At 64.2% G+C, this 42,106-nt stretch carries 53 protein-coding genes and 2 pseudogenes (1 of these 55 running past the window's edge); 8 read left to right on the plus strand and 47 right to left on the minus strand.

The features are described from left to right. Together BHE01S_RS28110 and BHE01S_RS28115 are read right to left on the minus strand one after the other, a co-directional pair. A protein-coding gene (locus tag BHE01S_RS28110; protein ID WP_042269694.1) for a glutamate synthase-related protein crosses the window boundary here: on the minus strand, nt 1–30 show its start. Its footprint begins 4,671 nt before the window's first position; 30 of the gene's 4,701 nt are visible here — the first part of the coding sequence; its start codon is at nt 28–30; its stop codon lies beyond the left edge, outside the window. A 646-nt stretch (nt 31–676) separates the two neighbouring features. Further along, a pseudogene (locus BHE01S_RS28115) lies at nt 677–1,366 on the minus strand (transposase); the annotation flags it as partial. A 189-nt stretch (nt 1,367–1,555) separates the two neighbouring features. Here BHE01S_RS28115 and BHE01S_RS28120 point away from each other — a divergent pair. Continuing rightward, a complete protein-coding gene (locus BHE01S_RS28120) occupies nt 1,556–2,275 on the plus strand; it encodes an OmpW/AlkL family protein (RefSeq protein ID WP_042269696.1) in 720 nt (239 codons plus the stop codon). Nucleotides 2,276–2,651: 376 nt separating this feature from the next. Then, on the plus strand, nt 2,652–3,026 hold the full coding sequence (locus BHE01S_RS28125) for a DUF883 family protein (RefSeq protein ID WP_042269697.1): 375 nt from the start codon (nt 2,652–2,654) through the stop codon (nt 3,024–3,026). A gap of 28 nt (nt 3,027–3,054) precedes the next feature. Here BHE01S_RS28125 and ugpQ read toward each other — a convergent pair whose 3' ends face one another. The 8 genes from ugpQ to pilM form a co-directional block, all read right to left on the minus strand. After that, nucleotides 3,055–3,810 (minus strand): glycerophosphodiester phosphodiesterase, encoded by a 756-nt coding sequence (gene ugpQ, locus BHE01S_RS28130; protein ID WP_042269771.1) that lies wholly within the window; start codon nt 3,808–3,810, stop codon nt 3,055–3,057. 54 nt (nt 3,811–3,864) lie between these two features. Continuing rightward, entirely contained in the window at nt 3,865–5,091 is a 1,227-nt protein-coding gene (locus tag BHE01S_RS28135) for a deoxyguanosinetriphosphate triphosphohydrolase (RefSeq protein WP_042269700.1), read from the minus strand. 33 nt (nt 5,092–5,124) lie between these two features. After that, nucleotides 5,125–6,207, minus strand: a complete 1,083-nt coding sequence (aroB, locus tag BHE01S_RS28140) for a 3-dehydroquinate synthase (protein WP_042269701.1) — start codon at nt 6,205–6,207, stop codon at nt 5,125–5,127. Between the two features lie 75 nt (nt 6,208–6,282). Next, nucleotides 6,283–6,837, minus strand: coding sequence for a shikimate kinase AroK (aroK, locus tag BHE01S_RS39300; protein ID WP_042269773.1), 555 nt, complete (start codon nt 6,835–6,837; stop codon nt 6,283–6,285). 131 nt (nt 6,838–6,968) lie between these two features. Beyond that, nucleotides 6,969–8,597: a type IV pilus secretin PilQ gene (locus BHE01S_RS28150; protein WP_042269703.1), complete on the minus strand. Its 1,629-nt coding sequence runs from the start codon at nt 8,595–8,597 to the stop codon at nt 6,969–6,971. Continuing rightward, nucleotides 8,594–9,478, minus strand: coding sequence for a hypothetical protein (locus BHE01S_RS28155; protein ID WP_052406162.1), 885 nt, complete (start codon nt 9,476–9,478; stop codon nt 8,594–8,596). The genes BHE01S_RS28150 and BHE01S_RS28155 overlap by 4 nt, the downstream gene beginning before the upstream one ends. Continuing rightward, the gene (locus tag BHE01S_RS28160; protein ID WP_052406164.1) at nt 9,475–10,164 is read right to left on the minus strand and encodes a hypothetical protein; all 690 of its coding nucleotides are present in this window, start codon (nt 10,162–10,164) and stop codon (nt 9,475–9,477) included. The genes BHE01S_RS28155 and BHE01S_RS28160 overlap by 4 nt, the downstream gene beginning before the upstream one ends. Beyond that, complete coding sequence (gene pilM / locus BHE01S_RS28165; protein WP_042269705.1) at nt 10,161–11,141, minus strand: type IV pilus biogenesis protein PilM; 981 nt, start codon at nt 11,139–11,141, stop codon at nt 10,161–10,163. Before pilM ends, BHE01S_RS28160 begins: the two co-directional genes overlap by 4 nt. Nucleotides 11,142–11,429: 288 nt before the next feature. Between pilM and BHE01S_RS28170 the strand changes: the two genes are divergently transcribed. After that, nucleotides 11,430–13,874: a penicillin-binding protein 1A gene (locus BHE01S_RS28170; RefSeq protein ID WP_042269707.1), complete on the plus strand. Its 2,445-nt coding sequence runs from the start codon at nt 11,430–11,432 to the stop codon at nt 13,872–13,874. Between the two features lie 85 nt (nt 13,875–13,959). Here BHE01S_RS28170 and cyaY read toward each other — a convergent pair whose 3' ends face one another. Further along, on the minus strand, nt 13,960–14,277 hold the full coding sequence (cyaY, locus tag BHE01S_RS28175; protein WP_042269708.1) for an iron donor protein CyaY: 318 nt from the start codon (nt 14,275–14,277) through the stop codon (nt 13,960–13,962). Between the two features lie 35 nt (nt 14,278–14,312). On the opposite strand from cyaY, the pseudogene BHE01S_RS39705 reads away from it, so the two are divergent. From BHE01S_RS39705 to lysA, 3 genes and pseudogenes are all read left to right on the plus strand, one after another. Next, nucleotides 14,313–14,435, plus strand: a pseudogene (locus BHE01S_RS39705) (hypothetical protein); the annotation flags it as partial. Further along, nucleotides 14,436–14,672 (plus strand): hypothetical protein, encoded by a 237-nt coding sequence (locus tag BHE01S_RS28180; RefSeq protein ID WP_321898974.1) that lies wholly within the window; start codon nt 14,436–14,438, stop codon nt 14,670–14,672. Nucleotides 14,673–14,681: 9 nt separating this feature from the next. Next, nucleotides 14,682–15,953 (plus strand): diaminopimelate decarboxylase, encoded by a 1,272-nt coding sequence (lysA, locus tag BHE01S_RS28185; RefSeq protein ID WP_042269712.1) that lies wholly within the window; start codon nt 14,682–14,684, stop codon nt 15,951–15,953. 76 nt (nt 15,954–16,029) lie between these two features. Here the strand turns inward: lysA and msrQ are convergent, their stop codons facing one another. The 5 genes from msrQ to BHE01S_RS28210 form a co-directional block, all read right to left on the minus strand. Beyond that, nucleotides 16,030–16,755, minus strand: a complete 726-nt coding sequence (gene msrQ / locus BHE01S_RS28190; RefSeq protein WP_084069320.1) for a protein-methionine-sulfoxide reductase heme-binding subunit MsrQ — start codon at nt 16,753–16,755, stop codon at nt 16,030–16,032. Nucleotides 16,756–16,767: 12 nt separating this feature from the next. Then, nucleotides 16,768–17,769: a protein-methionine-sulfoxide reductase catalytic subunit MsrP gene (msrP, locus tag BHE01S_RS28195; protein WP_042269783.1), complete on the minus strand. Its 1,002-nt coding sequence runs from the start codon at nt 17,767–17,769 to the stop codon at nt 16,768–16,770. 208 nt (nt 17,770–17,977) lie between these two features. Next, nucleotides 17,978–19,222 (minus strand): c-type cytochrome biogenesis protein CcsB, encoded by a 1,245-nt coding sequence (ccsB, locus tag BHE01S_RS28200; protein ID WP_042269714.1) that lies wholly within the window; start codon nt 19,220–19,222, stop codon nt 17,978–17,980. Nucleotides 19,223–19,268: 46 nt separating this feature from the next. Continuing rightward, entirely contained in the window at nt 19,269–21,497 is a 2,229-nt protein-coding gene (locus BHE01S_RS28205) for a cytochrome c biogenesis protein ResB (RefSeq protein ID WP_042269716.1), read from the minus strand. A 163-nt stretch (nt 21,498–21,660) separates the two neighbouring features. Next, the gene (locus BHE01S_RS28210; protein ID WP_042269718.1) at nt 21,661–22,335 is read right to left on the minus strand and encodes a c-type cytochrome; all 675 of its coding nucleotides are present in this window, start codon (nt 22,333–22,335) and stop codon (nt 21,661–21,663) included. Nucleotides 22,336–22,572: 237 nt separating this feature from the next. On the opposite strand from BHE01S_RS28210, the gene yihA reads away from it, so the two are divergent. Beyond that, nucleotides 22,573–23,229 (plus strand): ribosome biogenesis GTP-binding protein YihA/YsxC, encoded by a 657-nt coding sequence (gene yihA / locus BHE01S_RS28215; protein WP_042269720.1) that lies wholly within the window; start codon nt 22,573–22,575, stop codon nt 23,227–23,229. A 397-nt stretch (nt 23,230–23,626) separates the two neighbouring features. Further along, complete coding sequence (gene hemB, locus BHE01S_RS28220; protein ID WP_028206531.1) at nt 23,627–24,625, plus strand: porphobilinogen synthase; 999 nt, start codon at nt 23,627–23,629, stop codon at nt 24,623–24,625. A 99-nt stretch (nt 24,626–24,724) separates the two neighbouring features. Here hemB and dsbD read toward each other — a convergent pair whose 3' ends face one another. The 31 genes from dsbD to rpsJ form a co-directional block, all read right to left on the minus strand. Then, entirely contained in the window at nt 24,725–26,689 is a 1,965-nt protein-coding gene (gene dsbD / locus BHE01S_RS28225) for a protein-disulfide reductase DsbD (protein ID WP_042269722.1), read from the minus strand. Continuing rightward, entirely contained in the window at nt 26,682–26,993 is a 312-nt protein-coding gene (cutA, locus tag BHE01S_RS28230; protein ID WP_084069323.1) for a divalent-cation tolerance protein CutA, read from the minus strand. The genes dsbD and cutA overlap by 8 nt, the downstream gene beginning before the upstream one ends. A gap of 248 nt (nt 26,994–27,241) precedes the next feature. Next, the gene (gene rplQ, locus BHE01S_RS28235; RefSeq protein ID WP_027797304.1) at nt 27,242–27,634 is read right to left on the minus strand and encodes a 50S ribosomal protein L17; all 393 of its coding nucleotides are present in this window, start codon (nt 27,632–27,634) and stop codon (nt 27,242–27,244) included. Nucleotides 27,635–27,785: 151 nt separating this feature from the next. Continuing rightward, a complete protein-coding gene (locus BHE01S_RS28240) occupies nt 27,786–28,763 on the minus strand; it encodes a DNA-directed RNA polymerase subunit alpha (protein WP_042269725.1) in 978 nt (325 codons plus the stop codon). 124 nt (nt 28,764–28,887) lie between these two features. Further along, the gene (rpsD, locus tag BHE01S_RS28245; RefSeq protein WP_042269728.1) at nt 28,888–29,511 is read right to left on the minus strand and encodes a 30S ribosomal protein S4; all 624 of its coding nucleotides are present in this window, start codon (nt 29,509–29,511) and stop codon (nt 28,888–28,890) included. A gap of 153 nt (nt 29,512–29,664) precedes the next feature. Beyond that, nucleotides 29,665–30,069 (minus strand): 30S ribosomal protein S11, encoded by a 405-nt coding sequence (gene rpsK / locus BHE01S_RS28250; RefSeq protein WP_006052224.1) that lies wholly within the window; start codon nt 30,067–30,069, stop codon nt 29,665–29,667. Nucleotides 30,070–30,097: 28 nt separating this feature from the next. Beyond that, nucleotides 30,098–30,463: a 30S ribosomal protein S13 gene (gene rpsM / locus BHE01S_RS28255; RefSeq protein WP_028213337.1), complete on the minus strand. Its 366-nt coding sequence runs from the start codon at nt 30,461–30,463 to the stop codon at nt 30,098–30,100. Between the two features lie 35 nt (nt 30,464–30,498). Next, the gene (rpmJ, locus tag BHE01S_RS28260; protein ID WP_027819338.1) at nt 30,499–30,615 is read right to left on the minus strand and encodes a 50S ribosomal protein L36; all 117 of its coding nucleotides are present in this window, start codon (nt 30,613–30,615) and stop codon (nt 30,499–30,501) included. A gap of 21 nt (nt 30,616–30,636) precedes the next feature. After that, entirely contained in the window at nt 30,637–30,855 is a 219-nt protein-coding gene (gene infA, locus BHE01S_RS28265) for a translation initiation factor IF-1 (protein ID WP_004521905.1), read from the minus strand. 8 nt (nt 30,856–30,863) lie between these two features. After that, nucleotides 30,864–32,210 (minus strand): preprotein translocase subunit SecY, encoded by a 1,347-nt coding sequence (gene secY, locus BHE01S_RS28270; RefSeq protein WP_028206524.1) that lies wholly within the window; start codon nt 32,208–32,210, stop codon nt 30,864–30,866. Nucleotides 32,211–32,269: 59 nt separating this feature from the next. Next, complete coding sequence (gene rplO / locus BHE01S_RS28275; RefSeq protein WP_027797298.1) at nt 32,270–32,704, minus strand: 50S ribosomal protein L15; 435 nt, start codon at nt 32,702–32,704, stop codon at nt 32,270–32,272. Nucleotides 32,705–32,733: 29 nt separating this feature from the next. After that, entirely contained in the window at nt 32,734–32,916 is a 183-nt protein-coding gene (gene rpmD / locus BHE01S_RS28280) for a 50S ribosomal protein L30 (RefSeq protein WP_007730608.1), read from the minus strand. Nucleotides 32,917–32,927: 11 nt separating this feature from the next. Next, a complete protein-coding gene (gene rpsE / locus BHE01S_RS28285) occupies nt 32,928–33,446 on the minus strand; it encodes a 30S ribosomal protein S5 (protein WP_042269744.1) in 519 nt (172 codons plus the stop codon). A 14-nt stretch (nt 33,447–33,460) separates the two neighbouring features. Continuing rightward, nucleotides 33,461–33,826: a 50S ribosomal protein L18 gene (gene rplR, locus BHE01S_RS28290; RefSeq protein ID WP_042269746.1), complete on the minus strand. Its 366-nt coding sequence runs from the start codon at nt 33,824–33,826 to the stop codon at nt 33,461–33,463. 12 nt (nt 33,827–33,838) lie between these two features. Beyond that, a complete protein-coding gene (rplF, locus tag BHE01S_RS28295) occupies nt 33,839–34,369 on the minus strand; it encodes a 50S ribosomal protein L6 (protein ID WP_028222619.1) in 531 nt (176 codons plus the stop codon). A gap of 18 nt (nt 34,370–34,387) precedes the next feature. After that, nucleotides 34,388–34,783, minus strand: coding sequence for a 30S ribosomal protein S8 (rpsH, locus tag BHE01S_RS28300; RefSeq protein WP_042269750.1), 396 nt, complete (start codon nt 34,781–34,783; stop codon nt 34,388–34,390). A 14-nt stretch (nt 34,784–34,797) separates the two neighbouring features. Further along, nucleotides 34,798–35,103: a 30S ribosomal protein S14 gene (gene rpsN, locus BHE01S_RS28305; protein ID WP_028228152.1), complete on the minus strand. Its 306-nt coding sequence runs from the start codon at nt 35,101–35,103 to the stop codon at nt 34,798–34,800. 7 nt (nt 35,104–35,110) lie between these two features. Continuing rightward, nucleotides 35,111–35,650: a 50S ribosomal protein L5 gene (gene rplE / locus BHE01S_RS28310; protein WP_028228153.1), complete on the minus strand. Its 540-nt coding sequence runs from the start codon at nt 35,648–35,650 to the stop codon at nt 35,111–35,113. A gap of 16 nt (nt 35,651–35,666) precedes the next feature. Continuing rightward, nucleotides 35,667–35,975: a 50S ribosomal protein L24 gene (gene rplX, locus BHE01S_RS28315; protein ID WP_042269752.1), complete on the minus strand. Its 309-nt coding sequence runs from the start codon at nt 35,973–35,975 to the stop codon at nt 35,667–35,669. 9 nt (nt 35,976–35,984) lie between these two features. Then, on the minus strand, nt 35,985–36,353 hold the full coding sequence (rplN, locus tag BHE01S_RS28320; RefSeq protein WP_028206517.1) for a 50S ribosomal protein L14: 369 nt from the start codon (nt 36,351–36,353) through the stop codon (nt 35,985–35,987). Nucleotides 36,354–36,699: 346 nt separating this feature from the next. After that, nucleotides 36,700–36,972, minus strand: coding sequence for a 30S ribosomal protein S17 (gene rpsQ, locus BHE01S_RS28325; RefSeq protein ID WP_028206516.1), 273 nt, complete (start codon nt 36,970–36,972; stop codon nt 36,700–36,702). Continuing rightward, nucleotides 36,969–37,163, minus strand: a complete 195-nt coding sequence (gene rpmC / locus BHE01S_RS28330) for a 50S ribosomal protein L29 (protein WP_028206515.1) — start codon at nt 37,161–37,163, stop codon at nt 36,969–36,971. The genes rpsQ and rpmC overlap by 4 nt, the downstream gene beginning before the upstream one ends. A 10-nt stretch (nt 37,164–37,173) precedes the next feature. Beyond that, nucleotides 37,174–37,590, minus strand: coding sequence for a 50S ribosomal protein L16 (gene rplP / locus BHE01S_RS28335; RefSeq protein ID WP_042269753.1), 417 nt, complete (start codon nt 37,588–37,590; stop codon nt 37,174–37,176). A gap of 2 nt (nt 37,591–37,592) precedes the next feature. Continuing rightward, nucleotides 37,593–38,387: a 30S ribosomal protein S3 gene (rpsC, locus tag BHE01S_RS28340; protein WP_028213348.1), complete on the minus strand. Its 795-nt coding sequence runs from the start codon at nt 38,385–38,387 to the stop codon at nt 37,593–37,595. A gap of 11 nt (nt 38,388–38,398) precedes the next feature. Next, a complete protein-coding gene (gene rplV / locus BHE01S_RS28345; RefSeq protein WP_004199272.1) occupies nt 38,399–38,728 on the minus strand; it encodes a 50S ribosomal protein L22 in 330 nt (109 codons plus the stop codon). Nucleotides 38,729–38,740: 12 nt separating this feature from the next. Beyond that, nucleotides 38,741–39,016 carry a 30S ribosomal protein S19 gene (gene rpsS / locus BHE01S_RS28350; protein ID WP_006998484.1) on the minus strand — a complete coding sequence of 92 codons (276 nt, stop codon included), beginning with the start codon at nt 39,014–39,016 and terminating at the stop codon, nt 38,741–38,743. 10 nt (nt 39,017–39,026) lie between these two features. Then, nucleotides 39,027–39,854, minus strand: coding sequence for a 50S ribosomal protein L2 (rplB, locus tag BHE01S_RS28355; RefSeq protein WP_042269754.1), 828 nt, complete (start codon nt 39,852–39,854; stop codon nt 39,027–39,029). Between the two features lie 2 nt (nt 39,855–39,856). After that, a complete protein-coding gene (gene rplW / locus BHE01S_RS28360; RefSeq protein WP_028206513.1) occupies nt 39,857–40,171 on the minus strand; it encodes a 50S ribosomal protein L23 in 315 nt (104 codons plus the stop codon). Continuing rightward, on the minus strand, nt 40,168–40,788 hold the full coding sequence (gene rplD / locus BHE01S_RS28365) for a 50S ribosomal protein L4 (protein ID WP_028213350.1): 621 nt from the start codon (nt 40,786–40,788) through the stop codon (nt 40,168–40,170). The genes rplW and rplD overlap by 4 nt, the downstream gene beginning before the upstream one ends. Then, complete coding sequence (gene rplC, locus BHE01S_RS28370; RefSeq protein ID WP_052406167.1) at nt 40,788–41,447, minus strand: 50S ribosomal protein L3; 660 nt, start codon at nt 41,445–41,447, stop codon at nt 40,788–40,790. The genes rplD and rplC overlap by 1 nt, the downstream gene beginning before the upstream one ends. Nucleotides 41,448–41,658: 211 nt before the next feature. Beyond that, entirely contained in the window at nt 41,659–41,970 is a 312-nt protein-coding gene (rpsJ, locus tag BHE01S_RS28375) for a 30S ribosomal protein S10 (protein WP_017777154.1), read from the minus strand. Nucleotides 41,971–42,106 lie beyond the last annotated feature (136 nt).

A 42,106-nucleotide genomic window follows, 5' to 3' on the forward strand; every position in this document is an offset into this window, starting at 1 on the left:
CACCGCGGCGCGCTGCTGGTGATCGTTCATGGGGACACCGTCAGAGTGGGGCTGTTGCCAGCCGTTGTGTTCTTTGATTCCCGCCGCTTGCGTGACCGCTGTACGGCGTTGCGCGGGGTATTACGTGCTTCCCGCGTTATGCGCCCAGGAGAGCCGAAAGGCGAATATACGCGACGAATCAAGGGGATGCAAATAAAATGTGATTATTTGACCCTAATTATCACGTTGGTGCATCCGCACATTTTTTTATTGGGGACACATTAATTTGGGGCAAAAGAAAACGGCATCCGAAGATGCCGTTCATCTCGTAAACAATTGATCCGAAAAGCAATCAGTGGGTGCCCGTGCCCGGCTTGCGCTCGTCGTGTTCCGAACCCGAACCGGAGGAATCACCGCTACCGGAACCCTGCGAACCGCCGGAATGGCCGCCCGCCCCCCCGGGATTACTACCCGATGGGGTAGCTGAACCACTTCCGGCGTGACCGCCTCCATGCGTCGAGCCGGAGCCTGCCGGATTGGCCCCAGCGTGCGAAGAAGAATGGGGGCCGGATTGTGTGGCGCCATGACCCGCCGGCTGACCGCCGCCCCCCCCTGATCCGGCCGCAGGCGTCGAAGCCGCGCTCGCCGTGGCTGCCGCGCCAATGGCGCCCGGTGTTGCCGCGGGCGTGCCCGGCGCTTCGCGCACCTTGCGCGGGCGTCCGCGCGGCAGCGGCGAGACGCGCCGGTTCGCCGAGCGCGACGCCCAATCGCGGTAAGTGTCGCTGCCGAGCACCCAGCCCTTGAGCGTGGCCTGCATGAGCTGCGTCGTTTCGCGTTCGTCGAGCGCCTGCTCGCAGAGTTCGCGATACGCGCGCTGACGCTCGAACGGCGTATTGCCGAGCGCCCAGTAAAGCGGATGGTCGGTGATGAGGCTGTCGACGGTGAGACCGATGTGATGCCGGTAGCTCGACCATCGATAGTCTTCGGGCGCCGTCACGAGGTGGCTGCGCACCGGCGCGAGCTCGACGACGCGGCTCGCCAGCAGGAAGAAGCGCTCGCCCTCGATGACCGTCGCGCGGTAGCGCCCTTCCCAGAGCGTGCCGCGGCGCGCATAGCGCCGGTTGAAATGCGCCACGTAGCGCCGGCCGACCGCCTGCATTGCCTTGGGCAGGCTGGATTCGTCGGAAGGCGTGACGAGCAGTTGCACCGCGCCGGGCATCAAAACCCACGCATGCACAGCCAGATGATGATCGCGCGCCGCGGCCTTCAGGCAGTCGATGAACAGTTCGTAGTCCTGGTCATCGACGAACGCGGGCTGCTGATCGAGTCCGCGCAGGATCACATGCTGTGGCTGATCGGGAACATAAAGACGTGCAAGCCGTGCCATGCTCGATTTTCCTGGTTCCGTTGGTGAATACCCGCAGACCCGCCAGGCCCCACCAGCGCTAGTTCTCGCTGGCATGCGGCTTCGGCGGAAAGCTCGCGGCGCCTAGTAAAAAAGCTCTAACGGTCGCGTCTGGTTTGTTGCAAACGTTCTGTTCATAATGAGCGGGCCTTTCATGGAGGAGCAATTAATATGAAATTAAAACAGGCGCTGGCAGGGGTCGCCGCGCTCGCCAGTTTCACGGCAGCACACGCACAATCCGCAAACACTTTCTACGTCACCACCGGCTGGTTCCGCTTCATGCCGCAGGACTCCAGCGATCCGCTCAAGATCGACAGCGTCGGCGGTGCGCCCGTCAACATGGCCGTTCCGAACACGGGCGCCAGTGTCGGTACGGCCGACACCCTCGGTCTCTCCCTCGGCTACTACATCACCGACCACATCGCTACCGAAGCCGAACTGGGTATTCCGCCGAAGTTCGATATTTCCGGCGGCGGCAGCTTCGACAGCTTCGGCAAGGTCGGCTCGGCAAGACTGTGGAGTCCCGCGCTGCTGTTCAAGTACTACTTCAACCGCCCGGACGCAAAATTCCGTCCTTACCTCGGCGTCGGCGTGACCTACGCCTGGTTCACCGACGCGAAGATCACCAATGGCGCCTTCGAACAGGAGAAGCTTGGGGGTCCGACCAGTGTTTCGACGGATCGTTCCTGGGCCCCCGTGTTTAACCTGGGCTTCAACTACAACTTCACGAAGCACTGGTTCGCCGGTTTCTCGCTCTCGTACATTCCGATCAACGTGACCGCGACGTACAACACGACGCTGAACAACCAGTTCGGCACCCAGCGAGTGGCTGAATCGAAGATTCACCTGAACCCGCTCGTGACCTATCTGAAAGTGGGCTACAACTTCTGACGCCCACCGGCGCCCTGCATTGCCTCGCGCCGCGCCTTCGTCTCGCCCTTGCGGCGTCGGGTGAAGGGCGGCGTTTCTTGCCTGGGCGTGCCTTTCCCGCTTCAACGTCTCCATCGTCATTTCCCCGCTTTTCGCATGGGCTTACCCTGATTCTATGCCTCTGTGAAAAAGCGTGCTGTCCCCGTAATCACCTGTTTTGTCACCAGTGAGCGAAGCCCCGCCTGGCGGGCGTTTGCGCCGGGCTCATTGCGCTCGTTCAAGTCCCGGGCACTGGAATTGCGCAATACTTGCACTCCGGTCCTCGCCCTCCCGCGCCCTTTTTCGTGCACGCTGCGGCGAGCCCTTTACCTGTGACTTTTCAACGACGGAGCCATACATGAGCGCCTTTCCGAACACGCGAGAAGCCCTCGGAGATTCCTGGACGCGCACGAGCCGACACGCGCGGCGCATCGCGCGCCGCGGCCGCAGCGCCGCCGCCGATATCACCGACGAGTTGCGTGATCTGCTCGCCGAGCTGGAAAACACGCTGGGCGAAGGAACCCAGGCCGATGCCGTCGCGCTGCGCGCCGACATCCGCAAGCGTCTGGACGCCGCCCGCGAGCGGCTCGAAGTGGCGCGCGCAGCCGCGCGCGAACATACTGACGCGGCCATCGCCGGGGCGGATGACTACGTGCACCGGAATCCCTGGCAGGCCCTCGCGATCGCCGGCGGCGTGGCGCTGGTAGTGGGCGCGCTGCTCGCGCGCCGCTGAACGGGGATCCCGGCGCGCGCCCTGGGCATCAGGCGTCGAGCGCGTGCGGCCCGATCAGGTCGATACGGTCGGTGCAAACCGTATCGACGCCCCAGTTCACTAACTGACGAGCGCGCTCGAGGTCGTTCACCGTATAGGCGAGGATGAAAAGTCCCGCCGACTTGATGCGCTCGACGAGCGCCTCGTCCAGATGGCGATGGCTGGCATGGAGGGATACACACTCGAGCGCCGCGGTTTGCTCGCGCCAGTCGGCGGGCACGCGCTCGAATAGCAGACCGCGCGGCAGTTTCGGCGCACTGTCGCGCGCCGCCTCGAGCGCCGCGCAGGAAAATGACGAGAGCAAAGGCGGCGTGCCTGCCTGCGCCTCGTTCTCCCACAGGCGCGCCGCTTCGGCGCCGACAATGCGCCCTGTCTCCACGTCGCGGCCCGTGCAGGGCTTGATCTCGACGTTCGCCGCAAGCCCGAGCTCACGACAACACGCCGCGACTTGAGCGAGCGTCGGCATCGGCTCGCCCGCAAAACGCGCATTCCGCCAGCTGCCCGCGTCCAGCGTGGCGAGTTCCGCGTAGCGCATGCGCGCCGCGGCGCCGTTCCCGTTCGACGTGCGGTTCACCGTGTCGTCGTGGAGCAGGAACGCGACGTTGTCGACGGACAGCTTGGCATCGAACTCGACCATCGTATGGCCGAAGATCGCGCCGGTGCGCAGACCCGCCAGCGTGTTCTCGGGCGCGAGCGTGCCGCCCCCCCGGTGCGCGGCAACGCGCGGATACGGCCAGGACTTGATCAAATGGACTCCCGAAACCGGCAGGTGGGCAGTGAGATGGGGCGAGTCACGTTCTCAAACGTCGTCGGCGACGACGAAGAGACGGCGGTACTCCTTCAGCGCATAGCGGTCGGTCATGCCCGCGATGTAATGCGCGATCAGCCGCGGCTGCACGGCGGCGTCCTGCGTCTGGTACGGAGGCGGCAGCAGGCGCGAGTCTTCGCTGAACGCCTCGAACAGCCCCTTCACCACGCGCCGCGCCTTGTTGGCCATGCGCATCACGCGATAGTGGCGGTACAGGTTGCGGTACAGGAAGCGCTTGAGCGCCGCCGCCTGCGCGGCCACGCGCTCGCTGTGTGCGACGAGCGCAGGCGCCGCGCGCACGTCGTCGAGCGACTGCGGCGCGTACTCGGTGAGATTACGCCGCGTCTGCCCAATGAGATCGACGATCAGCGTGTTGATGATGCGCCGCACCGTCTCGTGAATCAGCCGGCGGCCCTCGATCTGCGGATATTCGGCACGCGCGGTGTCGAAGTGCGTTTGCCAGAGTTCGACCTCGGCGAGCTGCTCGATGGTAAGCAGGCCCGAGCGCAAGCCGTCGTCGACATCGTGGTTGTTGTAGGCGATTTCGTCGGCGATGTTGGCGATCTGCGCTTCGATCGACGGCTGCCGGCCGAGCAAAAACCGCTCGCCCAGATCGCCCAGATGCCGCGCATGCTCGCGCGAGCAGTGCTTGAGAATGCCTTCGCGCGTCTCGAAGCACAGGTTCAAGCCGTCGAACGCGCCGTAGTGCTCTTCGAGCTCGTCCACGACCGCGAGGCTCTGGAGATTGTGCTCGAAGCCACCGTGCTCGCGCATGCACTCGTTGAGCGCGTCCTGGCCCGCATGGCCGAACGGCGTATGGCCGAGGTCGTGGGCGAGCGAGATCGCCTCGACCAGATCCTCGTTCACGCGCAGGTTGCGGGCGACCGAGCGGGCGATCTGCGCGACTTCCAGACTGTGCGTCAGCCGCGTGCGAAAGAGATCGCCCTCGTGATTCACGAACACCTGGGTCTTGTACTCGAGGCGGCGAAACGCCGTGGAATGGACGATGCGGTCACGGTCGCGCTGGAACTCGCTGCGCGCAGCGGGCGGCGGCTCGGGATAGCGCCGCCCACGCGAGCGCGAGGCGTGCGCCGCGTAAGGCGCGAGGCCCGCCTCGAATGACGCGACTAGCGCCGCGCCGGCATCGCCGCCATGCGCGTCGCGAAGTTCTGGAACACTACGGGGATCACTGCGGTTATCGCTGCGGGTGTCGCTCACCGTTCCTCCGCAAGGGGTTGTCGCCGCGCCGCCTCAGTTCTGCGTCGCGGCGGCAAGCGTGGCCTGCACGGCTTCGTCGGGCGCGCGGCCGATGTGCGTCTCGCCGAAGCGTTTGAGCAGGATGAACTTGATCGCCCCGCCCTCGGCCTTCTTGTCGACCTGCATCAACTCGACATAGCGCTCGGCGCCGAGCGCGGGCGCACGCACCGGCAGCCTGGCCGCCTCGACCACGCGCACGAGGCGCGCGCGCGAAGCTTCGTCGAGCATGCCCATGCGCACCGAGAGGTCCGCCGCCATCACCATGCCGCAGCCCACCGCCTCGCCGTGCAGCCACTCGCCGTAGCCGAGCCCGGCTTCGATCGCATGGCCGAACGTATGGCCGAAGTTGAGGATGGCGCGCAGGCCGCCCTCGCGCTCGTCGGCAGCCACGACCGACGCCTTGATCTCGCACGAGCGCTTGACCGCGTGCACGAGTGCTTCGGGCTCGCAACGGTTGAGCGATTCGACGTTGGCTTCGATCCAGTCGAAGAATCCGGCGTCGGCAATCGCGCCGGTCTTGATGACCTCGGCAATACCCGCCGCCAGTTCGCGCTCCGGCAGCGTGGCGAGCGCGCCGATGTCGGCGATCACGGCCTGCGGCTGGTAGAACGCGCCGATCATGTTCTTGCCGAGCGGGTGATTGATGCCCGTCTTGCCGCCCACCGACGAATCGACCTGCGAAAGCAGCGTGGTCGGCACCTGGATGAACGGCACGCCGCGCATGTAGCAGGCGGCCGCGAAACCCGTCATGTCGCCCGTCACACCGCCGCCCAGCGCGATGAGCGTGGTCTTGCGGTCGGCGCGCGAGGTGAGGAGGGCGTCGAAGATCTCGTTGAGCGTTTCCCAGTTCTTGTGCGCCTCGCCATCGGGCAGCACCACCGTGTTGACGTCCTTGCCGAGCGGCGCGAGCGCGGCGCGCAGCGTCTCACCGTAAAGCGGATCGACGACGGTGTTCGTCACGATCGTCACCGACTTGCCGGCGATATGGGGCGCGAAGAGCGCCGTCTGACCGATCAGGCCGGAGCCGATATGGATGGGATAGGCGCGCTCGCCCAGTTCGACGTTGACGGTAATCATGCTCTGAATCTTTTGGGTTTCCGATGCACTGCCTGGTTCACGACTCTCTGCGCGAATCACCGCGCGACCTGCGCGCTACTCGCGCGCCGTGGCCCGCACGACGCCGGCCATGTCGAGCTGCATCAGCACCATGTTGACGAGTCCGTTGACGGAAGGCCGGCCGGTTTCGATCACGAAGTCCGCGACTTCGCGATACAGCGGGTCGCGCAATTCGTACAGCGCTTCGAGCCGCGCCTTGGGGTCTTCGGTTTGCAGGAGCGGACGATTTTTGTCGCGCCGCGTGCGCAGCCACAGGTCGTGCGGATGCGCGCGCAAATACACGACAAAGCCACGCGCCTTGAGCGCCGCGCGATTTTCGGGCCGCAGCACCGCGCCGCCGCCGGTCGCGAGGACGATGCCTTCACGCCCCGTGAGCTCTTCGATCATCTGTGCCTCGCGGTCGCGAAAGCCCGCTTCGCCTTCGAGTTCGAAGATCACCGGGATGCGCGCGCCCGTGCGCGCCTCGATCTCGTGATCGGAGTCGAAGAACGGACGCTCCAGCCGGCGCGCGACCGCCCGGCCCACGGTCGTCTTGCCGGCGCCCATGAGCCCTACGAAAAATACATTGGCGTTTGCGTCCCGCACTTGCAGCACTTCCTACGAAAGGTTGGTGCCGCAGCTTACTGGCAAAGCGGCGGCGTTGTCGAGCCTGCGGCCCTGTCGTTCCGGCCCCGCAAACCTGCGGCTGCGCGCTGGCAGCCGGTTTGCCCGACCAATGAGGGTCAATTCGGCTCCACGACACGCGGCGTGATGAAAACCACCAGTTCGCTGCGCTGATCCCGGCGCGCGCGATGCGAAAAAAGCGCGCCCAGAACCGGTATTTTGCCCAGGAGTGGCACGCGCGTCACATCATCGCGGTCATCCGTCGCGTCGATGCCGCCAATCGAGACCGTCCCGCCGTCCTCGATTTCCACGCGCGTCTGCACGTGTTTGGTGTTGATCGCCGGCCCGGCGGCGGTTTGCTCGCCGACACTGTCCTTCGCCACATCGAGATCGAGTATCACACGGCCATCGGGTGTGATCTGCGGTTCGACTTCGAGTTTCAGGCTGGCGCGCCGGAACTGCACCCCCGAAACGCCCTGCCCGACCTTGGCCTGATAAGGCAGCTCGGTGCCCTGCTCGACGACCGCCTTCGTGCGGTCGGCGGTGACGACGCGCGGACTCGATACCACCCGCCCGCGCCCTTCGGCCTCGAGCGCGCTCAACTGGATGTCGAGCAGGCGCGTGGCGCGCGCGGCCAGTAGCGTGAGCCCAAGGCCTGCCGGCTCGAAGCCGGAAATCGGGCCCGCCGCGAGGTCGTACACCGTGCCGTCGGCTCGGGTGGTCAAGCCGCGGGCCGTCGTGCCGTCAACACTCACAGGCGTCACGCCAAGACGCACGCCCAGTTCGCGCGACAGCCCCTCGTCTCCCTCGACGATGCGCGCCTCGATCAGCACCTGACGTGCGGGCGCGTCGAGCCGCCACACGAGTTCGCCGATCTGGTCGAGCCGCGCCGGCAGGTCGGTGACGAACAGGAGGTTCGTACGCGCGTCCGCCACCGCCGTGCCGCGTTTTGACAGCGCGCGCTGTGTGCCCGAGCCGGTCAGGAAGCGGCGCAAATCCTCGGCGCGCGCGTATTGCAACTCGAACGAGCGGCTCGCGAGCGGCTCCAGCTCCGCGGCCCGGGCGTGCGCCTCGTAACGCTGCCGTTCGCGCGCCGCCACCTCCGCGGCTGGCGCGACCCAGATCACTTCGCCGATGCGCGACATCGCGAGACCGTTTGCCTCCAGCAGCAGATCGAACGCGGTACGCCACGGCACGCGGTCGAGGCGCAACGTCACCTCGCCGCGTGCACGTTCGCTCGCGACGATATTGAGCTTCGTGAACTGGGCGAACGCGTGCAGAACGGCCGTCAGCTCAGCGCGCTGGAAGTTGAGCGTAATCGGCCGGTCCGGCGGCAGCCCGTCGCTGGCTGCCGCGGCGTCGCCAAGACGCATCGGCGCGCGCATGGGTACCGGCGGCCCCTCGAGCGGCCCGACCGCTGGCGCCTCGCTGCCGGGTTCGTGCAAAGGCTGGGCGGCGTGGGGCATGCCGGTGTCGCCGTCCTCGAGCGCCTGCGAAACGCCTTCGGGTACGACTTCGGACGCAGGGGCATCGCTGCCTCCCGTGAACGGATTGGCGATCCACTGGCCGGCCGCGGGCTCCCCCGCCCCGTCGGGCAACGGCGGCACCTCGTAGCTCGCGAGCGCAACCGGCTGACGCGCCCACCCAGGCAGAGGTCGAGGCGGCGGCGCCGCGGCCCATGCAGCGCACGCGGCAACACTCACCATCAACGCGGCGAGGACAGCAACGTTCCGATCGAGCGCGCTCATTTGGCAGGCTCCGCCCATCCGAGCGCGCGCGTCGTCCCACGCGCCGCGACGACCACCCGTGCCGGCGCGATTTCCAGCACGCGAGCGTCGCCGATCGCCTCGCCCGCCTGCGCGGTTACGACGCCATCAGGCGTTTCCACGAGCGCGAGGATACGCTGCCGATCCTGGAGGATGCCGGCCAGACGCCACCCGTCTTCCGCCCTCCCGGCCGCAGCCGCCTGCATGAAGGGATCGAAGGGATCGCGAACCGCCGCTGCGGCAGACGCTGCCGCCGGCGGCACAGCCGCAAGCGCATCGTATACATGCAATGTTGCCGAGACCGACAACCCGCTTCCGATGCGCCGGATTGCAAGCTCGGATGGCACCGTGAGCGCCGGCTCGCGCGCCAACCCTTCGAGCAGTCGGCGCAGTTGCGCGAAGGTGCCTTGCGCGACCAGCTTGATCGAGCGGAACGCCTCGGTTTGCGTGCCGCCCGCGATACCCGGCTCCAGCACTTGCAGCACGAGGTCCGATTGCGCGGCGAGTTGCGAGATGCGGCGAATGTCGTCGGCGGAATTGCCAGCACGCGGCGCACGCCAGGGCGTTCGCGCCGCAGCGTCGCGCAGCGCGGGCAGACGCGCCAGCATTTTGCGGGCGTCGGCATTGCGCTTTTGAGCGGCTTCCAGCGCCTCGCGCGCTGCATGCACACCAAGCGGATCCCCGACGATACAGGCGCCGGTCGCGGTGGCGAGAGCCAGCACGGCAATCGTCAGATCGACAGCCAGGCGGCGGCGCGGACTCCACGCGTGCAGCGGCGGCCATCCGCGCGAGGCGTTGCCCGCGCCTGACTGAGCCGCAGCGAGCGCGCGCTCCTGTCCAGCGTGCGCAGGCATCGTGCTCATGCCGCCTCCTTCGCTGCGGCGCCGCTCGACGCCTGGGACGACTCGCGCGCTCGCGGTGCGCCGGCCCGCGGCACAGTGCTCGCGCCTTGCCAGACGAGATGGGCGGCGACGCGAATCGGTTCTCCATCGGACACGCGCTCGCGTGCAGCGCCGGCCGGCGCGCCGCGCTTGAGTTCGCGCACACTCACGGCTTCGACATCGGGCAGCGAGCGCAGCCGTCCGAGCCAGGCGGCGGCTGCCGATGCGTCCGCCGCGCTCGCCTGCAGATCGGTTTCATCGGCGAACTGCGCGAGCTGTTGCAAGCCGACGCCCGGCGCTGCGTCGCTCGCCAGCGCGTCCGCGAGGGCGAAAAAGCGTGCCCTGGCCCGCGCGTGCTGCCGGGCTAGTTGATCGCCGACGCGGCGCGCTTCGCTCTCCCGCGCGAGGCGCTGCGCCTCGGCAAGCGATGCGCGCCACTGCGCCATCGGCTGCTCCAGCGCCTCGCGCCGGGCCTCGAGCGCGCTGCGTTCGATGCACTGCCAAAGCACGATACCCAGCGCACACGCGCCACCGCCAAGCGCCGCGACGCCCCATTCGAGCAGGTGCCGGCGAAGCCGCCTGCGGATGGCGCGCTGCCGCCACGGCAGCAGATTGAATCCGCCGACGGCCCGGCGCGGAAAGACCCGCATCGCGCGCGCGGGCGTCATTCCGTCACCCCGCGCAACGCGAGTCCGAACGCCACCGCGCACCCCGGGTCATGCAACAGTGTCGCCGCGAGCGGCCACTCGACATCGGCCAGCGTCGCGCATTCGAACGGCAGCACCGGCGCGCCCAGCGCGTCGCCGAGGTCGGCCAGCGTGAAGTTCGTGCCACGCAGCATGGCAAGCTCGCCCGAGACCTGCACGCAGCCGGCCTGCTCGCCGTCGACGAGGTCGCGCAGCGCCTCCACGAGATCGGCATGTTCGAGCGCGGGAAAGCGTATGTGCCGGATGACCGAGTCGTCGGCGACCAACCAGCCGTGCAAGCCTTCCGGGCCGACCCAGATCGCCACCCAGGGTTCGTGCGGCGGCAGCTCGTACACCGCCGCGTGCCGCATGGCGCGTAACGCGGCGTGCGCCTCGCCGTCCAGGGCACACAGCGTGATGCCCGCCATTGCCGCGCATTCGATGCGCACTTCGAGATGCTGCCGCGCCGTCGCCGCGATCGTCACCTGCGCTTCGTGGCTGCGCGGCGTGGCCGGCTGCACGCTCCAGTCGACCGCCAGTTCGCCACGCTCCACGCCCGCCACGCGTTCCGCCTCTGCCAGGACGAGCGGCTCGAGCGCCGCGTGAATGCCCGACTCGTCCACCGCACCCGCTGGCGCAAGACGCGCGAGCGGCACCGTCGCGACGAGCGTCGCGCTCGCGGGCAGCGCCATGGCGCAACGCAGCGACGCCGCGGCGCTGGCGCGCGGCAACTCGCCGAACACGCTGCGAAGTGCCGCGACGATGGCCGCCCGGTCGACGATTTCCGCGCCTGCAAGCGCCTCACGCGCGAGCGGCGCGCTCGCCAGCCATTCGATGCGGACCGGCCCCGCCCCGAAAAGGCGTTGGCTCAACACCACCAGCGTGACCCCGCGCGCGCCTAGATCCACGCCCGCAGCAAAGCGGCGCGCGCCCAACAACACCGAATTTCCGAAACCCATCGCATCCCTCCTGTGTGTGCGCGCACCGCAAACCGTTCGCCGCGCGTCGATGGGGAAATTGTGCGAACCCGGGCGGCGCGCGAATACTCGGCCGAACGGCCAACGGTCGCCGCGAGCGCTATCCACGCGCGAGGGCCGCGTCTACAGTGCGAATATCAGCAAGAGCGTCAGCAGACGCGTCGACAGAAACGGCGGGCGGCATGCTCGTTCGCGCCGTCCACGTAAGCGTCCCGAAAGCCCGCGGGTGCGCGGCGGCTATAATCGCGGGACCGTTTTTCTGGTGTTCGTATGCAAGATCAGCTTCCTTCGTCCGTACCGCCTGCCACGCCGCCCGAGCCGCCCCGCCGGCGCAAGCGCCCGTGGTGGGCCACGCTGCTGATCGCCTTTTTCGGCCTCATCTTCGCCGCCGCGGTATGCGTGGCACTGGTGCTCGGCTACGCGCTCGTCGTGGCGACGCCCAACCTGCCGTCGCTCGAGGCGCTCACCGACTACCGCCCGAAGGTGCCGCTGCGCATCTACACGCGCGACCACGTGCTGATCGGAGAATTCGGCGAGGAGCGGCGCGACATCGTCCATTTCAGGGACGTGCCCGACAACCTGAAGAAGGCCATTCTGGCCATCGAAGACGCGCGCTTCTACGATCACGGCGGCGTCGACCTCGCCGGCATCGCGCGCGCGGGCTTCGTCGCGCTCACCAATGGCCACGCCACCCAGGGCGCCAGCACGATCACCATGCAGGTGGCGCGCAACTTCTTCCTTTCGAGCGAAAAGACCTACACACGCAAGATTTACGAGATGCTGCTCGCCTACAAGATCGAGTCGAAGCTCTCGAAGGATCAGATTCTCGAGGTGTACATGAATCAGATCTATCTGGGCCAGCGCGCGTACGGCTTCGCGAGCGCCGCGCGCGTGTACTTCGGCAAGGACCTGAAAGACCTCACGCTCGCCGAGTGCGCGATGCTGGCCGGGCTGCCCAAGGCGCCGTCGGCCTACAACCCGGTCGTCAATCCGAAGCGGGCGAAGGTGCGCCAGGAGTACATTCTCCAGCGCATGCTCGAACTGCACTACATCGCCCAGCAGCAGTACGACGAGGCTGCGGCGCAGCCGCTCGTCGTCAAGGGCACCGGCAAGGAATTCAGCGTCCACGCCGAGTACGTGGCGGAAATGGTGCGCCAGATGATGTACGCGCAGTACCACGAGGAGGCGTACACGCGCGGACTGAACGTCGTCACCACCATCGACTCCGCCGATCAGGACGTCGCCTATCGCGCGCTGCGCAAGGGGCTGATGGACTACGAGCGCCGCCACGGGTATCGCGGGCCCGAGGCGTTCATCGACCTGCCCACCGACAGCGACGAGCGCGAGCAGGCCATCGACGACGCGCTCGTCGAGCACCCCGACAACGGCGAACTCGTGGCGGCGGTGGTGACGGCGGCGAGCCCGAAGGAAGTGAAAGCCACCTTCATGGACGGCAACACCGCGAGCATCACCGGCGACGGGCTGCGCTTCGCGCAGTTCGCGCTCTCCGCGCGCGCGCAGCCGTCGCAGAAAATCCGGCCGGGCGCGATCATCCGCCTCGCGCGCAACAACGCGGGCGACTGGTCGATCACGCAGTTGCCGCAAATCGAGGGCGCGTTCATCTCGATCGTGCCGCAGGACGGCGCGATCCGCGCGCTCGTCGGCGGCTTCGACTTCAACAAGAACAAATTCAACCACGTCACCCAGGCGTGGCGTCAGCCGGGCTCGAGCTTCAAGCCGTTCATCTACTCGGCGTCGCTCGACAAGGGGCTCGGGCCTGCGACCGTCATCAACGACGCGCCGCTCTTCTTCAGCGCCGCCGAAACGGGCGGCCAGCCGTGGGAGCCGAAGAACTACGGCGGCGGCTTCGACGGCCCGATGAGCATGCGTACGGCGCTCATGAAGTCGAAGAACCTCGTGTCGATCCGTATCCTCAACCACATCGGCACGAAGTACGCGCAGCAGTACATCACGCACTTCGGCTTCGACGCCGACCGGCATCCCGCCTATCTGCCGATGGCGCTCGGCGCGGGTCTCGTCACGCCCCTGCAGATGGCCGCCGGCTACTCGGTGTTCGCCAACGGCGGGTATCGCGTGAATCCGTATCTGATCGCCGAGGTCACCGACCAGCGCGGCATGGTGGTCGCCCAGGCGCAGCCGCTCGTGGCCGGGCAGAACGCGCCGCGCGCGATCGACCCGCGCAACGCCTACATCATGAACAGCCTCTTGCAGAGCGTCGCGCAGCACGGCACGGGCGCGAAGTCGAACGTCCTCAGGCGCACCGACCTGGGCGGCAAGACCGGCACGACCAACGACTCGCGCGACGCGTGGTTCGCGGGCTATCAGCACACGCTGGCCGCGATCGCCTGGATGGGCTACGACAATCCGCGCAGCCTCGGCGACAAGGAAACGGGCGGCGGTCTCGCGCTGCCGGTCTGGATCGACTACATGCAGAAGGCGCTCAACGGCGTGCCCGAGTACAGGATGGCGATGCCGGACGGCGTCGTCACGCTCGGCGACGAACTCTACTACGCCGACGCCACGCCGGGCCACGGCTTCGTCTCGACCGTGGGCATCAGTCAGGCGGCGCTCGAGGCGTCGGCGAGCGGCACATCGGGCGCGGGTAACGCTGACGATGCGGGCGCCGCGCCCGCCCCGGAGCACGTGAATGCGAAGGAGAAGGAAGACATCATGAATCTGTTCCGCGGGCACTGAAGCTCGCCGCGGCGATGACGATGACAAACGGGCGCCGGTCTTTTCGACTGGCGCCCGCTTCCTTTACGAACTCACGCTCGCGCGTTCAAGGTTCAAACCGCACCGGCTCGCCCGCCTGCTCCGTTGCATAGGCCGTGAGCGCCGAGAAGAATTCGGTGCCCGTGCGCGTGTCGCGCCACTCGCCGTCGACGAAGCGATAGTGGAAACCGCCAGCCTTCGCCGCGATCCAGATTTCGCGCATCGGCGGCTGCAGATTCACGATGATCTTCGTGCGATTCTCGAATTCGAGCGTCAGGACGTTGCCGCTGCGCTCCAGTTCGATGTCCGCTTCGGCCTCGTCCACGGCCCGCTCCACGGCCGCCAGCACGGCCTCCGCGCGGCTCAGGTAGTCATTGTCTGGCATGCTAAACTCCACCGGTTATTCATTCAGGGACAATTATGCGTGTCATTTCCCGGACGCGCGCAGCGGCCCCCAGCGCATGGACGCCCCGCGCGATTCTAGCGGCTTTTGCGATCGGCGCCGTCGCGCTCGCAGGCTGCGGCCAGCGCGGCGCGCTTTACATGCCCACCGTGCCGCCGCTTCCGCCCAAGCCCAATTTCGAAACCACGCAGCCGGAAACCGGCGCGACGCCTGCAAGCTCGCCCGCGAGTGCCACCGAGTCGGCATCGGCACCCGTCGGCATGATTCCGGACACCTCGGGTACGCCGCTCTCGCTGTCGCCGGACACCGACCTTGGCACCCCACCCGCGACCACCGGCAGCCCGCAACCGGCTTCCGGCACGACGCCAACCCAGTAAAACGCTCGCATGACCCAGTCCGCTTTTCACCGCGATAACGGCACGCTCTTCGTAGAAGGCGTCTCGGCCGCCGATCTCGCCGCACAGTACGGCACGCCGCTCTATGTGTATTCGCGCGCGGCGCTCACCGCCGCGTGGCATGCCTACGCCGACGCCTGCGCCGGCCGCCGCGCCAAGGTGCACGTCGCGGTCAAGGCGAACAGCAACCTCGCCGTGCTCAACGTGTTCGCGCGCGAAGGCGCGGGCTTCGACATCGTTTCGGCGGGCGAGCTCGCCCGCGTGCTCGCGGCAGGCGGTAAAGCGCAGGACGTGGTGTTCTCGGGCGTCGGCAAGACCGCCGGCGAAATGCGTGAAGCGCTCGAAGCGGGCGTGAAGTGCTTCAACGTCGAATCGATTCCCGAACTCGACCGCCTGAACGAGGTGGCGGGCAAGCTCGGCAGGAAGGCGCCGGTTTCGCTGCGCGTGAACCCGGACGTCGATCCGAAAACGCATCCCTACATTTCCACCGGTCTGAAAGCGAACAAGTTCGGCGTGGCGTTCGAACAAGCGCGCGCGGCCTATCGTGCCGCCGCAGCCATGACGCACCTCGACGTGGTCGGCATCGACTGCCACATCGGCTCGCAGATCACCGAAATCGCGCCGTATCTCGACGCCATCGACAAGCTGCTCGAACTCGTCGACCAGATCGAAGCCGACGGCGTGAGCATCCGCCACATCGACGTAGGCGGCGGCCTCGGCATTACCTACGACGACGAAACGCCGCCCGACATCGGCGAGTTCGTGCGCACGGTGCTCGACCGCATCGAAGCGTATGGCGCGAAAACGGGCAAGACGCGCGAGGTGTACTTCGAGCCGGGCCGCTCGCTCGTGGGCAATGCGGGCATCCTGCTCACCACGGTCGAATTCCTGAAGCCAGGCTCGGAAAAGAACTTCGCGATCGTCGACGCCGCGATGAACGACCTCGCGCGCCCCGCCATGTACGACGCGTATCACGCGATGGAGCCTGTCGTTGCGCGCCAGTCGGCGCCGCAGACCTACGACGTGGTCGGCCCCGTGTGCGAAAGCGGCGACTGGCTGGGCCGCGCTCGCCCGCTGGCAATCGAACCGGGCGACGTGCTCGCGATCCGCTCCACGGGCGCCTACGGCTTCGTGATGAGCTCGAACTACAACACACGCGCGCGCGCGGCCGAGGTGATGGTCGACGGCAAGCGCGTGCATCTCGCGCGCGAACGCGAAAACGTGGCACAGTTGTTCGCGAGTGAGCGCGTGCTGCCGGACTGAGTTTATCGTCTGCTCGCCCATGCAAAAAGCGACGCCGCGGCGTCGCTTTTTCGTTCTCTCCAGGCGTGAATTTCGCCTACGCGGCGCGCGCACCCGAGCGCGAGACGCGCCATCGCGCAAGCAGCCACACGGCCACGCGCCAGCCGAGCAGCGCCAGCATGATCGCCCCGTAAAGCTTGGGCAGCACGAGATCGTGCTTACCTGCCTTCATCCACCAGAAGTGCAGGATCGCCAGTACGCCGATCGCGTAGACGAGCCGATGCAACGTCTGCCAGCGGCGTCCCAGCCGGCGCGCCATCGCGCGCGTGGACGTCACGGCAAGCGGAATCAGCAGCACGAACGCCGCGAAGCCCACTGTGATGAACGGCCGCTTGCCCACGTCCTTGAACATCGCGGCGACGTCGAACCACTTGTCGAACCAGATGTAGGTCGTGAAGTGCAGCGTTGCGTAGAAAAACGCGAAGAGGCCCAGCATGCGCCGAAAGCGGACCAGCGTATTCCAGCCCGTGAGGCGGCGCAGCGGCGTGACGGCGAGCGTGATGCACAGGAACACCAGTGTCCAGAGCCCCGTGGAGCGCGTGATGAACTCGATCGGATTCGCACCGAGCCCGTCCGTGAAGCCGAACAGCACGAGGCGCGCGAGCGGATACAGCGCCGCAACGAACACCGCCACCTTCGCCCAAGGCAGCCAGCGCGGGCCCGTCACGCTCGCCACCCCCGCCTTTCGCGCGGGACGCGCCTGAACCGTCCCCACGCGCGCGGCGGCCTGCGGTGTCGTCGTCGATTCCATCTCTTGCTCCATCACGCTTGTTGCTCAGAAGTTCTTGCGCAGATCCATGCCCTGATACATCGACGCCACGAGGTCGCCGTAGCCGTTGTACATGAGCGTCTTGCGCTTGGGCTGGAAGAAGCCGTCCTCGCCGATGCGCCGCTCCGTAGCCTGGCTCCAGCGCGGGTGATCGACGTTCGGATTCACGTTCGAATAAAAACCGTACTCGTTTGGCGCGTACTTGTTCCAGCTCGTGGGCGGCTGGTTCTCGACGAAGCGGATCTTCACCAGTGACTTCGCACTCTTGAAGCCATACTTCCACGGCACGACCACGCGCACGGGCGCGCCGTTCTGGTTCGGCAGCACCTGGCCGTAGAGGCCCACCGTGAGCAGCGTGAGCGGATTCATCGCTTCGTCCATGCGCAGGCCTTCGGAATACGGCCAGTCGAGAATCGGCTCGGCGAGGCCCGGCATTTGCGAGGGGTCGGCGAGCGTGATGAACTGCACGTAGCGCGCATTGCCCGTGGGCTGTGCGCGGCGAATCAGTTCGGAGAGCGAAACGCCGATCCACGGCACGACGATCGACCAGCCCTCCACACAACGGTGGCGGTACACGCGCTCTTCGAGCGGCGCGAGCTTGAGGATCTCGTCGATGTCGTAGACCTTCGGGTTCTTCACCTCGCCCTCGACGCTCAGCTTCCACGGGCGCGGCCGCAGCGTGTGCGCGTTTTGCGCCGGATCGCCCTTGTCCGTGCCGAACTCGTAGAAGTTGTTATAGGTCGTGATGTCCTTGTAGGGCGTGACCTTGTCGAGCGCGACGAACTTCGTGTTCGTCTGCGCGGCGAGCTTCTGCGCCTTCGGGTCGCCGGGCGCGTATTCCGCAAACGCCTGCGCCGCACCGAACGGCCCCGCAATCCCGCCGAGCGCGAGCGCGCCCGCCGCCTTCAGAATGCGCCGGCGCTGTTCGTACACCTTTTGCGGCGTGATTTCGCTCGCGGGGATGTCGTCGCCGTTGAGCAAGATCCTGCTGTTCCGCTTGATCCACATATCGCTTGGCTCCTGCTTCTCGCGTGGCGTGCGCCGCCAGCGCATTGATCGTATCTCGACCCGTCCTGCCGTGCTGCGCACGAAGTGGATCGACTGGATAGCCTCAAGCGGGCAAACGCGCCATTCGCAGAAAACTTCCCGGCGAACGAAAAAAAACCGTCGGAGCGCGAGGCATCCGACGGTTAATTCGTCTTGCGGGCCGATCCGGTTACAGCTTGCCGTAGCTGTGGAGACCCGAAAGGAACATGTTCACGCCAAGGAACGCGAAGGTCGTGACGAGCAGACCCGTGAGGGCCCACCAGGCCGCCACGCTGCCGCGCAGGCCCTTCATGAGGCGCATGTGCAGCCAGGCCGCGTAGTTGAGCCACACGATCAGCGCCCAGGTTTCCTTCGGGTCCCAGCTCCAGTAGCCGCCCCAGGCCTGCGCCGCCCACAGTGCGCCGAGAATGGTCGCGATGGTGAAGAACGCGAAACCTACGGCGATCGACTTGTACATCACGTCGTCGAGCACCTCGAGCGCGGGCAGGCGGTCCGCCAGCACGCCGCGCTCCTTCACGATGTACGCGACGCCCACCATGGCCGAAAGCGCGAAGCTGCCATAGCCGATGAAGTTCGCCGGCACGTGGATCTTCATCCACCAGCTCTGCAGCGCGGGCACGAGCGGCTGGATCTGCTGTGCGTCGCGCGAGATCGAGTACCACATCAGGAAGCCCACGGCCGCGCTGATCACCAGCAGCACGAACGCACCGAGCGCCCGCGTGTTGTAGTGCTTTTCGTAATACAGATAGAAGAGCGCGGTGATGAGGCTGAACAACACGAACACTTCGTAGAGGTTCGAGATGGGAATGTGACCGACGTCCGCGCCGATGAGGTAGGACTCGTACCAGCGCACCATCAGGCCGACGAAGCCCATGAGCACCGCCGCCCACGTGAGCTTCGAGCCGATCGAGCCGCCCGAGGGCGAACGCGAGAGCAGGCCGATCCAGTAGAACAGCGTGGCGAGCACGAACAACGCGCTCATCCACAGAATCGCCGACTGGCTGGAGAGGAAGTACTTGAGAAAGAAAGCCTGGTCCGCGCGCGCGAGGTCGCCCTGATAGATCTGAATCGCTAACAGCGCGAGTACCGCGATGCCGGCCATGAGCAGCCGCGCCGGCTTCCAGCGCCAGCCCAGTACGACGAGCGCCGGCGTCGTGCCGCAGAGCACCAGCTTGTCGTAGTAGTTCATGTGCGCGTGGTAGCGCGAGAGCGCGAAGCCCGCGCCCGCCACGAGCGCCAGCGCGAACAGCCAGTCCACTAGCGTCAGGCGGCGCAGGAAGGGGCGTTCGTCGAACAGGGCGTCGGCGAGGGGATCGCGGGCACTCGCAGTGCCGTGCGCCGCAGCGGCATTGGCCACCTGCGCACGTTCGGCGCGGCGAGCCTTCGCGGAGGAGGAAACCTGAGACAAGTCCATGGGCTTACCGGTGTTGATCGTGAGTGGCTGCAATCACGTGCGTGGATCAGGGCGCACGGTCCGTGCCGCTGCCGTGCGTGTCGCCCGCATCGTTCGTGGCGCCCGTTTGCGGCGCCGCGCCTAGCGCACGGCCGACCGCGTCGCGGGTGCGGGCGAACTCCTTCTCGAAGTCGAGGGTACGGCGGGCAGTCGACATCGCCATGATGACATCGACGCCGTGGTCCCGACCGTCCTGGCCCTTCCGGTCCTTCAGCCAGAACCACAGACGCCGCTCACGCACGTAGAACATCGAGAAGATGCCGAGCACGAGCAACAGGCTGCCAAGATACACGACTTTCTTGCCTGGCGCGCGCGTCAACTGAAATACCGAAGCTTGCACCTGTCTGAATGAATCGAGCTGTAGATAGACAGGGGATCCATACAGGAAGCTGTCGGATATCGCGTTGATCGAGTCCTGGACGAAGCGTGCGGCGTCGGCATCGGGCTTCAGGTCAGGCTCGCCGGCCTGTTCGCGCGCGAGCTGCCAGAGGTCCCACGTCGCACCTTCGAGCATGCGCAGCAGGAGGCTCGCCGCCTTTTCCTGCTGCGCCTTCGGCACCGACTTGTCGATGAACGCGGCCACGGCCTGGAAGCCGCCCGCAGCACCTGCAGCGCCTGCCTGCGGGGCGTCCGAGCCCGCGAACAGGCTCAAGACACGCCCGGCGCTATCCTCGAGATGCTGTTGCAGCTCGCGATTCGAATCGGGGACGGAGCGCGCGGCGAATCGCTTCGCCGCCTGCGCGCGCAAGGCCGGGTCCTCGAAGGCCGCGCGCAGCATCATCCACTCTTTCGGCGTGCCGCCGCTGTCGGCGGGAATGCGCAGGTAGCGGAACGGATCGTCGGGATTCTCGCGCATGCCCGCGAGGAACATGCGGTCGCCGCCGCCCACATCCACGGGCAGCATGTAGTTGTTGTACTCGCGCGCCTGGCCGTCCTTGTCGCGCACCTTGTACTGCACGGAGGGCCCGACGTTATGCAGATCGAGCGGCTTCGCGCTCTTCGCACCTGAGCCGAGGCGCTCGTCGAACGCTTCCTTGAGCGACTGATGCGCCACGCCGCGCGCGTCGTTCGCGCCGCTGCCATTCGAGATGTTCTCCACGTTGATCGCGCGGAAGTCCGCGAATTCGATCGTCTGCCCATCCACGCCCGGCACCGTCTGGCCGGCGGGCACCGCGAGCGGCGCGGAATTGCCGATCGTGCCGCCGAACGGGAAGCTCTTTGCGCTCGCGCCCGCCATGGGCCACGCGGTCATCGACATCTGCGAGCCGCCGTCCTGGAAGCTCGACTGATAAATCGACACGCCGTCGTACTCGAACGGTTCGTTCACCTCGATGCGCGCCGGAATGCGCTGGCCCGTCTTGTGGTCGATCACGACGATGTCGCTCGCGAACAGCTTGGGCATGCCGGTCGAGTAGTAATCGACGATGAACTTGTTGAGCTGGATGGAGAACGGCAGGTCCTGGATCAGCGAGCCGTCGGGCTGGTTGAGGATGGCCGTGGAGACGAACTGGCCCTCGGGCACCCAGGCGTAGCCGCGGAAGGTCGGGTTCGACTGCGAGAGCCGGTGCTCGGGCGCAATGTCGTTGATGACGGCGTTGCTGCGGATCGGCGTCTTGTCGAAGAGCCACATCTGGAATTTGATCGGCAGATTGCTGTCGAGCAGGCCGCCCAGGCAGATGATCACGATCGCGAGGTGCGCGAAGATGTAGCCGATCTTCGTGAGCGCACCGCGCTTGGCCGCGATGAGCGTGGCGCCTTCGCTCTCGCGCGTGACGAACCGGTAGCCCATGCGCCCCGCCAGCTTGCCGAGCGTGGCGGCGGTTTGCTCGCGCGTGCTGCCCTCCACCGCGAACTCGCCCTTGTGATGGAACGCGCGCAGGCTGCCTTCGCGGACCTTGTCCTTCCAGCTCTTCATGTCCGCGAGCATCTTCGGCGCGTTGCGGATCACGCACAGCGAGATCGACACCACGAGAAAGCCGAGGATCGTCATGAACCACCACGCGCTGTAAACCGTGTAGAGGCTCAGCGAGCGGAAGATGTCGGCCCAGAAGGGGCCAAACTGGTTGACGTAGTTCGGGTACGGATCGTCCTGCGTGAGCACCGTGCCGATGATGCTCGCAATGGCGAGCACGACGAGCAGCGCAATCGCGAAGCGCATCGAACTGATCAGCTCGACGGCGCTCTTCACCGCCTTCTGGCGAACATTCAACTGCAAACCCTGCGTGGTGACGCTCATTCAAACTCCGCGTTTTCGCTCTTGCTGCTTTCTTGCCGATCAAGCATGACAGCAAAAAAGGGTGCAGGCGCGCCGTCAGCGTGACGACGCCCTCACCCTTTCTTGTTTTGCGGCCAGCCGCGCCGTGAAACCGCCGATCAAGCGCGCGGCGACCCTGCTGCGCTCAATGCAGCCCGGCCGCGTAATCGGCGACGGCCTTGATCTCGTCGTCCGAGAGCCGGTGCGCGATCGTGCGCATCGGATCGTTATTGTTACGCGTGCCCTGCTGGAAAGCATTGAGTTGTGCAACGATATAGTCCGACCACTGGCCCGAGAGGCGCGGATACTGGATCGGAATGCCCTGGCCCGTGGGGCCGTGGCAGGCCGCACAGGCCGGCACGCCCCGGTCGGCGATCCCGCCACGCCAGATCGACTGGCCGAACGGCACGGTCTTCGCGTCGCGCGCGTAGCCGGGTTTGGGTGTCTGGGAGGCGAACCAGGCTGCGACGTTGATCATATCCTGGTCTGACAGCGCGGCAGCGAAGCCGGCCATGATGGGGTTTGCGCGCGCCGCCGGCTTGCCGCCGGGCTGTGGCTTGAAGTCCTTGAGCTGCTTGACGAGATAGTCGGCGTGCTGGCCGGCGAGCTTGGGGTAGGCGCCGCCGGTGCTGTTGCCGTCGGCCGCGTGGCAGGCCGCGCACACCTGCGAGGCAATGGCCTGGCCCCGGGCGATGTCGGGCTTGGCCGGCGTTCCCTGGTCCGCCGCGCTTGCCTGCCCCGCCATCATGAATAAACCTGCTGTAAGACCTGACGCTATCGCACTCTCGAACACCTTCAAGCACTTGCCCAGTCGATTCATTCGCGCACCTTGTTTCGTCTTGTGGGAATCAGGTTCTGCAATGGACGACAGCGACCGATCTACCTCGAAGGCCCGCGCTGGCCTCACTGGTATTCAGTAAACCATCGCATTGTACAATAGCGCGCAAGGCGCTACGGCGCCAGTCGGGCCTGCCCCCGATATTCCAGCATCCATCCCGGGCGCGTCCGGGCCCGGCGACCCTCCCGCCGCGTTGTTTCACATTGTGGTCCTTTTCCGATGGCCTTCCTGCTGCACCAAGCCCGCTTCTTCACGACGGTGAACCATCTGCGCGACCTGCCCGCCACGGCGCGGCCCGAGGTAGCGTTCGCCGGCCGTTCGAACGCCGGCAAATCCACCGCCATCAATCTGCTGTGCAACCAGAAGCGGCTCGCCTTCGCCTCGAAAACGCCGGGCCGCACCCAGCACATCAACTACTTCTCGGTCGGCCCCGCCGACGAACCCGCGGGTTATCTCGTCGACCTGCCCGGCTACGGCTATGCCGAAGTGCCGGAAGCCGCGAAGACGCACTGGGAGCAACTGCTTTCGCTCTATCTGCAAACGCGCGCGCAGCTGTCGGGCCTCATCCTCATGATGGACGCCCGCCGCCCCCTCACCGACCTCGACCGCCGGATGGTCGAATGGTTTGCGCCGACGGGCAAACCGATCCACGCACTCCTTACGAAGTGCGACAAATTGACGCGTCAGGAAAGCGTGCTCGCGCTGCGCACGACCCACAAGGCGTTCGACGAGTACCGCAAGCAAGGCTATGAAGGGAAGCTGAGCGCCCAGCTCTTTTCGGCGCTCAAGCGCGTGGGGCTCGAGGAGGCGCACGCCGTGATCGAGAGCTGGATCGTGCCGCAGGAATCGGTCGGCGAAACCGACGCACACGCGTAACAACCCTTCTCGGGCCAGTCGCTTCAGGCAGGCCCTCAGTCGTCTACGAGCCCACGCTGTCGGGCTTTTCACGCGCATTCATCAGATCTTTTCGCATGGCCGGCGCGGCATTTGCCGCGGTATGCGCACTAGCGCTCCGGTCAAGCCAACACCAGGTGCAAGCGTCCTCTGCGGCCTGCGCCGCGGGCCTGGCCTAAGTCCCTTCCGGCGCACATAAAAAAACCCGCCGTGATTTCCGGCGGGCTAAACAGCCTTATCGAAAAACGACAGGCACCCGCTCAGGGAGGAGAAGCGGGGAGCTCGGCGCCAGGCGCCTCGCTCGATCGGTATGATATACCATTGTCCCGAAAAGTTTCCTGCGCTCCGGGACCCATCCCGTTTCAAGATATCCGCCGACATGAGCTTCTATCCGCATCATCGTCCGCGCCGCATGCGACGTGACGATTTCTCGCGCCGTCTGATGCGCGAAAACCTCCTCACCACGAACGACCTGATCTACCCCGTATTCGTCATTGCGGGCAACAACGTGCGCGAAGCCGTGCCGTCGATGCCCGGCGTCGAACGCGTGTCGATCGATCTGCTGATGGGCGTCGCCGAGCAGTGCGTCGAACTCGGCATTCCCGTGCTTTCGCTCTTCCCCGTTGTCGACCCGGCGCTCAAGACGCCCGATGGCATCGAGGCGACGAACCCCGACGGCGTGATTCCGCGCGCCGTGCGCGAACTGAAGAAGCGTTTCCCCGACCTCGGCGTGCTTTGCGACGTCGCGCTCGACCCGTACACGAGCCACGGCCAGGACGGCGTGCTCGACGAGAACGGCTACGTCATCAACGACGAGACCATCGAGATCCTCGTCGCGCAGGCCCGCGCCCAGGCGGAAGCCGGCGTCGATATCGTCGCGCCTTCGGACATGATGGACGGGCGCATCGGTGCGATCCGCGAGATGCTCGAAAGCGAGAACCACATCCACACGCGCATCATGGCGTACTCGGCCAAATACGCTTCGGCGTTCTACGGTCCGTTCCGCGACGCCGTGGGCTCGGCGTCGAATCTGGGCAAGGGCAACAAGATGACCTACCAGATGGACCCGTCGAACTCCGACGAAGCGCTGCGCGAAGTGCGCCTCGACATCGAGGAAGGCGCCGACATGGTGATGGTGAAGCCCGGCATGCCGTATCTCGATATCGTGCGCCGCGTGAAGGACGAATTCCGTTTTCCGACCTACGTGTACCAGGTGAGCGGCGAGTACGCCATGCTCAAGGCCGCCGCGCAGAACGGCTGGCTCGATCACGACAAGGTGATGATGGAATCGCTGCTCGCGTTCAAGCGCGCGGGCGCCGACGGCATCCTCACGTATTTCGCGCTCGACGCCGCGCGTTTGCTGCGGGCGCAGAAGTAGGCGCGCCGCATGCCGCATCGCATGAAAAAGGGCACGTCCGCGGACGTGCCCTTTTTGCTTTTTGGCCGCTGCGCGATCTCGCGCGCGCAATGCCGCCAATCAGGCCGATGGCGCTGGCCGCGTCTGCGGCGCCGGCGCCGGCGCCGTCATGCGATCGAGGCGCGCGAGGAACCGGTCGGCATTCTCGTAGCCGACGACGCGCAACACTTCGCGCCCTTGTGTATCGAAGAAGATGATGCCCGGCGGCCCGAAGAGGCCGAAGCGCTTGAGCAGTGCCTGATCGTCCGAATTGTTGGCGGTCACATCGGCGCGCAAGAGTCCCAGCTCAGCGAGGCGCGCCTGCACGCGCGGGTCGCTGAACGTGAACTTCTCCATTTCCTTGCAGCTCACGCACCAGTCGGCGTAGAAGTCGAGCATCGACGGCTTGCCCGCGGTCTTGAGCGCCGCGTCGAGTTGCGCGGGCGAGCGCACGGGTGCGAAGACCAATGCATTCGCTTCGCCGGCGGACTGCGCCGCGCCGTCTGCGGCAACATCGCTCGCGCCGCCCACGCGCGCGGCCAACACCGCGAGCGGACGCAGCGGATCGGTCGAGCCCGCCGCAAGACCGACGATCAGCGTCGCGGCCCAGATCGCGAACGCCGCACCGAGGCCACGCCCGAGGCGCCGCCAGACGTTGCCCCCCCCTGCGTTCGGCGTGAAGAGGCCAAGCGCGGCGGCCGCGAGCAGCAGCCAGAGGGCGGCGAGCAGCATCTGCGCGGTGGCGCCGAGCACCGGCCAGACGATCCACAGCGCGGCCGCGAGCAGCACGACGCCGAAGAACACCTTCACGCCGTCCATCCACGCACCCGCGCGAGGCAACAGCGAGCCCGCGCCGAGGCCGAGGATCATCAGCGGGACGCCAAGACCCAGGCCCATCGCGAAGAGCGCCGCGCCGCCGAGCACGGCGTTGCCCGTGTGCGCGATGAACGCCAGCACCGCGAAGAGCGGCGCGGTCATGCACGCGCCCACCACGAGCGCGGAAAGCGCGCCCATCACGGCGACTGCGGCGAACTTGCCGCCGGAACGGCCCTGGGTGGCGCGCGAGGCGCCGTCCTGCCAGCGCTGCGGCAGCGCGATATCGTAGCCGGCAATCAGCATGACGGCGAACGCGGCGAGGAGCACCGCGAACACACCCAGCACCCACGGGTTCTGCAGCCATGCGCCAAGGCTCTGGCCGACCAGCGCTGCGGCAATGCCCAGCACCGTGTAGACGAGCGCCATGCCGAGCACGTAGACGAGCGAGAGCGCGAAGCCGCGCGAGCGCGTGACGCGGGCGCCCTCACCGACGATGATCGCCGAGAGGATCGGGATCATCGGGTATGAACAGGGCAGGAGGCTCAGCACCATGCCGGCCACGAAGTACAGGCCGATCACGGCGAAAAAGCCGCCCCCTTGCAGCAGCGATTGCGCGTAATCGGCGCTCGTGGCGCGCTCGTACCAGGGCTCCCCGCTGTCGCCGGAAGCGGGCGCTGCGTTCGTTTGCGGCTCGGGCGCGGGCGTCGGCGTCGCCGCGCCAGGCACGGGGCGCTGGCCGGCCGTAGCGGCCTGCAAAGCCGCTCCGCTCACGTGAAACACGTGTTCCGCAGGCGGATAACAGATGCCCGCATCGGCACAGCCCTGCGATGTCACCGCGAGATCGAACGGACCGCTCGCCTTTTGCACCGGCACGCGGATCGTCAGCTCGCCCCGATAGGTTTCGACATTCTTCTGGAAGGTCGGATCGAACTTGACGTGGCCCGGCGGGATCTGCGCCTCGCCGAGCTGCGCCGTGCCGTTGCGCGCGGCGAAGGCGAAGCGCTCGCGGTACATGTAGTAGCCGTCTGCGATCTTGAAATGCACGTCGATCGTGCCCGGCGCTTCGCTCGCGCTGAACGTGAAGGCCTGGTCGGGCGGCAGGAAGTCGTCGTCGGCCCGCGCGACAGACACGCCGAACAGCATTGGCAGCAGACAGCAGACGAGCAGGAGAAAGCCGGACAGCGAGGCGTACGGCGCGGCGCGCGAGCGCCGATCGAAGCGGTTAGACATGAAGGGTGCGCTGAGTCTCGGCATTGACCCATTGCCCGTAGGCGTTCGACGCCGTGGCTTGCCACGAGAGAATCTCGGGCGTCTCGTAGGGATGCTGGGTCTGGATGAACTGTTCGAGCTCGGCCGCGCGGGCGAGGCTCGTCTTGAAGAGCAGCTGGATCTCGTTGCCCGACTCGACGTTGCCCTGCCAGTGATACTGCGAGTGCACGGCGCCAAGGCGCGTCACGCACGCAGCGAGACGCTGCGCGAGCGCCCCGGCGGAGAGCTTTTCGGCAGCGCCCTCGTCGGGCACCGTAGTCAGCATCAGGGTCACATTGAGGGTCACGACGAACTCCGGCGTGGTGCCCGCATGCGACAGCAAACGGGCTTCGGGGCAGAACGTAATCGTACCATTGGCGCCGATCGGCTTCTTTCGTGCACCGAGCGGCAAAAGGGAACCGCAACCGGCAAACACGGTTCGACGCGCTTTAATCCGCACCCGAAAACAAAAAAGCCAGGCTAGGCCTGGCTTCTTTGTGTGCCGCGCAATCCGGGGATCGAGCGACGGAAGGCTTATTCCGCTTCCTGGACGTTCTCTTCCGCGACTTCCGGACGGTCGAGCAGTTCGACCAGTGCCATCGGCGCGTTGTCGCCAACACGGAAACCGAACTTCAGGATACGCAGGTAGCCGCCCGGACGGTTCGCGAAACGCGGACCAAGCACGTCGAACAGCTTCGTGACCGAGTCACGATCGCGCAGGCGGTTGAACGCCAGACGACGGTTTGCGAGCGACGGCTTCTTGCCCAGCGTGATGAGGGGCTCGACAACCTTACGGAGTTCCTTCGCCTTCGGCAGCGTCGTCTTGATGACTTCGTGCTCGATGAGCGAATTGGACATGTTACGGAGCATTGCCAGACGGTGGCTGCTCGTGCGGTTCAGTTTCCGCAGACCATGACGGTGACGCATTTCAATTTCCTTGAAACAAAGTTTTGGTCCAGCTCTTCTATCGCCTCGCGGGTTTGGCAACCTCGACGAAGCACGGGCCGGTGCGTGAAAAAGGCAAGACGCGGATTTTAAAGGAAAAACCGCGTCTTTACCACATTACTTACCTGTCGACTTACTTGTCCAACCCGGCCGGCGGCCAGTTTTCGAGCTTCATGCCGAGCGTGAGACCGCGCGAAGCGAGCACTTCCTTGATCTCGTTGAGCGACTTGCGACCCAGGTTCGGGGTCTTGAGCAGCTCGTTCTCGGTGCGCTGGATCAGATCGCCGATGTAGTAGATGTTCTCGGCCTTCAGGCAGTTCGCCGAGCGAACCGTGAGTTCGAGATCGTCCACCGGACGCAGCAGGATCGGGTCGATCTGCGGTGCGCGCGAAGGCGCTTCCGCGGCCGTTTCCGTGCCTTCCAGAGCCGCGAACACCGACAGCTGATCCACGAGAATGCGGGCCGACTGGCGGATCGCTTCCTCAGGCGAGATCACGCCGTTGGTTTCGATGTTCATCACGAGCTTGTCGAGGTCGGTACGCTGTTCGACACGCGCGCTTTCCACGGCGTAGCTCACGCGGCGAACCGGCGAGAACGACGCGTCCAGCACGATACGGCCGATGATCTTGGCCGACTCGTCGCCGTAACGGCGCACGTTGCCCGGCACGTAGCCGCGGCCCTTTTCGACCTTGATCTGCACGTCGAGCTTGCCGCCCTTCGTCAGATGCGCAACCACATGTTCCGGGTTGATCACTTCGCAGTCGTGCGAGAGCTCGATGTCGCCAGCGGTGACGACGCCTTCGCCTTCCTTGCGCAGCGTAACCGTCACTTCGTCACGGTTATGCAGCTTGAAAACGACACCCTTCAGGTTCAGCAGCAGGTTGACCACATCCTCTTGCACACCATCGAGCGTCGAGTATTCGTGCACGACGCCTGCGATCGTCACTTCGGTCGGCGCGTAGCCCACCATCGACGACAGCAGCACGCGCCGAAGCGCGTTACCCAAGGTATGGCCATAACCGCGTTCGAACGGCTCCATGACCACTTTCGCGTGGTTGTCGCCGAGCGATTCCACAGCGATGATCTTGGGTTTCAACAAACTGGTTTGCATAGGTTTTCCTTTTCAATACCCTCGGCTCGTTACACCGATAAGGCTGAGATGGCAACAACCTGAAAAAAACGGCCGAGGTTGCCTCCTGCGCGAAGCACAGAGGTTACCCCGGCCGTCAATCCGATTACCGCGAATACAATTCGACGATCAGGCTTTCGTTGATGTCGCCAGCGATGTCGCTGCGCTCAGGCATGCCCTTGAACGTGCCTTCGAACTTCTTCGCGTCGACCGACACCCAACCCGCCATGCCGCCTTGCTCTGCGAGCGAGAGGGCTTCGACGATACGCGCCTGCTTCTTCGCCTTTTCGCGAATCGCGACGACGTCGCCGGCCTTCACTTGCATCGACGGGATGTTCGCGACGACGCCGTTCAGCGTGAGAGCCTTGTGGCTCACGAGCTGACGCGCTTCAGCGCGGGTCGATGCGAAGCCCATGCGGTACACGACGTTGTCGAGACGCGATTCGAGCAGCTTCAGCAGGTTTTCGCCGGTGTTGCCCTTGATACGGTCAGCTTCCGCGAAGTAGCGGCGGAACTGGCGCTCGAGCACGCCGTAGATACGCTTGACCTTCTGCTTTTCGCGCAGCTGCGTGCCGTAGTCGGACGTACGGGCGCCCGAGGTGCGGCCGTGCTGACCCGGCTTGCTGTCGAGCTTGCACTTGTCGGCGAGCGAGCGGCGTGCGCTCTTCAGGAAGAGGTCGGTGCCTTCACGGCGGGACAGCTTGGCCTTCGGGCCGATATAACGTGCCACGTTGCTTTCCTTCGATAATTGATCACGCGAAACCCCTGGAGGTATCGCGCTAGTCCGGCCCTTTGGACCGAACGGTGGGCTTAGTCAATTCAATAACGCCGAGAGCCTGGGTCGCCGTTTCCGGCGGCTCAGGCGAACGGCAAACGCGACGCCTTAGATACGGCGACGCTTCGGCGGACGGCAGCCGTTGTGCGGAACCGGCGTCACGTCGGAGATCGCGGTGATCTTGATGCCAAGACCATGCAGCGCGCGCACCGCCGATTCGCGGCCAGGACCGGGGCCCTTGATCCGCACTTCGAGGTTCTTCACGCCGTATTCCATCGCCACGCGGCCAGCCGACTCGGCTGCGACCTGAGCTGCGAAGGGAGTCGACTTACGCGAACCCTTGAAGCCCTGACCGCCCGAGGTTGCCCAGGCAAGCGCGTTGCCTTGACGGTCGGTGATCGTGATGATGGTGTTGTTGAACGACGCGTGAACGTGAACCACGCCCTCGGCGACGTTCTTCTTAACCTTCTTGCGAACGCGTTGCGCCGCGGAGTTGTTCGAAGCCTTAGCCATTACGTTTTCCTGTAACTTTCAGTTCCGCTTACTTCTTCAGCGACTGTGCTGCGCGGCGCGGACCCTTACGCGTACGTGCGTTGGTACGCGTACGCTGGCCGCGCAGGGGCAGGCCCTTGCGATGGCGCACGCCGCGGTAGCAGCCGAGGTCCATCAGGCGCTTGATGTTCATCGTCACTTCACGGCGGAGATCGCCTTCGACGACAAACTTGCCCACTTCCTCACGCAGCTTTTCCAGATCCGCGTCGTTCAGGTCCTTGACCTTCTTGTTGAACGGCACACCGGCGGCCACGCAGATGTTGCGCGAACGCGTGCGACCGACACCAAAAATTGCCGTCAGGCCGATTTCGGTGTGCTGGTGGTTCGGGATGTTAACCCCTGCAATACGAGCCATTGTTTTTCCTCAAACAAAAAGCGCAAGCGCGCTAATCAGCCTTGGCGCTGCTTGTGGCGCGGGTCCGAGCTGCAGATCACGCGAACGACGCCGTTGCGCTTGATGATTTTGCAGTTGCGGCAAATGCGCTTTACCGATGCCATCACTTTCATGATATTACCCTTTTTCCTAAATCACTTCGCCCGGAACACGATCCGCGCACGCGACAGATCGTAAGGCGTCAACTCAACCGTCACCTTGTCGCCCGGGAGAATGCGGATGTAGTGCATCCGCATCTTTCCGGAAATATGTCCCAGAACGACATGGCCGTTTTCCAGCTTCACCCGGAAGGTCGCGTTGGGGAGGTTTTCGATAACCTCGCCCTGCATCTGGATTACATCGTCTTTGGCCATAGGTCCTTTTAACGCATCGGGACGCCGCCGCCCTTGAAGTTGGCCTTCTTGAGCAGCGATTCATATTGTTGCGACATCACGTACGACTGCACCTGCGCCATGAAGTCCATTGTGACGACGACAATGATCAGCAGCGACGTTCCACCAAAATAAAACGGCACATTCCAGCGCAGCACCAGAAACTCCGGCAGCAGGCAAACGAACACGATATAGATCGCACCGGCCAGCGTCAGACGCGTGAGGATGCGGTCGATATAGCGTGCCGTCTGATCGCCCGGGCGGATGCCAGGTACGAACGCGCCACTCTTTTTCAGGTTGTCGGCCGTTTCCCTGCTGTTGAACACCAGTGCGGTGTAGAAGAAGCAGAAGAACACGATCGCCAACGCATACAGCAACACGTACACGGGCTGGCCAGGCTTGAGGGCTTCGGCCACATTGTGCAGCGTGTCCGCAAACCAGCCGGTTCGCGATCCCGAACTGAACCAGTTCAGGATGGTTGCCGGGAACAGGATGATCGACGACGCGAAGATCGGCGGAATCACACCCGACATGTTCAGCTTGAGCGGCAGGTGGGACGACTGCCCGCCGTAAATCTTGTTACCGACCTGACGCTTCGCATAGTTCACGAGGATCTTGCGCTGGCCGCGTTCGATGAACACCACCAGGTACGTCACGGCTGCGATCAGAACGACCACGATGATCGCCGAGATGATGCTCATCGAGCCGGTGCGAACCAGTTCGAAAAGACCACCGAGCGCATTCGGGAAGCCTGCCGCGATCCCGCCGAAGATGATGATCGAGATACCGTTGCCAAGCCCGCGTTCCGTGATCTGCTCACCCAGCCACATCAGGAACATCGTGCCCGTTACGAGCGTCACGACCGTCGTCAAGCGGAACACCATGCCCGGATCGATCACGAGGCCGGGCTGATTTTCCAGCGCGACCGCGATGCCGAACGCCTGAAACGTCGCCAGCACCACCGTGAAGATCCGCGTGTACTGCGTGATCTTGCGTTGTCCAGCCTGCCCTTCCTTCTTCAACGCTTCCAGCTGAGGCGAAACAATTGCCATCAGCTGCAGGATGATCGACGCCGAAATATACGGCATGACACCCAGCGCGAAGATCGTGAACCGCGACAGCGCGCCACCCGAGAACATGTTGAACATGCCAAGGATGCCGCCCGACTGGCTCTGAAAGAGCTTCGCCAGTTGGTCCGGATCGATACCCGGAACCGGAATATGCGCGCCGATACGATAAACGACCAACGCCAGCAGCAGGAACACTGCACGCCGGCGCAGGTCGCCGAACTTCGGAGCGCTGCGACCGGTTTTTGCGAGACTCGGGCTGTTAGCCAAGTAGCTTCTCCGATGCAGATGTTAGTGACGGCGGGCAAGCCCGCACGCACCACTCACAATCACTCGGCAAAAGAACCGCCTGCTGCTTCAATCGCAGCACGCGCATTCTTCGTCGCACCCAGACCCTTCACGACGACCTTACGCTTGATCTCGCCGGTGGCGATGATCTTCGCGCTTTTGGTCAGTTCGCCCACGAGGCCTGCCTGCTTGAGAGCCAGCAGATCGATTTCGTCGACCGGCAGCTTCTCGATGTCGGCGAGGCGCACTTCACCGACGAATTCCTTCGTCAGCGAGGTGAAGCCACGCTTGGGCAGACGACGCTGCAGCGGCATTTGACCGCCTTCGAAGCCAACCTTGTGGAAGCCGCCCGAACGCGATTTCTGACCCTTGTGGCCGCGGCCAGCGGTCTTGCCGAGGCCGGAGCCGATGCCGCGACCGACGCGACGCTTTGCGTGCTTCGCGCCTTCTGCCGGCTTCAGGTTATTCAATTCCATTTTCAACTCCTGGAGTCCTGGTCGACCGCTTAGCCGATGACCTTGACGAGGTACGAGACCTTGTTGATCATGCCGCGCACAGCCGGCGTGTCCTGCAGCTCGGAAACCGAGTTCAGGCGGCGCAGGCCGAGACCGCGCACGGTGGCACGGTGCGATTCGCGGGTCCCAATCAGGCTCTTGACGAGCTGAACCTTGACAGTTTTATCAGACATGGTGCCCACCCTTAGCCCAGAATGTCTTCGACGGACTTGCCGCGCTTCGCTGCGATGTCAGCCGGGGTCGACTGCTTGCGCAGGCCGTCCAGCGTGGCACGAACGAGGTTGTACGGGTTCGTCGAACCGTGGCTCTTGGCCACGACGTTCTGCACGCCCATCACGTCGAACACTGCGCGCATCGGGCCGCCGGCGATAACACCGGTACCGTCCTTCGCCGGAGCGAGGAGGACCACCGATGCGCCATGCTTGCCGTGCACTTCGTGTTGCAGGGTGCCGTTCTTCAGGGGCACCTTGAACATGTTGCGGCGAGCTTGTTCCATCGCCTTCTGGACAGCGACCGGCACTTCCTTCGCCTTGCCCTTGCCCATACCGACGCGGCCATCACCGTCGCCAACCACGGTCAGTGCGGCGAAGCCGAGAATACGGCCACCCTTCACGACCTTGGTCACGCGGTTGACCGAAATCATTTTTTCGCGAAGGCCGTCGTCGCGTTCGTCAGCCTGAACTTTCGCTTGCATCTTTGCCATGACGAATTCCTTCCTTAGAACTTGAGCCCGGCTTCGCGCGCAGCATCAGCCAGCGCCTTGACGCGGCCGTGATAGCGGAAACCCGAGCGGTCGAAGGCGACGGATTCGATGCCGGCTGCCTTGGCCTTTTCTGCGATACGCTTGCCGATCAGCGTGGCAGCGGCGACGTTGCCGCCCTTGCCCGACTGGTCAGCCAGTTGCGCACGCACTTCGGCTTCGAGCGTCGACGCGCTGGCCAGCACCTTGGTGCCGCAGGGCGAGAACACTTGCGCATAGATGTGCGTGTTCGTGCGATGCACGGCCAGACGCGCGACCTGCAGCTCAGCGATCTTGAGACGCGTCTGACGAGCGCGGCGCAGGCGAGATTGAGTCTTATCCATGATTGCGCACCCTTACTTCTTCTTCGTTTCTTTGAGGATCACAACCTCGTCGGCGTAACGCACACCCTTGCCCTTGTAGGGCTCAGGCGGGCGATAACCGCGCACTTCTGCAGCGGTTTGGCCAACTTTCTGCTTGTCGATCCCCTTGATCACGATTTCCGTTTGCGACGGGGTTTCAGCCTTCACGCCTTCCGGCATCTGGTGCACCACGGGGTGCGAGAAACCCAGCGACAGGTTCAGCTTGTCGCCTTGCGCTTGAGCACGATAACCAACGCCAACCAGCGTCAGCTTGCGCTCGAAACCCTTCGTCACGCCTTGCACCATGTTCGCGACAATCGCGCGCATCGTGCCCGACATCGCATTGGCTTCGCGGCTTTCATCGGTCGGCTCGAACTTGAGCGTACCGTTGTCGTTCACCACCTTCACGAGGCGGTTCGCAGCTTGCGAAATCGTACCCAGCGGGCCCTTGACGGTAATCTTCTCGTCGCTGAGCGTCGCTTCTGCGCCTTGCAGCGCGATCGGGCTCTTACCTACTCGAGACATGTTTCTTCTCCTTAGGCCTTAAGCGACGTAGCAGATGACTTCGCCGCCGACGCCGGTAGCGCGCGCCTTGCGGTCCGTCATCACACCCTTCGGTGTCGAAACGATCGCCACGCCAAGGCCGTTCATGACCTGGGGGATTTCGTTACGGCCGCGGTACACGCGCAGACCCGGCTTCGAGACGCGCTCGAGGCGCTCGATAACGGGACGGCCAGCGTAGTACTTCAACGCAATGTTCAATTCCGACTTCGCACCTTCGGTCTTCACCGCGAAGTCGTCGATATAACCTTCGTCCTTCAGAACCTGCGCAATCGCAATCTTCACTTTCGACGAGGGCATAGCAACCGAAACCTTCTCGACCATCTGCGCATTGCGGATGCGAGTCAGCATATCGGCGATAGGATCACTCATGCTCATTTATGTTTCTCCTATTACCAGCTCGCCTTGGTGACGCCAGGGATCTCACCACGGAACGCGATTTCACGAATCTTGTTACGTGCGAGACCGAATTTGCGGAACGTGCCACGCGGACGACCCGTGATCGCGCAGCGGTTACGCTTGCGGGTGGGGTTCGAGTTGCGGGGCAGTTGTTGCAGTTCGAGGCGAGCTGCGTAGCGCTCTTCTTCCGACTTGCTTTGGTCGTCGATGATCGCCTTCAGCGCTGCGCGCTTCGGCGCAAATTTCGCTGCCAGACGAGCGCGCTTCTTTTCACGTTCGATCAGTGCCAGTTTAGCCACGGTAACCTCAGTTTCTGAACGGGAACTTGAAGCCGGCGAGCAGTGCCTTTGCTTCTTCGTCGGTCTTCGCAGTCGTCGTGATGCTGATGTTCAGCCCACGCAGCGCGTCGATCTTGTCGTAGTCGATTTCGGGGAAAATGATCTGCTCTTTCACACCGATGTTGTAGTTACCACGGCCGTCGAACGCCTTGCCCGACACGCCGCGGAAGTCGCGCACGCGGGGCAGCGCAACCGTCACGAAACGGTCGAGGAATTCGTACATGGCCTGGCCGCGCAACGTGACCATCGTGCCGATCGGGTAGCCTTCACGGATCTTGAAGCCCGCGATTGCCTTGCGCGACTTCGTGATGACCGGCTTCTGGCCGGCGATCTTCGTGAGGTCGCCAACGGCGTGCTCGAGGACCTTCTTGTCAGCGACGGCTTCACCGACACCCATGTTCAGGGTGATCTTGGTGAGGCGCGGCACTTCCATGATCGACTTGTAACCGAACTTCTCGATCAGGCCAGGAACGACCTTCTCTTTATAAAATTCTTGCAAACGTGCCATTTTTTACTCCGCAGCGTCAGGCGCTCAGGACAGCACCGGTCGTCTTCAGGAAACGAACCTTCTTGTCCCCTTCGACCTTGATGCCTACGCGCGACGGCTTGCCGTTCGCGTCGACCAGTGCGACGTTCGAGATAGCCAGCGGCATTGCCCTGGCTTCCACGCCACCCGTCGTACCCTTCATGGGGTTCGGCTTCACATGCTTCTTGGCAATGTTGATGCCTTCGACGGTCACGCGCTCTTCGCCCACGGCCAGCACGACACCGCGCTTGCCCTTGTCTTTGCCGGTGATGACGATGACTTCGTCACCCTTGCGAATCTTGTTCATCGCGACTCCTTACAGCACTTCCGGCGCGAGCGAAACGATCTTCATGAATCGTTCGCTACGCAGCTCACGCGTGACCGGCCCGAAGATGCGGGTGCCGATCGGCTCAAGCTTGGTATTCAAAAGCACGGCGGCGTTGCCATCGAACTTGATCAGCGAGCCGTCTTGACGGCGCACGCCCTTCGCGGTGCGAACCACAACAGCGTTGTAGATTTCGCCCTTCTTCACGCGCCCACGCGGCGTTGCTTCCTTGACGCTCACCTTGATGATGTCGCCAATGCTGGCATAACGACGCTTCGAGCCGCCGAGCACCTTGATGCACAGGACTTCACGTGCACCCGTGTTGTCGGCCACTTCAAGCCGAGTTTCGGTCTGGATCATGGTTTATCTTTCCCAACTTAATCCGGTTGCGCCACCATGGCACATCCGGTCAGTCTTGGTCCCGTCAGCCGCGCCGCCACTAGAACGACCGCTCAGCTGCTTGGGTAAGAACAGCAGCGACGGCAAACGAAACCGGCCATCGCATTCCGGTGAATCTTGCTAACCCGGACTGGCGCCCGGATCTGCTTCCCCACCTACTTCCACTTGCCGCTTTGCCAACAGCAAGCCCATAAAGAGGGAAGACCAAGACTATAACTCGATAATCTTGGTCTAGCAAGCGAAATCTTCAGCGATTTCAATTACTTCTACACCCCGGGAAGTGGCTCCCCGGGGTGTTGCGCCACTTTTAGATGACGCGTGCTGCTTCGATCAGCTTCGACACGGTCCAGGCCTTCGTCTTCGAGAGAGGACGGGTTTCCTGGATTTCAACGAGGTCGCCCTCGTTGTACGTGTTCGCTTCGTCGTGAGCGTGGTACTTCTTCGACTGCACGACGTACTTGCCGTAGATCGGGTGCTTGACGCGGCGCTCGACCAGGACGGTGACCGTCTTGTCCATCTTGTTGCTGACGACCTTGCCGACCAGCGTCCGCTTAAGCGAGGTTTTCACGCTTTCGTTCATTTCTGGTTCGCCTTCTGAGTCAGGACGGTCCGCACACGCGCGATGTCGCGACGAACCTTCTTCAGCTGGCTCGTGTTCGTGAGCTGCTGGGTCGCGAGTTGCATGCGCAGGCCGAATTGCGCCTTCAAGAGGTCCGACAGCTCTTTGTCGAGCGCGGCCTTGTCTTTCTGAAGAAGTTCAGATGCCTTCATCAATCACTCCTTAGGCGCCGAGCTGGCGAACCATGAAGACCGTCTTCAGCGGCAGCTTGGCTGCAGCCAGACGGAAGGCTTCACGGGCCAGTTCTTCGGACACACCATCCATTTCATACAGCATCTTGCCCGGCTGAATCTCGGCGACGTAGTACTCAGGGTTACCCTTACCGTTACCCATACGCACTTCCGCCGGCTTTTGCGAGATCGGCTTGTCCGGGAAGATACGGATCCAGATGCGGCCGCCACGCTTGATGTGACGCGTCATTGCACGACGCGCCGCTTCAATCTGACGCGCGGTCAGGCGACCACGACCGATAGCCTTCAGACCATATTCACCGAACGAAACGGCGTTGCCGCGCGTTGCGATACCGGTGTTACGCCCCTTCTGCTCTTTGCGATACTTCCTGCGTTTCGGTTGCAGCATCGTTATTCTCCACTCTTGCCGTCACCGCCGGCGGCGCCACGGCGCGGTGCGCCACGACGGGCGCCCGGTGCGCCTTCACCATCACGGCGCGGACGACGATCGCCCGGGCGCGCGTTGCGGCGCGGACGCTTTTCTTCGGCGACTTCTTCCACCACCGGTGCGTCGTTGCGGCCGAGCGTGTCGCCCTTGTAGACCCAAACCTTCACGCCGATGATGCCGTACGTCGTCTTCGCTTCCGAGGTTGCGTAGTCGATGTCGGCACGCAGCGTGTGAAGCGGCACTCGACCTTCGCGGTACCACTCGGTACGTGCGATTTCGATACCGTTCAGACGGCCGGCGCTCATGATCTTGATGCCCTGGGCGCCCAGACGCATTGCGTTCTGCATCGCGCGCTTCATTGCGCGACGGAACATGATGCGGCGCTCGAGCTGCTGCGTGATCGAATCGGCGATCAGTTGAGCATCGGTTTCCGGCTTGCGGATTTCCTCGATGTTCACGTGAACCGGAACGCCCATGCGCTTCTGGAGTTCGGCCTTGAGGAGTTCGATGTCCTCGCCCTTCTTGCCGATCACCACACCCGGACGCGAGCTGTAAATCGTGATGCGAGCGTTCTTTGCCGGACGCTCGATCACAACACGGCCCACCGAAGCGTTCTTCAGCTTCTTCTTCAGGTATTCACGAACACCGATGTCTTCCTTCAACATCGCCGCAAAATTGTTGTTGTTCGCGTACCAGCGCGAAGCCCAATTGCGGCTGACGGCCAAACGGAAGCCAGTCGGATGAATTTTCTGTCCCATCGTATGGCTCCTTAATTCCCGACCGTCACAGTGATGTGACAGGATTGCTTCTCGATGCGGTTGCCGCGGCCCTTGGCGCGCGCGGTGAAACGCTTCAGCGAAGCTGCCTTGTCGACGTAGATGCTCTTGATCTTGAGCTCGTCGATGTCAGCACCTTCGTTGTGTTCCGCGTTTGCGATCGCCGAGAGCACAACCTTTTTCACGATGCCAGCCGCTTTCTTCGGCGAGAACGTCAGAACGTTCAGTGCCTTGTCGACCGGCAGACCGCGGATCTGGTCAGCCACAAGGCGCGTTTTCTGCGCCGAGATGCGGGCACCGCGATGAATTGCCTTCACTTCCATCTTGATTGCCCCTTATTTCTTGGCCTTCTTGTCGGCCGCGTGACCCTTGAACGTACGGGTCAGTGCGAACTCGCCAAGCTTGTGGCCGACCATGTTTTCCGTGACATACACCGGAACGTGTTGACGGCCGTTGTGCACGGCGATCGTCAGGCCGATGAAGTCCGGCAGGATCGTCGAACGACGCGACCAGGTCTTGATCGGTTTCTTGTCACGCGATGCTGCAGCCGCCTCAACCTTCTTCAGCAAATGGGCGTCGCAGAACGGACCTTTCTTGATAGAACGTGCCATTGCCTACTCCTTAACGCTTGTGACGGCGCTGGACGATCATGCTCGTCGTGCGCTTGTTGCTGCGGGTGCGATAGCCCTTCGTCGGCGTGCCCCACGGGCTCACCGGATCGCGACCAGCCGCAGTCTTGCCTTCGCCACCACCGTGCGGGTGGTCGACCGGGTTCATTGCAACGCCGCGGACCGTCGGGCGGATACCGCGCCAGCGGTTCGCGCCAGCCTTACCGATTTGACGCAGGCTGTGCTCTTCGTTGCCGACTTCACCGATCGTCGCGCGGCATTCGACGTGCACGCGGCGGATTTCGCCCGAACGCAGACGAACCTGCGCGTAGACGCCTTCACGTGCCAGCAGCATTGCCGACGTACCGGCCGAACGCGCCATTTGCGCGCCCTTGCCCGGCAGCATTTCGATGCAGTGGATCGTCGTACCGACCGGAATGTTGCGGATCGGCAGCGCGTTGCCTGCACGGATCGGCGCTTCCGAACCCGACATCAGCTGCGTGCCAACCGTCACGCCCTTCGGCGCGATGATGTAGCGGCGCTCGCCGTCTGCGTAAAGAACCAGCGCAATGTTCGCGCTACGGTTCGGGTCATACTCGAGACGCTCCACCTTCGCGGGGATGCCATCCTTCGTACGACGGAAATCGATCACACGGTAGTGCTGCTTGTGACCGCCACCCTGGTGACGCGTCGTGATGCGGCCGTTGTTGTTACGGCCAGCCGTCGAGGACTTCTTTTCGAGCAGTGCCGCAAACGGCGCGCCCTTATGGAGGTCCTTGTTGACGATCTTGACCATCGCGCGGCGACCCGGCGAGGTCGGCTTAACTTTCACGATTGCCATGATTACTTGGCCTCCGCTTCAAAGTTGATTTCCTGGCCGGGCTTCAGGCAGACATACGCCTTCTTCACGTCCTTGCGCTTGCCGTTGAAGCGGCCAAAGCGCTTGGCCTTGCCCTTCTGGACCAGCACGTTGACGGACTCGACTTCCACCTTGAACAGCAGCTCGACAGCAGCCTTGACTTCCTGCTTGTTCGCGTCCGGCGCGACTTCGAAGACGACTTGTTCGTTCTTCTCCGCTACCAGCGTCGCCTTTTCGGAGATCACCGGTGCGAGCAGGACCTGCATCAAACGATGATCGTTCTTGCGAATCTCGCTCATGACAGCAACTCCTCGATCTGGGCGACCGCTGCCTTCGTGATCAGGATCTTCTTGAAGTAGATCAGCGAGAGCGGGTCGGCAAAACGCGGCTCAACGACTGCCACGTGGGGCAGGTTGCGCGACGCGAGATACAGGTTCTCGTCGACCGTGTCGGTGATGACCAGCACGGATTCGAGACCCATGGCCTTGAACTTTTCGGCCAGCAGCTTCGTCTTCGGCGCTTCGAGCGAAAGCTCTTCGACGACCGAGATGCGGCCTTCGCGGGCCAGCTGCGAGAAGATCGAGCAGAGACCTGCGCGATGCATCTTCTTGTTGACCTTGTGCGAGAAGTTTTCTTCCGGCGAATTCGGGAAGATGCGACCACCGCCGCGCCACAGCGGGCTCGACGACATACCGGCACGAGCGCGGCCCGTACCCTTCTGACGCCACGGCTTCTTGGTGGTGTGCTTGACCTGTTCGCGGTCCTTCTGCGCGCGGTTACCGCTGCGCGCGTTCGCCTGGTAGGCGACAACGATCTGGTGGATCAGCGCTTCGTTGTAGTCACGGCCGAACACGACGTCCGACGCGTTGACGGCTGCGCCTTCCTGACCATTAGCGTTCAGGAGCTTCAGTTCCATTATTGCGCTCCTTTCTTGGCGCGCGCCTTGACGGCGGGCGTCACGAAAACCTTGCCGCCCTTTGCACCCGGCACGGCACCCTTGACCAGCAGCAGCTTGCGCTCTGCGTCGATACGGGCGATTTCGAGGTTTTGCACCGTCACGGTTTCGTCACCCATGTGACCGGTCATGCGCTTGCCCGGGAACACGCGACCCGGATCCTGCGCCATACCGATCGAGCCCGGCACATTGTGCGAGCGCGAGTTACCGTGCGAAGCACGACCCGAAGCGAAGTTGTAACGCTTGATGGTACCGGCGTAGCCCTTACCGATCGAGGTGCCTTGCACGTCGATCTTCTGGCCTTCTTCGAAGAGTTCCACACCGATCACGGCGCCAGCGGACAGTTCGGCGGCCTTAGCGGCGTCGATCTGGAATTCCTTGAGGATTTCACCGGCTTGAACGCCAGCTTTGGCGAGATGACCTGCGAGCGGCTTCGTCACGCGCGATGCGCGGCGAGTACCGAAAGCAACCTGCACGGCCGTGTAGCCGTCGGTTTCAACAGTCTTGATCTGCGTCACGCGGTTGTCGGACACGTCCAGCACGGTCACGGGAATCGAATCCCCTTCGGCCGTGAAGATACGGGTCATGCCAACCTTGCGACCTACGAGTCCAAGGCTCATCGTTTTCTCCATTCCCGACTGCGATTGGTCGGGGCTAATTTACAAAGTACCGGCATGTTTTCGAGGCGCTTTTGACAGACGGACCCGAAAGGGACACACCGATTTTTTGCGCAAACGCGCGAAAAGACGTCAAGTATAACGTCCTTCCTCGTTTTCCGCAAGCAATCAAAGACTTAGCGCCACCCGAAGATTCCGGCGGCGCTCGAGGCTCTTACTGCAGCTTGATTTCGACGTCCACGCCAGCCGGGAGGTCCAGCTTCATCAGCGCGTCGACGGTCTTGTCCGTCGGGTCGACGATGTCCATCAGGCGCAGGTGCGTACGGATTTCGAGCTGGTCGCGCGACGTCTTGTTGACGTGCGGCGAACGCAGGATGTCGAAACGCTGGATACGCGTCGGCAGCGGCACCGGACCGCGGACGATTGCGCCCGTGCGCTTCGCCGTATCGACGATTTCAGCAGCCGACTGGTCGATCAGACGGTAGTCGAAAGCCTTCAGACGGATACGGATTTTTTGGTTCTGCATGATGATTCCTTGAAAAGAGCGAGGCGGACTTGCGCCGCCAGACAATATAAAGAGCGCAGGACCACCCCGCGGCAAGGCGCCGAGAGGTGGTCCCTGGGTACATCAACTTCTACAGCAAGCCGGGTATTCTACTCGA

The organism is Paraburkholderia heleia NBRC 101817 (genome assembly GCF_000739775.1).
Classification (GTDB): Bacteria; Pseudomonadota; Gammaproteobacteria; order Burkholderiales; family Burkholderiaceae; genus Paraburkholderia; species Paraburkholderia heleia.

Bases quoted from the DNA above. Each gene is read 5' to 3' on its own strand.
- rplQ (WP_027797304.1), bottom strand. From the start codon at position 27,634: ATGCGTCACCGTCATGGTCTGCGGAAACTGAACCGCACGAGCAGCCAC.
- rpsS (WP_006998484.1), bottom strand. From the start codon at position 39,016: ATGGCACGTTCTATCAAGAAAGGTCCGTTCTGCGACGCCCATTTGCTG.
- BHE01S_RS28240 (WP_042269725.1), bottom strand. From the start codon at position 28,763: ATGCAAACCAGTTTGTTGAAACCCAAGATCATCGCTGTGGAATCGCTC.
- rplW (WP_028206513.1), bottom strand. From the start codon at position 40,171: ATGAGCGAGATTCGCAAGAACGATCATCGTTTGATGCAGGTCCTGCTC.
- rpmD (WP_007730608.1), bottom strand. From the start codon at position 32,916: ATGTCTGATAAAACTGTCAAGGTTCAGCTCGTCAAGAGCCTGATTGGG.
- BHE01S_RS28125 (WP_042269697.1), top strand. From the start codon at position 2,652: ATGAGCGCCTTTCCGAACACGCGAGAAGCCCTCGGAGATTCCTGGACG.
- dsbD (WP_042269722.1), bottom strand. From the start codon at position 26,689: ATGTCTAACCGCTTCGATCGGCGCTCGCGCGCCGCGCCGTACGCCTCG.
- BHE01S_RS28205 (WP_042269716.1), bottom strand. From the start codon at position 21,497: ATGAGCGTCACCACGCAGGGTTTGCAGTTGAATGTTCGCCAGAAGGCG.
- BHE01S_RS28155 (WP_052406162.1), bottom strand. From the start codon at position 9,478: ATGAGCACGATGCCTGCGCACGCTGGACAGGAGCGCGCGCTCGCTGCG.
- BHE01S_RS28150 (WP_042269703.1), bottom strand. From the start codon at position 8,597: ATGAGCGCGCTCGATCGGAACGTTGCTGTCCTCGCCGCGTTGATGGTG.
- rpsK (WP_006052224.1), bottom strand. From the start codon at position 30,069: ATGGCTAAGGCTTCGAACAACTCCGCGGCGCAACGCGTTCGCAAGAAG.
- rpsJ (WP_017777154.1), bottom strand. From the start codon at position 41,970: ATGCAGAACCAAAAAATCCGTATCCGTCTGAAGGCTTTCGACTACCGT.
- BHE01S_RS28120 (WP_042269696.1), top strand. From the start codon at position 1,556: ATGAAATTAAAACAGGCGCTGGCAGGGGTCGCCGCGCTCGCCAGTTTC.
- rpsQ (WP_028206516.1), bottom strand. From the start codon at position 36,972: ATGAACGAAAGCGTGAAAACCTCGCTTAAGCGGACGCTGGTCGGCAAG.
- rpsE (WP_042269744.1), bottom strand. From the start codon at position 33,446: ATGGCAAAGATGCAAGCGAAAGTTCAGGCTGACGAACGCGACGACGGC.
- rplD (WP_028213350.1), bottom strand. From the start codon at position 40,788: ATGGAACTGAAGCTCCTGAACGCTAATGGTCAGGAAGGCGCAGCCGTC.
- rplR (WP_042269746.1), bottom strand. From the start codon at position 33,826: ATGGATAAGACTCAATCTCGCCTGCGCCGCGCTCGTCAGACGCGTCTC.
- rplB (WP_042269754.1), bottom strand. From the start codon at position 39,854: ATGGCAATCGTGAAAGTTAAGCCGACCTCGCCGGGTCGCCGCGCGATG.
- BHE01S_RS28210 (WP_042269718.1), bottom strand. From the start codon at position 22,335: ATGAATCGACTGGGCAAGTGCTTGAAGGTGTTCGAGAGTGCGATAGCG.
- msrQ (WP_084069320.1), bottom strand. From the start codon at position 16,755: ATGGAGCAAGAGATGGAATCGACGACGACACCGCAGGCCGCCGCGCGC.
- cyaY (WP_042269708.1), bottom strand. From the start codon at position 14,277: ATGCCAGACAATGACTACCTGAGCCGCGCGGAGGCCGTGCTGGCGGCC.
- cutA (WP_084069323.1), bottom strand. From the start codon at position 26,993: ATGCTGACTACGGTGCCCGACGAGGGCGCTGCCGAAAAGCTCTCCGCC.
- rpsC (WP_028213348.1), bottom strand. From the start codon at position 38,387: ATGGGACAGAAAATTCATCCGACTGGCTTCCGTTTGGCCGTCAGCCGC.
- rplV (WP_004199272.1), bottom strand. From the start codon at position 38,728: ATGGAAGTGAAGGCAATTCATCGCGGTGCCCGCATCTCGGCGCAGAAA.
- rplN (WP_028206517.1), bottom strand. From the start codon at position 36,353: ATGATCCAGACCGAAACTCGGCTTGAAGTGGCCGACAACACGGGTGCA.
- rplE (WP_028228153.1), bottom strand. From the start codon at position 35,650: ATGGCACGTTTGCAAGAATTTTATAAAGAGAAGGTCGTTCCTGGCCTG.
- rplC (WP_052406167.1), bottom strand. From the start codon at position 41,447: ATGAGCCTTGGACTCGTAGGTCGCAAGGTTGGCATGACCCGTATCTTC.
- msrP (WP_042269783.1), bottom strand. From the start codon at position 17,769: ATGTGGATCAAGCGGAACAGCAGGATCTTGCTCAACGGCGACGACATC.
- ccsB (WP_042269714.1), bottom strand. From the start codon at position 19,222: ATGGACTTGTCTCAGGTTTCCTCCTCCGCGAAGGCTCGCCGCGCCGAA.
- rplF (WP_028222619.1), bottom strand. From the start codon at position 34,369: ATGTCTCGAGTAGGTAAGAGCCCGATCGCGCTGCAAGGCGCAGAAGCG.
- rpmJ (WP_027819338.1), bottom strand. From the start codon at position 30,615: ATGAAAGTGATGGCATCGGTAAAGCGCATTTGCCGCAACTGCAAAATC.
- lysA (WP_042269712.1), top strand. From the start codon at position 14,682: ATGACCCAGTCCGCTTTTCACCGCGATAACGGCACGCTCTTCGTAGAA.
- BHE01S_RS28180 (WP_321898974.1), top strand. From the start codon at position 14,436: ATGCCCACCGTGCCGCCGCTTCCGCCCAAGCCCAATTTCGAAACCACG.
- aroB (WP_042269701.1), bottom strand. From the start codon at position 6,207: ATGATTACCGTCAACGTCGAACTGGGCGAGCGCGCCTATCCCATCCAT.
- rplP (WP_042269753.1), bottom strand. From the start codon at position 37,590: ATGCTGCAACCGAAACGCAGGAAGTATCGCAAAGAGCAGAAGGGGCGT.
- rpsH (WP_042269750.1), bottom strand. From the start codon at position 34,783: ATGAGCATGAGTGATCCTATCGCCGATATGCTGACTCGCATCCGCAAT.
- rpmC (WP_028206515.1), bottom strand. From the start codon at position 37,163: ATGAAGGCATCTGAACTTCTTCAGAAAGACAAGGCCGCGCTCGACAAA.
- rpsM (WP_028213337.1), bottom strand. From the start codon at position 30,463: ATGGCTCGTATTGCAGGGGTTAACATCCCGAACCACCAGCACACCGAA.
- BHE01S_RS28160 (WP_052406164.1), bottom strand. From the start codon at position 10,164: ATGACGCCCGCGCGCGCGATGCGGGTCTTTCCGCGCCGGGCCGTCGGC.
- pilM (WP_042269705.1), bottom strand. From the start codon at position 11,141: ATGGGTTTCGGAAATTCGGTGTTGTTGGGCGCGCGCCGCTTTGCTGCG.
- yihA (WP_042269720.1), top strand. From the start codon at position 22,573: ATGGCCTTCCTGCTGCACCAAGCCCGCTTCTTCACGACGGTGAACCAT.
- rplX (WP_042269752.1), bottom strand. From the start codon at position 35,975: ATGAACAAGATTCGCAAGGGTGACGAAGTCATCGTCATCACCGGCAAA.
- BHE01S_RS28170 (WP_042269707.1), top strand. From the start codon at position 11,430: ATGCAAGATCAGCTTCCTTCGTCCGTACCGCCTGCCACGCCGCCCGAG.
- rplO (WP_027797298.1), bottom strand. From the start codon at position 32,704: ATGGAATTGAATAACCTGAAGCCGGCAGAAGGCGCGAAGCACGCAAAG.
- hemB (WP_028206531.1), top strand. From the start codon at position 23,627: ATGAGCTTCTATCCGCATCATCGTCCGCGCCGCATGCGACGTGACGAT.
- infA (WP_004521905.1), bottom strand. From the start codon at position 30,855: ATGGCCAAAGACGATGTAATCCAGATGCAGGGCGAGGTTATCGAAAAC.